43 protein-coding genes (2 of these 43 running past the window's edge) are annotated in these 57,671 nt (G+C 63.7%); 14 read left to right on the forward strand and 29 right to left on the reverse strand.

All coding sequences use genetic code 11. The features are described 5' to 3' along the window. The 3 genes in view from R4P65_RS12015 to R4P65_RS12025 are tightly spaced (at most 53 nt apart) and all read right to left on the reverse strand, a layout consistent with a single transcriptional unit that may run on beyond the window. Positions 1-190, reverse strand: the 5' portion of a protein-coding gene (locus tag R4P65_RS12015) for a thiolase family protein (RefSeq protein ID WP_317826643.1). The gene continues 1,049 nt to the left of window position 1, outside the view; 190 of the gene's 1,239 nt are visible here — the first part of the coding sequence; the start codon lies at positions 188-190; its stop codon lies beyond the left edge, outside the window. Continuing rightward, positions 187-1,119 (reverse strand): fumarylacetoacetate hydrolase family protein, encoded by a 933-nt coding sequence (locus R4P65_RS12020; RefSeq protein WP_317826644.1) that lies wholly within the window; start codon positions 1,117-1,119, stop codon positions 187-189. Before R4P65_RS12020 ends, R4P65_RS12015 begins: the two co-directional genes overlap by 4 nt. Positions 1,120-1,172: 53 nt before the next feature. Then, entirely contained in the window at positions 1,173-1,964 is a 792-nt protein-coding gene (locus tag R4P65_RS12025; protein WP_317826645.1) for a cyclase family protein, read from the reverse strand. A 208-nt stretch (positions 1,965-2,172) separates the two neighbouring features. On the opposite strand from R4P65_RS12025, the gene R4P65_RS12030 reads away from it, so the two are divergent. Continuing rightward, positions 2,173-2,757 (forward strand): TetR/AcrR family transcriptional regulator, encoded by a 585-nt coding sequence (locus R4P65_RS12030; RefSeq protein WP_317826646.1) that lies wholly within the window; start codon positions 2,173-2,175, stop codon positions 2,755-2,757. A gap of 13 nt (positions 2,758-2,770) precedes the next feature. On the opposite strand, the gene R4P65_RS12035 is transcribed toward R4P65_RS12030, so the two are convergent. The 3 genes from R4P65_RS12035 to R4P65_RS12045 are packed head-to-tail and all read right to left on the reverse strand — an operon-like array spanning position 2,771 to position 5,219. After that, the gene (locus R4P65_RS12035) at positions 2,771-3,754 is read right to left on the reverse strand and encodes an alpha/beta hydrolase (RefSeq protein ID WP_317826647.1); all 984 of its coding nucleotides are present in this window, start codon (positions 3,752-3,754) and stop codon (positions 2,771-2,773) included. 19 nt (positions 3,755-3,773) lie between these two features. Continuing rightward, a complete protein-coding gene (locus tag R4P65_RS12040; RefSeq protein WP_317826648.1) occupies positions 3,774-4,691 on the reverse strand; it encodes a PIN domain-containing protein in 918 nt (305 codons plus the stop codon). Positions 4,692-4,745: 54 nt separating this feature from the next. Further along, a complete protein-coding gene (locus tag R4P65_RS12045; RefSeq protein ID WP_302622415.1) occupies positions 4,746-5,219 on the reverse strand; it encodes a GtrA family protein in 474 nt (157 codons plus the stop codon). 63 nt (positions 5,220-5,282) lie between these two features. Between R4P65_RS12045 and R4P65_RS12050 the strand changes: the two genes are divergently transcribed. From R4P65_RS12050 to R4P65_RS12070, 5 genes are all read left to right on the forward strand, one after another. Beyond that, positions 5,283-6,716 carry an FAD-binding oxidoreductase gene (locus R4P65_RS12050; RefSeq protein ID WP_064073587.1) on the forward strand — a complete coding sequence of 478 codons (1,434 nt, stop codon included), beginning with the start codon at positions 5,283-5,285 and terminating at the stop codon, positions 6,714-6,716. Then, positions 6,713-7,474: a decaprenylphospho-beta-D-erythro-pentofuranosid-2-ulose 2-reductase gene (locus tag R4P65_RS12055; protein WP_019746424.1), complete on the forward strand. Its 762-nt coding sequence runs from the start codon at positions 6,713-6,715 to the stop codon at positions 7,472-7,474. Before R4P65_RS12050 ends, R4P65_RS12055 begins: the two co-directional genes overlap by 4 nt. A gap of 90 nt (positions 7,475-7,564) precedes the next feature. Further along, on the forward strand, positions 7,565-9,418 hold the full coding sequence (locus R4P65_RS12060; protein ID WP_317826811.1) for a galactan 5-O-arabinofuranosyltransferase: 1,854 nt from the start codon (positions 7,565-7,567) through the stop codon (positions 9,416-9,418). 73 nt (positions 9,419-9,491) lie between these two features. Further along, positions 9,492-10,100 carry a TetR family transcriptional regulator gene (locus R4P65_RS12065; protein WP_317826649.1) on the forward strand — a complete coding sequence of 203 codons (609 nt, stop codon included), beginning with the start codon at positions 9,492-9,494 and terminating at the stop codon, positions 10,098-10,100. 99 nt (positions 10,101-10,199) lie between these two features. Next, positions 10,200-10,832 (forward strand): hypothetical protein, encoded by a 633-nt coding sequence (locus R4P65_RS12070; protein ID WP_317826650.1) that lies wholly within the window; start codon positions 10,200-10,202, stop codon positions 10,830-10,832. A gap of 21 nt (positions 10,833-10,853) precedes the next feature. Here R4P65_RS12070 and R4P65_RS12075 read toward each other — a convergent pair whose 3' ends face one another. After that, a complete protein-coding gene (locus R4P65_RS12075; RefSeq protein ID WP_317826651.1) occupies positions 10,854-11,525 on the reverse strand; it encodes an MspA family porin in 672 nt (223 codons plus the stop codon). Between the two features lie 333 nt (positions 11,526-11,858). Between R4P65_RS12075 and R4P65_RS12080 the strand changes: the two genes are divergently transcribed. Further along, entirely contained in the window at positions 11,859-13,691 is a 1,833-nt protein-coding gene (locus R4P65_RS12080) for a glycosyl transferase (protein WP_317826652.1), read from the forward strand. Positions 13,692-13,700: 9 nt separating this feature from the next. On the opposite strand, the gene map is transcribed toward R4P65_RS12080, so the two are convergent. After that, positions 13,701-14,465 (reverse strand): type I methionyl aminopeptidase, encoded by a 765-nt coding sequence (map, locus tag R4P65_RS12085; RefSeq protein ID WP_317826653.1) that lies wholly within the window; start codon positions 14,463-14,465, stop codon positions 13,701-13,703. Positions 14,466-14,514: 49 nt separating this feature from the next. On the opposite strand from map, the gene R4P65_RS12090 reads away from it, so the two are divergent. The 3 genes from R4P65_RS12090 (at position 14,515) to R4P65_RS12100 (ending at position 21,497) form a co-directional block, all read left to right on the forward strand. Continuing rightward, complete coding sequence (locus R4P65_RS12090; protein WP_003943854.1) at positions 14,515-14,784, forward strand: helix-turn-helix domain-containing protein; 270 nt, start codon at positions 14,515-14,517, stop codon at positions 14,782-14,784. Positions 14,785-14,866: 82 nt separating this feature from the next. Beyond that, positions 14,867-18,121, forward strand: coding sequence for an arabinosyltransferase domain-containing protein (locus tag R4P65_RS12095; protein ID WP_317826812.1), 3,255 nt, complete (start codon positions 14,867-14,869; stop codon positions 18,119-18,121). Between the two features lie 73 nt (positions 18,122-18,194). Next, positions 18,195-21,497 carry an arabinosyltransferase domain-containing protein gene (locus tag R4P65_RS12100; protein WP_317826654.1) on the forward strand — a complete coding sequence of 1,101 codons (3,303 nt, stop codon included), beginning with the start codon at positions 18,195-18,197 and terminating at the stop codon, positions 21,495-21,497. On the opposite strand, the gene R4P65_RS12105 is transcribed toward R4P65_RS12100, so the two are convergent. Continuing rightward, positions 21,494-22,444 carry a DMT family transporter gene (locus tag R4P65_RS12105; RefSeq protein WP_317826655.1) on the reverse strand — a complete coding sequence of 317 codons (951 nt, stop codon included), beginning with the start codon at positions 22,442-22,444 and terminating at the stop codon, positions 21,494-21,496. The genes R4P65_RS12100 and R4P65_RS12105 overlap by 4 nt on opposite strands. Positions 22,445-22,517: 73 nt before the next feature. Between R4P65_RS12105 and R4P65_RS12110 the strand changes: the two genes are divergently transcribed. Continuing rightward, positions 22,518-23,423, forward strand: coding sequence for a LysR family transcriptional regulator (locus R4P65_RS12110; protein WP_317826656.1), 906 nt, complete (start codon positions 22,518-22,520; stop codon positions 23,421-23,423). Positions 23,424-23,425: 2 nt separating this feature from the next. Here R4P65_RS12110 and R4P65_RS12115 read toward each other — a convergent pair whose 3' ends face one another. From R4P65_RS12115 to R4P65_RS12195, 17 genes are all read right to left on the reverse strand, one after another. Next, positions 23,426-24,967: an acyl-CoA carboxylase subunit beta gene (locus tag R4P65_RS12115; protein ID WP_317826658.1), complete on the reverse strand. Its 1,542-nt coding sequence runs from the start codon at positions 24,965-24,967 to the stop codon at positions 23,426-23,428. Beyond that, on the reverse strand, positions 24,964-29,916 hold the full coding sequence (gene pks13 / locus R4P65_RS12120; protein ID WP_317826659.1) for a polyketide synthase Pks13: 4,953 nt from the start codon (positions 29,914-29,916) through the stop codon (positions 24,964-24,966). Before pks13 ends, R4P65_RS12115 begins: the two co-directional genes overlap by 4 nt. 37 nt (positions 29,917-29,953) lie before the next feature. Further along, positions 29,954-31,843, reverse strand: a complete 1,890-nt coding sequence (gene fadD32 / locus R4P65_RS12125) for a long-chain-fatty-acid--AMP ligase FadD32 (protein WP_317826660.1) — start codon at positions 31,841-31,843, stop codon at positions 29,954-29,956. Between the two features lie 182 nt (positions 31,844-32,025). After that, positions 32,026-33,021: an LLM class F420-dependent oxidoreductase gene (locus R4P65_RS12130; protein WP_317826661.1), complete on the reverse strand. Its 996-nt coding sequence runs from the start codon at positions 33,019-33,021 to the stop codon at positions 32,026-32,028. A 205-nt stretch (positions 33,022-33,226) separates the two neighbouring features. Further along, a complete protein-coding gene (locus tag R4P65_RS12135; RefSeq protein WP_230817648.1) occupies positions 33,227-34,180 on the reverse strand; it encodes a cutinase family protein in 954 nt (317 codons plus the stop codon). Between the two features lie 9 nt (positions 34,181-34,189). Next, positions 34,190-34,741, reverse strand: coding sequence for a DUF732 domain-containing protein (locus R4P65_RS12140; protein ID WP_317826662.1), 552 nt, complete (start codon positions 34,739-34,741; stop codon positions 34,190-34,192). A 106-nt stretch (positions 34,742-34,847) separates the two neighbouring features. Then, positions 34,848-36,731 (reverse strand): alpha/beta hydrolase-fold protein, encoded by a 1,884-nt coding sequence (locus R4P65_RS12145; protein WP_317826663.1) that lies wholly within the window; start codon positions 36,729-36,731, stop codon positions 34,848-34,850. Positions 36,732-36,983: 252 nt separating this feature from the next. After that, on the reverse strand, positions 36,984-37,994 hold the full coding sequence (locus tag R4P65_RS12150) for an alpha/beta hydrolase (RefSeq protein ID WP_230817654.1): 1,011 nt from the start codon (positions 37,992-37,994) through the stop codon (positions 36,984-36,986). A 329-nt stretch (positions 37,995-38,323) separates the two neighbouring features. Next, the gene (gene zomB, locus R4P65_RS12155; protein ID WP_317826664.1) at positions 38,324-40,243 is read right to left on the reverse strand and encodes a flagellar motor control protein ZomB; all 1,920 of its coding nucleotides are present in this window, start codon (positions 40,241-40,243) and stop codon (positions 38,324-38,326) included. Continuing rightward, positions 40,221-41,126 (reverse strand): decaprenyl-phosphate phosphoribosyltransferase, encoded by a 906-nt coding sequence (locus R4P65_RS12160; protein ID WP_230817656.1) that lies wholly within the window; start codon positions 41,124-41,126, stop codon positions 40,221-40,223. The genes zomB and R4P65_RS12160 overlap by 23 nt, the downstream gene beginning before the upstream one ends. Then, on the reverse strand, positions 41,123-41,656 hold the full coding sequence (locus tag R4P65_RS12165) for a phosphatase PAP2 family protein (protein WP_230817658.1): 534 nt from the start codon (positions 41,654-41,656) through the stop codon (positions 41,123-41,125). Before R4P65_RS12165 ends, R4P65_RS12160 begins: the two co-directional genes overlap by 4 nt. Next, entirely contained in the window at positions 41,637-43,550 is a 1,914-nt protein-coding gene (locus R4P65_RS12170; protein WP_317826665.1) for a glycosyltransferase, read from the reverse strand. Before R4P65_RS12170 ends, R4P65_RS12165 begins: the two co-directional genes overlap by 20 nt. Next, positions 43,547-44,761, reverse strand: coding sequence for a UDP-galactopyranose mutase (gene glf, locus R4P65_RS12175; protein WP_317826666.1), 1,215 nt, complete (start codon positions 44,759-44,761; stop codon positions 43,547-43,549). The genes R4P65_RS12170 and glf overlap by 4 nt, the downstream gene beginning before the upstream one ends. 69 nt (positions 44,762-44,830) lie before the next feature. Continuing rightward, the gene (locus tag R4P65_RS12180; protein WP_317826667.1) at positions 44,831-45,754 is read right to left on the reverse strand and encodes an MBL fold metallo-hydrolase; all 924 of its coding nucleotides are present in this window, start codon (positions 45,752-45,754) and stop codon (positions 44,831-44,833) included. Positions 45,755-45,863: 109 nt separating this feature from the next. After that, positions 45,864-47,015 (reverse strand): acyl-CoA dehydrogenase family protein, encoded by a 1,152-nt coding sequence (locus R4P65_RS12185; RefSeq protein WP_317826668.1) that lies wholly within the window; start codon positions 47,013-47,015, stop codon positions 45,864-45,866. Positions 47,016-47,017: 2 nt separating this feature from the next. Beyond that, on the reverse strand, positions 47,018-48,199 hold the full coding sequence (locus tag R4P65_RS12190) for a thiolase family protein (protein WP_317826669.1): 1,182 nt from the start codon (positions 48,197-48,199) through the stop codon (positions 47,018-47,020). Positions 48,200-48,289: 90 nt separating this feature from the next. Then, on the reverse strand, positions 48,290-49,702 hold the full coding sequence (locus tag R4P65_RS12195) for an amino acid permease (protein WP_317826670.1): 1,413 nt from the start codon (positions 49,700-49,702) through the stop codon (positions 48,290-48,292). Between the two features lie 170 nt (positions 49,703-49,872). On the opposite strand from R4P65_RS12195, the gene R4P65_RS12200 reads away from it, so the two are divergent. Next, on the forward strand, positions 49,873-51,366 hold the full coding sequence (locus R4P65_RS12200; RefSeq protein ID WP_317826671.1) for a PucR family transcriptional regulator: 1,494 nt from the start codon (positions 49,873-49,875) through the stop codon (positions 51,364-51,366). A gap of 102 nt (positions 51,367-51,468) precedes the next feature. On the opposite strand, the gene R4P65_RS12205 is transcribed toward R4P65_RS12200, so the two are convergent. Then, entirely contained in the window at positions 51,469-53,031 is a 1,563-nt protein-coding gene (locus tag R4P65_RS12205) for a SpoIID/LytB domain-containing protein (protein WP_317826672.1), read from the reverse strand. A gap of 331 nt (positions 53,032-53,362) precedes the next feature. Here R4P65_RS12205 and R4P65_RS12210 point away from each other — a divergent pair, with 331 nt between their 5' ends. Next, entirely contained in the window at positions 53,363-55,372 is a 2,010-nt protein-coding gene (locus tag R4P65_RS12210; protein WP_317826673.1) for an N-acetylmuramoyl-L-alanine amidase, read from the forward strand. 37 nt (positions 55,373-55,409) lie between these two features. Here R4P65_RS12210 and R4P65_RS12215 read toward each other — a convergent pair whose 3' ends face one another. After that, entirely contained in the window at positions 55,410-56,231 is an 822-nt protein-coding gene (locus R4P65_RS12215) for an HAD family hydrolase (protein WP_230817692.1), read from the reverse strand. 191 nt (positions 56,232-56,422) lie between these two features. Here R4P65_RS12215 and R4P65_RS12220 point away from each other — a divergent pair, with 191 nt between their 5' ends. Continuing rightward, positions 56,423-57,130 carry an Ltp family lipoprotein gene (locus R4P65_RS12220; RefSeq protein WP_317826674.1) on the forward strand — a complete coding sequence of 236 codons (708 nt, stop codon included), beginning with the start codon at positions 56,423-56,425 and terminating at the stop codon, positions 57,128-57,130. Between the two features lie 25 nt (positions 57,131-57,155). Here R4P65_RS12220 and R4P65_RS12225 read toward each other — a convergent pair whose 3' ends face one another. Further along, positions 57,156-57,671, reverse strand: partial view of a lysophospholipid acyltransferase family protein gene (locus R4P65_RS12225; RefSeq protein WP_317826675.1) — the 3' portion only. 219 nt of this gene lie beyond the right edge of the window; 516 of the gene's 735 nt are visible here — the last part of the coding sequence; its start codon lies off the right edge, out of view; it ends in the stop codon at positions 57,156-57,158.

Genomic DNA, 57,671 nt, shown 5'->3' on the forward strand with positions numbered 1-57,671 from the left:
TCATGTGCTGCCGGTCGATCGCCTTCTGGCTGACTGTCGCGTAGAAGACCGCACCGACGTCACCGCGGGTCAGGCCCGCGTCTTCGACGGCATCGATCGCCGCACGCCCCGCCAATTCCGAGGCCGAGGTATCCGCGTGCCGCCCAAAGGGGGTCGCGCCGACACCGAGAACCATGACTTCGCCGCTCACGCCACTACTCGATTCCTCAATACACCGAGGCCTGTGACCTCGAGTTCGACTACGTCTCCCGGCTCGAGGAACCGCCCGTGCTCCAAGCCACATCCACTCGGCACGGTGCCGGAACAGAAGACCTCACCCGGGTACAACCGCGTGGAGGTCGAGGCAAACGAAATCACGTCCTCGAAACGATGGTCCATGTCGGCGCTGGTTCCTCGGCTCACCTCTTCGCCGTTGATTCTCGCGGTCATCTCGAGCTGATAGGGGTCACCGACTTCGTCGGCGGTCACGATCCAGGGCCCGAGGACATTTGCGTTCGAAAAGTCCTTGCTCTTACTGAGACCGAGTCCGGTGGAGATCTCCTCGAGCTGAGTATCGCGGGCGCTGAAATCGTTGAAGATGGTGTAGCCGAAAATGTGCGCGGGTGCGTCCGCGCGTGAGATGTCGGTACCACCGCGCCCCAGTACACAGGCGAATTCGAGTTCGTAGTCGCGCAAGCTCGAGTACTCTGGCCACACGACGTCAGATTCGTGCCCGGTCACGGCCAATCGGTTCGCTATGTAATACAGCGGGCGCTCCAACTGGATCTTCGGCAGCTCGACGTCCTCGAGCTCGACCCCTTGAATTCGGGCGCGAGCGTTGCGGAAGTGATCCATGAAGCAGCCGAAGTCTCGGATCTGGACCGGCTGAGGAAGCGGCGACATCCAGCGCACATCACCCGAGTCGACGATCGCACTTGCCGGCAACTCGTCTGCGAGCCGATCCAGGATCTCCCGTGCCGCCGGACCACCTTCGATGATGGTTTGCATGGTTTCCAGTTCGGGAGCCAGTCTTCCCGTCACACTTTGATGAGCTCGCTCGAGTAACAACAGCTGCTCGCCGGTGCCAGTCACCAGAGCCGTTTGCTGGGTCTTTTCGTATTCGACGGTCGCAAGTTTCACTGTGAATCAATACCTTTCACTGAATTGTTCGGTGCGTGAGGTGGGAATTCGGCTCAGACGAACGCGACCACACGAGCCGGGGCAGCGCTGGCACGCGCAAGCTTGATCGGAAAGAACGCCACGTGAAATCCCGATGGCGGAAGCGCCGCGAGGTTCGCCAGCTGCTGAACGATGAATACTTCACGTTCGCGTCCGGCCCGGTGTCCGTCCCAGAGAACCGAGTTGTCCCCGGTCTCACGAAACTTCTGCGCCATGACTGCAAAGCTCAAGTCCCAGCCGGCAGCGTCGGTGCCCAACACCTTTGCGCCTTGCTCGGCGAGAAACAGCGTGCCTTCGCGACTCATCCCTGGATACTGAAAGAACCCTGGATCGGCCAAGGTGAAGCTCTCTTGTCCGGTCCGAAGCAACACTGCACCGCCTTGGGGGACGGGCGCACCATTGTCCGCCAGGGCAGCCTTCAAAGCGTCCACCGAGATCGGCTGGTTTGCCTTGCATCGGCCGCGCAGATCGAGTACCACTGCCTCGCAGAACAATTCATCCAACGCGATGTCTGTGATCGTGCGAGCCGGCTTGCCCTCGGAGGTCGATCCGTAGTGCAACGGTGCGTCGACGTGGGTTCCCAGATGACTGTTGAACTCACTCAACATCTCCGATCCCCACCCTTCACCGTCCGGAAGATCATGAACTCCGCACTGCATTGCTGCCGCGAACTCGTCGCGCCCGGCACCTGTGGGGTGTGAGTAGGCCACGGAGGGGGCAACGACGGAGGCCAACGCCTGCAGGCCCTCGGGGAGTAGTTCCCGATCGGCTGGATCGAGAGTTCTAGTCAAATCGATGAGTTCCATGTCCGCCCATTCGCTAAGTTATTGGACGCTCAGCATAGAACCGGACGATCAACATAGGCAAGAGGTTCTTGCGAAGGGAAACGACCGTGCGATGGACGGCCTCGTAGCATGAGTGCCGGTACGCAGGTCTCGGCCCCGACGGGCACGTCGACGTCACCGCGTACCGGAATTGGCTGCACTCGAGAACGAAAGAAGGCAGGAACACCGAATGGCGTCGACACGCAAGCAGGAGATCTCCGAGGAAACCCGACGGCGACTGGTGAAGGCTGCGGCCGAACTGGCTGCGGAAGGCGGGTCGGCCGCCATGTCCGTACAAGCCGTGGCGGAAAGATCCGGCATCAGCCGAGGGTCCGTGGCCTGGCACTTCGGATCGAAAGACGGGCTTCTACGAGCCGTCGTCGAGGACGCATTCCGGTGGGGCATGGAGAAGTTGCGCGCAGAGTTGGCATCATCCTCGGCGACCGGAATCGAAGCATTGATCGAAGCCAATTTCGTGTTGATGTCGTACCCCGAGGCACGAATTTTCTCGACCATCCTGATCGAAGCCGTGATCCCCGGGTCCACCATCCGCGAGACCTACGCAGAGCAGTACGTCGCAATGCGCACGCTGTACGCGGACTACCTGCGTTCGATCGACACCCCGGTCGCCAATCCGGAGTTGGTTGCCATCACCCTTCTGGCCGGCACTCTCGGGATCAACCTCCAACATCGCCTCGATCCCGACAACGTCGATCGACGTTCAGCGATAACCGAACTCGAATCGATCTATGCCCGAGCGCACGAGAGTCCATAGCCGGAACGGAAGTTCAACTTCCCGAACAACTTTCGCCCGCAGCCTGGGGCGGGACCGCATCTAGCCTGGTGCGAATGAACCCGGCAACGTCACGTAGCGCCGCCCGGCTCTCCGGCAAGCCAGGCCAGACGGCAGGAAACGCGTGAACCTGGCCGTTCCATATCTGCAGCGAGCATGCCACCCCCGCGGCGGCGAGCCGCTGCGCCATCACCTCCGAATCAACTCTGAGCACCTCGGATTCGGCGGCGATCAGCAACGACGGCGGCATCCCGGCCAGATCGCCGTCGACGGGTGAGTTCGTCTGTCCACCAAGCTTTCCGATCGCCATCAAGGCCGACACCGGGGCGATCACGTCACGTCGAGCGTTGGCGTGAACCGTTTTGGTGGTGCAGTCGAGATCGAGGAGCGGTGAGAGTCCGACAAGGCCGGCCGGAACGTCGAGTCCGGCGGACACAGCAGCAAGCGCCGTCGCGAAAACCAGGAAACCTCCGGCCGAATCACCAACGAAGACAATCTTTTCCGGCAAGGCTCCCTGTTCCAGGAGCCACCGGTACGCACCCAGGCAGTCGTCGACGGACCCGCTGATACTCGTGCTCGGCAACTGCCGATACGCGACGTGCAGGACCGGAAGGCCGGTTCGCTTGGCGATGCTGGCAACCACCGGCCGATGCGTGTTGAGCCCGCAGCACATGAACCCGCCGCCGTGCAGGTAGAGAACGACACCGTCGCGGAGATCAGCCGTCGAGCCTGCCGTGCGCACGAGTTCACCGTTGAATCCCGGAAAACGAATCGCCTCCCGATCGATCCCGGACGGAATGCGTACACCTGCGGCCGAGTCCAGAACTGCGGCGCGGCGCATGGCGCCAGGCGTCAGCGGGGCGATCCCGACTACGGGCCGAAGCATCCATCGGCACGCGTTGTAGAGGACCTGTGATTCGATACTCGGCCTGCCGTATCGAGTTCCGGTCCTACGACTGACAGTCGGCAACAGAGACATCTGTCCAGATTAGAAGCGATCAGGCACCGAAGAGGTCGACTTCGTCGAGATCGTCGACGATCGTGACCTTTCGTTTCCGCCCGCCGATGACCTTGCCCAGACCGCGCAGTCCACCGGACTGAGCTTTCGGGGCGGGTTCGATGCGCTGAGGCGCAACTCTCGTCCGCGCTGCGCGCTGAACGGGCTTGGGTGCGGGAGCTACTGCCGGTGCCGCGGGTTCGGGAACCTCTGCGGGAGCCACGGGTTCGGGAACCTCTGCTGGAACCACCGCTTCCGGCTCCACAAAACCCTGAACAACCTGGGCCTCGGAGGTCGGCTCAGCGACTTCCTCCACATGCACCGGTCCGTCGATCACCGGGATGTCCGACGCCCAGCGGACCCGATACTCAAGGCCGCGCGACGCCAGTTCACGTGCGAGATCCGCATGCCAGACCCCGTCTTCGCCGTCGCCGTATGCCCGTGCGTCGGAACTGACCCAGATGACGTCGACCTCCGGGTTGCGGTCGGCGAGATCGAGCACGGTCAGCCAGTTCAGCGTCGCCGGGTAGCCGTCACGTTTCTTCTTGTCGGTATAGGGCCGACGCAGCGAGATAGCCCTCTCGGCCACCTCGAGATGCGAAACGTCAACTGGATCGACCACTTCGACACCGATCGCCACGAGGTCTTCGATCACGTCGTCGACGTAGCCGTCGGCCTTGTCGTGAGCCGCGTCGACGAACCTCGTGAGGTCGCGCCGCAGCCCCAGTCGGTCGTACATGCGCGCCTGGACGCTCAGGGCCGCGATCATCTCCGCCGATTCCTCGCGGTAGCGACTCGCAACCTCGAGTACGACCAATCGCGGCACGACGACGCGGTGTCCGAGTGCGCGAGCGTCGGCGATGGCAGTGTCGAACCGTGCACCCCTGGTCAGGGCCGAAGAATCGAGAACGATGATCATGCGCTCGATTCTCTCTCGAGAAACCGGACGAATGCGCTAATCCACCCCGAACCGTTACTTGATCTTGAAGATCACTGCCCGCTGAACGATGAAGTTGATGACCGTCGCGGTGCCCTGCGCGATGACGAAGGCCAGCGGTGTCCGCCACCAATGTTCATCGAAGACATGGACCATCACTTCGTTGAGTCCGACCTGAACCGCAAAAGTGATCGCATACAGCGCAACAACCGCGATGAAGCGGGCGCGCGAAGGCTCGGCCTTGAACGTCCACCGACGATTGATGAGATACGCCGTCGTGGTGCCCGCGACGAAGCTCAGCGATTTTGCGGCGACGCGCGGCAATCCCAACGCAAAGAGCAGCACGTACAGCCCGTAGTCCACGACCGCCGACAGCCCACCCGTCGCGACGAACCGGACGATCTGCGTTTTCAGGTCCATCGCGTCGTCGGCGATGTCCGTCGTGACAGGAATCTCGACGGGCAGCGGGACGTGGGGTTCGTGCTGGTGACTTGCAGGTGTTTCGGGCACGACGACGAGAGTAACCACTCGAGTCGGAGCCGTCGGCACTACTCCCAGGTAACCTCTACCCTGATGTCCACGACAGCAGAAGAGACGCCGCAGCCGGCTCTCCACACCCAAGCCCGCACCCTCACCGGTTGGGGACGCACCGCCGCCACCACCGCACAGGTGCTGTCCACCCCCGACGTGGAAGTGATCGCGAACGCGGTCGCCCAGGTTGCGGAACAGAACGATTCCAAGCCATCGCATCTGCGACGCGGCGTCATCGCGCGCGGCCTCGGCCGCTCGTACGGGGACCCGGCGCAGAACGCCGGCGGGCTGGTCATCGACATGAATGCACTCGACCGCATTCATCGCATCGATCGCGACACCGCTCTGGTGGACGTCGACGCCGGCGTGAATCTGGATCAGCTGATGAAGGCTGCTCTGCCGTTCGGCCTGTGGGTTCCGGTCCTGCCGGGTACTCGCCAGGTCACCATCGGCGGCGCCATCGGCTCGGACATCCACGGCAAGAACCACCACAGCGCAGGCAGCTTCGGCAACCACGTTGTGTCATTGGATCTGCTGACGGCCGACGGCAAGGTTCGCACGCTAACCCCCAAGGGCGGGCGCAACGACCCGAAGGCCGCGCTGTTCTGGGCCACGATCGGCGGCATGGGCCTGACGGGCATCATCCTGCGCGCCACCATCAAGATGACACCGACCGAGACGGCGTACTTCATCGCCGACGGCGACGTCACCAACAGCCTCGACGAGACCATCGCGCTGCACAGCGACGGCAGCGAGGCCAACTACGAGTACTCGAGCGCCTGGTTCGACGCGATTTCCGCGCCCCCGAAGCTCGGTCGTGCGGCAGTCTCGCGCGGATCGTTGGCGAAGCTCGATCAGCTTCCGGCCAAGCTGCAGAAGAACCCGCTCGCGTTCGATGCACCGCAGCTCCTGACGTTCCCCGACGTCTTCCCGAACGGGCTGGCCAACAAGTTCAACTTCACCGCGATCGGTGAGGTCTGGTTCCGCAAGTCCGGCAAGTACCGCGGCAAGGTCCAGAATCTGACGCAGTTCTACCACCCCCTCGACATGTTCGGTGAGTGGAACCGCGCGTACGGATCCAACGGATTCCTGCAGTACCAGTTCGTGGTTCCGCCGGAGGCCGTCGACGAGTTCAAGAAGATCATCGTCGACATCCAGCGCAGCGGGCATTACTCGTTCCTCAACGTGTTCAAGCTCTTCGGCGAGGGCAACCAGGCGCCGCTGAGCTTCCCGATCCCGGGCTGGAACATCTGCGTCGACTTCCGTATCAAGCCTGGCCTGAACGAGTTCGTCACCGAACTCGACAAGCGTGTCCTCGAATTCGGTGGACGCCTCTACACGGCCAAGGATTCGCGAACGTCCGCGGAAACCTTCCACGCCATGTACCCGCGCATCGACGAGTGGATCGCGACGCGCCGCAAGTACGACCCCACAGGCGTTTTCGCCTCCGATATGTCCAGAAGGCTGGAACTGTGATCAACGCTGTAGGTAACCCGCAAACCGTTTTGCTTCTCGGTGGAACCTCCGAGATCGGCCTCGCCATCTGTGAGGAATACCTGAAGAAGGCGCCGCTCCGCGTCATTTTGGCGGCTCTTCCCGGCGACCCGGGACGCGAAGCTGCGGTCAAGCAGCTCGAAGCGAAGGGCGCCACCTCGGTGGAGCTCATCGACTTCGACGCCGTTGATTTCGAATCGCACCCGAAGGTGATCGACCAGGCGTTCTCGAACGGTGACGTCGACGTCGCCATCGTCGCTTTTGCGTTGGACGGTGACTCCGAAGAGCTGTGGCAGAACCAGCGCAAGGCTGTTCTGGTGGCAAACGTCAACTACACCGCTTCCGTCTCGGTCGGCGTTCTCCTCGGCGAGAAGATGAAGGCTCAGGGCTTCGGCAAGATCATCGCGATGTCGTCCGTAGCCGGCGAACGCGTCAAGCGTGCCAACTTCGTCTACGGCTCCACCAAGGCGGGCCTCGACGGCTTCTACCTCGGGCTCGGCGAGGCTCTCGCGGAATTCGGACCGCAGGTGACCGTCGTTCGCCCCGGCATGGTGCGCACCCAGTTCAGTGCCCACGTCAAGGAAGCCCCGCTGACGGTCAACAAGGACATCGTCGCGAAGCTCGCCGTTGCCGCCTCGGACAAGGGCAAGGAAATCGTCTGGACTCCCGGCCCCTGGCGCTTCGTCATGATGGGTCTGCGCCACGTGCCGCGCCCGATCTTCCGGAAGTTGCCGGTTTAAGCTCCTCCCGTGCCAGAAACAACAACTGCTCCGAGTACAGACCTTTCGACCCCGTCGCCGTGGCGTAATGCCGCGGCGACGGCGGTGGAAATGGCGCTCGGAGCGCTGGTCGCCGCTGTTGTAGCCGCTGTCGGGCTCTTTGCTTTCGGCCGAGTCCAGTGGCCGGCGTTCACCTCTTCCAACGTCACGCAGGCAGTCACGACGGTGCTGCAGGTGCTCTGCATCGCAGTGGTCGGTGTTGCGGTTCTGATGTTCCGTGCCCACAAGGCCGAGCGGGTCGCAAAACTCCTCTCGTGGGCCGGGCTCTCCGGCTTCGTCACCACGACGCTCGGACTTCCCCTGGCCGCGACGAGCCTGTATCTGCACGGCGTCTCGGTCGATCAGCAGTTCCGTACCGAGTACCTGACCCGGTTGACGGATTCGGCTGCGCTGCAGGACATGACGTACGTGGATCTGCCGCCGTTCTACCCGGCCGGTTGGTTCTGGGTCGGTGGACGCGTCGCGAACCTACTGGGCATGGACGGTTGGGAAGCCTTCAAGCCCTACGCGATCGGCTCCCTGGCGGTTGTCGCCGTCGTTGCACTCGTGTTGTGGACCAAGCTGATTCGACGCGATTGGGCCGTCGTCGCAGCATTGGCCGTCACTGCCGTCGTGTTGGCGTACAACTCCCCCGAGGCATACGGCGCCGTCATCAACCTCCTGATTCCGCCGGTGATGATCCTGGCGTGGGGTGCGCTCGATCGTCCGGGTGCTTCTCGATTTGCCGGAGCCGGCGCGATTCTCGGGACGGGCCTGTTCCTCGGTTTCGCCGCAACCGTCTACACGTTGTATCTCGGATTCGCCGCGTTCGCAGTGACTCTGATGGCAGTCGTTGCCGCAGTACTTGCCGCCCGCGCTCAGAACACGTGGAAAGCCGCACTGGGACCCCTCATTCGACTTGCAGCAATTGCAATCATCTCGGGTCTGGTCGCTCTGACCGTCTGGACCCCGTACCTGCTGAAGGCACTCTCCGGTGCCACCGCAGAGTCCGGCACCGCAATGCACTATCTCCCCGACTCCGGCGCGGTGCTGCCCTTCCCGATGCTGAGTTTCTCGCTCGTCGGCGGCTTGTGCCTGCTCGGCACGGTCTGGCTGATTTCGCGGTTCCTGTTCTCCCGCCGCGCCCGAGCACTCGGTATCGGCGTCATCGCCGTGTACCTGTGGGCACTGCTGTCCATGACGTTCACCGTTGCCGGCAGTACGCTCCTCGGTTTCCGACTGGAGCCGGTTCTGATCGGACTCCTTGCCGCCGCCGGTGTGTTCGGTTTCTTCGAGTTCGCGGGCTGGATCGTGCTGGCCACCAGCGAGAATCCCCGAGTCAAAGCGGTACTAGTTGCACTCGGCGTCATCGGAGCCATCGCTTTTGCGCAGAACATCCCGCAGGTGCTGGCGCCGGATATCGCTGTGGCATACAGCGATACCGACGGCAACGGTGAGCGCGGTGACAAGCGACCCCCGGGTGCCGAAGCCAATTACGCCGACATCGACCGGATCATCCGCGAGCAGTTGGGACGCGAACCCCATGACACGGTGGTGCTCACCGCCGACATCGGCTTCCTGAGTTTCTACCCGTACTTCGGTTTCCAAGGGCTGACGTCGCACTACGCAAACCCCCTCGCCGATTTCCGTGCGCGCGCCGCGCTGATCGAGCAGTGGTCGGAACTGAAGACCGCTGACGAACTGATAGCTGCGCTGGACTCGGCGCCGTGGCGCAGCCCCGACGCCTTCGTCTTCCGCCAGGGCGCCGACGGGTACACACTGCGGTTGGCCGAGGACGTCTATCCCAACGACCCGAACGTCCGCCGCTACACGGTCACGTTCCCCAAGGAACTGTTCGACGATCCTCGTTTCACCGTCACAGAGCAGGGTCCGTTTGTGGTCGCTACCCGCTCTGACGCGAACTAACCAGGAGATACGTCACAAAAGGCTTACCGTCGGGGTCGTTGACGCGACCCCGACGCACCCCTAACTTCATACCGTGACCCGAACCGATGCCCGAGCGGCAATGATCGATGCGGCCGAGCGTCTGGTTGCCGAACGTGGCCTGGCCGCTCTGACGCTTCGTGACGTTCAGACCGAAGCCGGGCAGGCCAACAAGTCGGCCGCGCAGTATCACTTCGGTTCACGTGAGGGTTTGCTGGCGGCAGTTGTCGAGTCCAGAATGCGCCCTGCCGCTGAGCGTCGGCGTGAGTTTCTCGACATGATCGATCTCGATCCGAATCCGCCGACGATGCGTGTCCTCGTCGAGGCTCTTGTCCTGCCGTTGGCAGAACAGACCATCTACCGCGAGGGCACGTTGTACGCACGGTTCCTGGTGCAGTCGATCTTCGACCCGGCCATGTCGTCGACCATCCGCGATCACATGCAGGCCGAGAGCTTCCGCGAAGTTCAGCGGCGGATCATCGCCGCTTCGCCATTGCCGAAAGACATCGCCGAACTTCGAGCGGGAACTCTGACCGTGCTCACCGTCGTCACGTTTGCCACGTGGGAGGGTCGCGTCGACAGCCGAGATCGGGCTCACGTGATCGCCGCCGACCTGATCGAAAGTTGCCTCGGAGCACTCTCGGCCCCGGCTGCGCAAATCTGACACGCCACTCGGCGAGTTTGTTTCCGAAACTGCCGGGGTACTCAGCCCCTCCAAGCGCAGTCGAGCAAACGGCCGCATCAACCACCGGCGGGGTAGGTGATGACAGTGAGCGAACTTGTTGCGCAAAGCCGCGAGCTAGTACCGCATCGTGCAGTTCTCGATTCCGCAGAGCATGTTCTGGTCATTGCACGCGGCAAACCGTTCGGGCGCGAGCGGGCCTTTCACGAAGTGCTGAGCGTCGCGATTCGCAACCGCATCGAAGTCCTCACTCTGGCAAGGGCTCTCATCGACGTTTCCGAGTCTCGCGACTACCGCACGATCCCGACCGACACCGCGCACACCGTTGCGGTACTCGAATGGGGTGAGCTACTCGAGATCCCGACCGAACACCACGAGAAGTCCAAGGCCGAATCATCCGAGGACGTCGATGAATCGAGCGAACCCGACGATCCGATCGAGCCTGAGTACCTGGTCGAGACCGATATGGGCGGACGCGTCGTCTTTGTCGCCCTCGCGTTCACGGTCGGCGGGATAGTCGGATTCTTCGCGCACGACTGGGCACTTCTGCTTCTGATCACCGCCGTGTACCTCGTGTGGATCGCGGCGCGACTGGTCGCGAAACTCGTCAGTGTTTCCCGCAGTGCCCATTGGGCAGACGCATCGCCTATTCGCAGCACCGAAGCGACCACACACAACGCGGAAAACCCCCACCGTCACGCTGTTGCAGCGTGACGGTGGGGGCACCCGCTTCCGCTAAAGCCTCTGAGGTACACCGTAAGTGACGACAGTATCGCCATTCGAAGTAACGGCCTTCGCGTACGGCCTGATAGTCACCGGACCGATTGCTCCCTGTACGTATCCGTGAACTCCGGAAAGTCGAACGGCCGCTTCGGGACCGTCGAATTCCTGATCCTCGAGCAGCGCGACGTCGGTGATACCACCCGGCGCCAGATCGACATCGAGTTCCTGGGACGGAATGATGTCACCGCCGATGGCGAACCCGTTCGAAATATCCAGTCCCAGTTCGAAGTCCGGAACCAAGCCGATACCGAGGTTGGTTCCACTCTCGACAGCCCAGTCGAGACCGGGACTGTTGAGAACGACCGTGGCGCCGGTCAACGCGATCGGGTAACCGATCTGATAGCCGATCGTCAGCTTCGTTCCGGTGAAACTTGCTGCATCCGGCCCGTCTATCTTCACGCCGGCAACCCCGTCGTGAAAGAACTCGACACTCAGCGGTGAGCTGTCGAGCGGGGGAAAGACATGGATAGCGGTGTCCGCTTGAAAGACTTCTATCCGATTTCCTTTGACGTCGGTTATCGAACTGGTGTTGTCGACGCCCGCCGACGCCGTCCCACCCCCCAAGACAACGGCTAACAAGGCCACTGCCCCCACTGCGCTACTACGAACTGCTGTCTTCGACATGCACAAGCACCATCCCATCCGGTATAGGCCCCGGACGTAGGTTCCAACTCTTCGTCGAGGATGGGATTCGTCGGGGCTGCCTGAACAAACGCGAGCAAGATCCTTGTTGCGATACCCCGGTCACGAACCTGTCAAACGGTGCAAGAAACATTACTTTCCGGACAAGTCGGGTGGACCGGTTTGTCCCGATGACTGCGCCCGCTCGCGGACGCGAACCGTTTTGTTCGTTACTCTGACAGTGGAAGTTATCGAATCGAGACCTAAAGAGGCCACCCCGAACTTCTGAGATCGCCACTTCAGGGATGGGCGCCAGAACCGAAAGGCACCGACTGCATGACCGAGACCTTGCCCGACGTCCAACTGCTCGAAGAAGCACGTCCGGGGCGAGTCCGTTCAGCAGTCAGGCGCTCGGTCGTCCAGCGCGGGCGTCTGGTCGATCTCGCGATCATGGCGACGTTCACCGTCGCGGCGATCTACGTGATGTCGAACCTGTGGAGCGATCTGCAGTCCGGCTATCTGTTCAATGCGGGCCGCGACCAGGCGATGTGGGAATGGTTCTTCGCCGATACCGCCCATGCCCTCGCCCAGTTCCGCAGCCCGCTGTTCAGTGACCTGCAGAATTACCCGCTCGGCGTGAACCTGATGGCCAATACCGCGATGTTCGGCATCAGCATTCCGCTGGCCCCGATCACGCTTATCTTCGGACCGACGGCCACGTATGCAATCGGGCTGACCGCCGGGCTCGGCGGCACCGCCATCGCTTGGTACTGGGCCTTGTCGAGGCACGTACTGACCGGCGTTTCGGTCCGCTCCAAGGTTGCCGCCGCCGTCGGCGCGGGGTTCTGCGGATTTGCCCCGGCCATGATCTCGCACGCCAACGGCCATCCGAACTTCGTCGCGTTCTTCGTCCTTCCGTTCATCTTCTTGCAGGTAGTGCGCATCTCGAACGGCAAGCGCCCAGTTCGCGATGGAATCGTCCTCGGCCTCCTCGTCGCGTGGCAGATCTTCCTCGGCGAAGAGCCGCTCCTCATCTTCACGATGTCGGCCATGGTGTTCGGCGCCGCATACGCCCTGCCCGACCTGGCCAAGTCACGCCAGGCGATCAAGCGCGCGATGCCCGGTCTCGTGATCGGCGGCGCAGTCACACTCCTGATCACCGCCGTGCCGCTGTGGTCGCAGTTCTTCGGCCCAGCGAGCTACGACGGCGTCTCACACGGTCAGGCCGGCAACGACACCGCTGCCCTCACCACGTTCCCGACCGAATCGGTTGCGGGCGACCCCGAGGGCGCCGAGTTCCGGATGAACCCGACCGAGGAGAACGCGTACTTCGGCTGGCCGCTGGTGATCCTGCTCCTCGGTGCCACGGTGTGGTTGTGGCGCATCCGCCTGACCCGCGCTGCCGCTGCCGTGATCGTGGTCATGGGTGTGCTCTCGCTCGGTTCCGAACTGATCATCGACGGCGACAGGACCGGCATCACGCTGCCGTGGAAACTTCTCGCCGACCTACCGTTGTTCGAATCGGTGCTCGAATCCCGATTCGCCATGGGCGCGATTCCCGCGATCGGACTGCTGCTCACCCTCGGCACCTACCGCGCTTTTGTCGAACTTCGTGGACCGCGCCGCACTGCTGCCGGTGTCTGGCTGGTGACACTCGCCGTCGCGATGATTCCTCTCATCCCGACGCCCATCGACGCCGATCAACGATCTGCGACGCCCGAATTCATCACCAGCGGCTCGTGGGAGAACTACGTCAGCGACGGCACCCTGGTGACGGTCCCCGTCGCGAGCGCGGAAGACGCCCGCGCACTGAGCTGGCAGGTCGACGCAGACTTCGGGTTCCCGATTGCCGGCGGATATTTCGTCGGTCCGGATTCGAAGACCCGCGCCGGAATCTACGGCGCCGAGTCCCGGCCCACCTCGACCCTGCTGGTCAATGCCAAACAAACCGGCAAGGTCCCGTTGATCGACGTGGGCACCAGAGCCAACGCACTGACCGACCTGCGGTACTGGCACGCCGACGTACTGGTGCTTCCCCGATTCTCCGGCGACGACGCCCTGCGCCACACGGTCGACGAACTGGTCGGCTTCGATGCCAAGCGCGTCGACGACGTGTGGGTATGGGACGTACGAGACCTCGTGAGCGGCAAAACCTCGAACCAGGGTTGAACGGGTTGATCAGCGGGTCATGATCACCGGACCGTCTTCGGTGATCGCGACCGTGTGCTCACTGTGCGCAGCCCTGGCGCCCGAAACGGTACGAAGGGTCCACCCGTCGGCGTCGTGCTGGTAGTCGTCGGTTCCGTCGGCGATGAGCATCGGTTCGATGGCGATGACCAGGCCGGGACGCAGCCGGAAGCCTTTGCCTGCTCGACCTTCGTTGGGCACGTCCGGCCCTTCGTGCATCTCACGGCCGATGCCGTGACCACCGTGATCGGCGAGCATGCCGTATCCGAGGCCGCGCGCGTACTGTCCGATCGCGGCACCGATGTCGCCCAATCGGTTTCCGGGCTGGGCGGCGGCGATGCCGCGGGCAAGTGCCTGATCGGTCGCGTCGATCAGTGCCTGATCCCCACTGCTCCCCTGCCCGACAGTGAAGCTGATGGCAGAGTCACCGCACCAGCCGTCGAGTCTCGCACCGCAGTCGATGCTGACCAGGTCACCGTCACGGAGTCGGTAACCATTCGGGATGCCGTGCACCACAGCATCGTTCACGCTGATGCAGGCGACACCGGGAAAGGGTATCGGCGCCGTCGCCGGCCGGTAATTCAAGAACAGCGCCGAGGCGCCGGCAGCCGAAATGACCTCCGCGGCAACGGCGTCCAATTCGAGCAACGTAACTCCGGCGCTCGCCGCCTCACGCGCCGCAGTCAGAGCCTGCGCCGTGATTCTCCCCGCCGCCGCCATCGCCTCGATTTCGCCTGCGGTCTTGATTTCGACCATCTCGAACACCTTCCTTGTCGAATAACTATACCGGTATTACTATAAGCACATGGTGCGCGTGCCGCTGACGGCGGAAGAACTCGAACGAGGACTACGACTGGGTGAACTCCTGCGGTCTGCGCGGGGGGACCGAAGCATGGTTCAAGTAGCGCTCGACGCCGGGATCTCCGTCGAAACTCTGCGCAAGATCGAAACCGGCCGCATCGCGACACCCGCCTTCTTCACCATCAGCGCGGTCGCGGAAGTGTTGGGTATTTCACTCGACACCATCGCCCGAACACTTGAAACACCACAATCCGAACAGGAAGTTGCATCCTGAGTAGTTCTCTCAGGATGTGCGGGCCCGCACTCGCCTAACATCGTTCCTTGTGCCGTCTGAAGTAGTAGTGCCCCCGAAACCCGTGCCCACTGGCCCCGACGCTCCCCGAGAATCGGATTCCCAGAGAGTCCGGACGGCACGACTCATCGCGATAGTCACCGGCCTTCTGGGCTTGCTACTTGCACTCGCGACGCCCTTCCTGCCCGTCAAGCAGGAAGCCGCGAGCATCGACTGGCCGCAGGGTGGGACCGTCAACAGCGTCTCGTCGCCGCTGATCTCCTACTCGCCCACATCGCTGGACATCAGCATCCCCTGTTCGACCCTGGACCAATTGGGCGAGCGCGGCGGCACACTGCTCTCGACCATGCCGAACGGTGCGCCGGACCGAAACGCCCGCGGCCTCACCGTCCGCACCACTGCCGACCGAATCGAAGCACTCACCCGCGATTCGGTGCTGATCTCGGCTCCGCTCGATCAACTGAGCGGGTGCACGGCGATCACCATCACGACCAACTCCGAGCAGACCGTCGCGGCGGTCACCGGAGTCGACGGCGTCGGCACCACACTGACCGGTGACTACCGCCCACAGGTTGTCGGCATCTTCACCGACCTGCAGGGCGCAGCGCCCGCCGGACTGTCCGCCCACATGGACGTCGACTCGCGGTTCTCGTCCAGCCCCACACCTCTCAAACTGTTCGCGATGATCGTCGCGGCACTCTCGACCATCGTCTCGCTGTACGCACTGCACCGGATCGACGGCGTCGACGGCCGTCGTGCCCGGCGGTTCCTTCCGGCACGGTGGTGGAAGTTCACCGGCATCGACGCCCTGGTGATCGGCACGCTGGCGCTCTGGCATGTGTTCGGCGCCAACACTTCCGACGACGGTTATCTGCTCGGCATGGCCCGAGTCTCGGAGCACTCCGGGTACATGGCCAATTACTTCCGCTGGTTCGGAGTCCCCGAAGCACCGTTCGGTTGGTACTACGACGTGCTGGCGCTGTTCGCGAAGGTCAGCACCGCGAGCATGTGGATGCGCCTGCCCGCGTTGATCGCCGGAATCCTGTGCTGGATGGTCATCAGCCGTGAGGTGATACCGCGACTCGGTGTTGCGGTGCGCCGCAACAAGGTTGCCATCTGGACGGGCGGGCTCGTGTTCCTTGCCTTCTGGTTGCCGTACAACAACGGCTTGCGTCCCGAGCCCATCATCGCCCTCGGCGCTCTGCTCACCTGGTGCTCCATCGAACGAGCCATCGCCACCGGACGTCTGTTGCCCGCCGCGATGGCCGTGCTGATCGCCGCATTCTCGTTGGCCGCCGGGCCTTCGGGTCTGATCGCGATCGGCGCGTTGATCGCCGGCGCCCGGCCGATCCTGCAGATCCTGATCGCCCGTGGCAAACGCGTCGGCTTCCTGTCTCAGGTCATGCCGATCCTCGCGGCCGGAACCGTGGTACTTGTAGCGGTCTTCGCAGATCAAACCCTCGCGACAGTTCTCGAATCGACCAGGGTGCGAACGGCCGTCGGGCCGAACGTTCCGTGGTTCGAGGAACGGTTACGTTGGGATGCACTGATGACCATCTCCCCCGACGGCTCACTCGCACGCCGCTTCGGCATGTTCGTCATGATCGTCGGACTCGTCTTCTGCGTCATGATGATCCTGCGCAAGGGCCGGATCCCCGGTACCGCGATCGGGCCCTCGCGCCGAATCCTTGGCATCGTGTTCGCGTCGCTGCTCCTGATGCAGTTCACCCCCACCAAGTGGACTCACCACTTCGGTGTGTACGCCGGTCTGGCCGCTACGGTGGCCGTGCTCGCCGCCGTCGGCGTGAGTGCGTCGAGCATGCGTTCCAAACGAAACCGCGCGCTGTTCGCCGCGGGCATCCTGTTCATCCTCGCCGTGGCGTTCACGAGCTCCAACGGCTGGTGGTATGTCTCGAGTTACGGCGTCCCGTGGTGGGACAAGCCGCCGTCAATCGCCGGCAAGGGATTCTCGACGGGTTTCCTCGGCCTCACGATCCTCGCGCTGCTGCTGGCAGCCTGGTACCACGTCATGGAGCCGCGCGAGCGAAACGGCACAGAAGACAGCGTCAAGAAGACCAGGCGCCTTCGCCTTCTCGCCCCGTCACCGTTGACCATCGCAGCGGGAGCCGTCGTGCTCTTCGAGGTGCTGTCCCTACTCAAGGGAGCGGTCGCGCAGTACCCCGCGTATTCGATCGGCAAGTCCAACATCGAATCGGTCTTCGGCGGAAGCTGCGGTCTCGCCGGCGAGGTACTCGTCGAGTCCGATCCGAACGCCGGCGTTCTGCAATTGACGGATCGGCCCACCGATCTCGCCGGCGCGGGTGCGTTCGGTGCGAGCGAATCAACCGGGTTCTCGCCGGACGGAGTCGCGGGCGACCTCACCGCAGACGCAGAAGATTCGACGGCGGGCAGTGCAAACAGCCTCGACACCACGACCTCTCAGTCCGGCACCACCACGCCGGGAACCGGATCCGGAACGGCTGGCGGCTCGCAGTCGACCTCAGGCGTCAACGGCAGCAATGTCGCGCTCCCGTTCGGGCTCGACCCCGCAAAAACGCCGGTGCTCGGCAGTTACGGAGCACCCCAGAACGCGTCGCTGACCACCGGTTGGTACTCACTTCCCGAGCGCAACGACGCCGCACCGCTCCTCACGGTCGCCGCGGCCGGACGAATCCGCTACGTCAACTCCGACGGCATCGTCACCCCCGGCGCGGTCTTGCAGGTCGAATACGGCAAGAAGCAGGCCGACGGAAGCGTCGACGCACTGGGACGTGTCGATCCGATCGACATCGGCCCGTCGCCGTCGTGGCGCAACCTGCGCGTTCCGATGGATCAACTGCCCGCCGACGCCGACACCGTGCGTCTGGTGGCCAGTGACACCGACATCAGTACAGATCAGTGGCTGGCGGTGACACCGCCGCGAGTGCCGACCATGCGCACGCTGCAGGACGTCGTCGGATCCACCGATCCGGTGCTGATGGACTGGGCCGTCGGTCTCGCCTTCCCGTGCCAACGCCCGGTCGATCATCTGTACGGCGTCGCCGAGATCCCCGAGTGGCGCATTCTGCCTGACCGCATCGGCGCGGAGTCCACCAACGCCTGGCAGGACCACTACGGCGGCGGACCGCTCGGTTGGACCAGCGAACTGCTCTCGGCCAGGGCATTGCCCACCTACCTGGACAACGACTGGGATCGAGACTGGGGTTCGCTCGAGCAGTACACACCGCTCGATCCGGACGCGATTCCCGCGCAAATGAACGTCACCACCGAGACCCGTTCGGGCACCTGGACACCGGGCCCGATTCGTTACCAGTCGTAACTGTTACGCGTGGACCTACCAACCACCCAGGCACGGTAGGTCCACGCTCAGCCCTGACATACCATCGGTAGCCGTGCCCGACGCCGTGACAGCTTCACCTCAGACTTCGAGTTCGCCGCCTCCTGCTGGTCAGGATGCCCGCGAGCGTTTCCATCGCACTCGATGGGTTGCGATCATCGCCGGCTTGCTCGGCTTCGTGCTCGCACTGGCAACTCCGCTGCTTCCCGTCGTGCAGACGACGGCGACGGTCAACTGGCCGCAGAACGGCGTGATCGGCGACGTCGAGGCACCTCTGATGGCGCAGGTTCCCATCGACGTCAACGCGTCGATCCCTTGCACCGCGGTCAGCTCACTGCCCGAGGGCGGCGGCATCTTGCTGTCGACGGCGCCTGCACAGGGCGACGGCGCGGCACTGTCATCGATGTTCGTCCGGGTGTCCACGACCAGCGTCGACGTGCTCGATCGCAACGTCGTCGTCGCTTCGGCGGCGCGCGAGGACGTCGAGTCGAGTCGCTGCGGCGCCATCGCTTTCAGCTCTGACGTCAACCGGACCACGGCAGAGTTCGTCGGACTGACCTATCCCGACGGCAACCCGATTCGTGGTCAACTCGACGGTGACTTCCGCCCTCAGGTGGTCGGTGTCTTCAGCGACCTGCCCGACGGCGCTGCCCCCGAGGGCCTCGGCTTCTCGATGACGATCGACTCACGTTTCTCGTCGAGCCCCAGCGTATTGAAGCTGGTCGCGATGATCGTGGCCGTCCTCTCGACCATCGTCGCTCTGGTCGCCTTGGCCCGCCTCGACGGCACCGACGGCCGCAAGCACCGACGCTTCCTTCCCGAACGCTGGTGGAAGTTCTCCGGTATCGACGGGGTTGTGGTCGGAACGCTGGTCGTCTGGCACTTCATCGGCGCGAACACCGCCGACGACGGGTATCTCCTCACCATGGCCCGAGTCTCGCCGGACGCGGGATACATGGCCAACTACTTCCGTTGGTTCGGCGTTCCCGAGGCCCCGTTCGGTTGGTACTACGAAGTGCTGGCAGTGATGGCGAAGATCTCGACCGCGAGTCCGTTCATGCGTCTGCCCGCTCTGCTCGCCGGAATCCTGTGCTGGATGGTCATCAGCCGCGAGGTCGTCCCGCGTCTCGGCCGGGCGGTTCGCCGGAGCAACGTCGCCCTCTGGACCGGCGGGCTGGTGTTCCTGTCCTTCTGGCTGGCGTACAACAACGGTCTTCGCCCCGAGCCCATCGTGGCTCTCGGCGCACTGCTCACCTGGTGCTCCATCGAGCGCGCCATCGCCACCGGACGCCTTTTCCCTGCGGCGACCGCGATCTTGATCGGCGCCTTCACTCTTGCCGCCGCGCCCACCGGATTGATGTGTATCGCTGCCCTTCTCGCCGGTGTCCGCCCGCTGGTGCGCATTGTCGTCAAGCGTCACCGGCTGGTCGGCACACTGCCGCTTCTCGCTCCGATCGCCGCCGCCGGAACCATCGTGCTGGTGGTCATCTTCGCCGATCAGACCTTCGCCGGCGTCATGGAAGCCACCCGCGTCCGAACGATCATCGGCCCCAATCTCGATTGGTACCAGGACTTCCTGCGCTACTACTACCTCTTCGTCCAGACGGTCGACGGCTCGGTTGCCCGACGCTTCGCGTTCTTGACGATGATCCTGTGCCTCTTCACGACGCTCTTCGTGTTGCTGCGCCGCGGCCGCGTCCCCGGCGCCGCAACCGGTCCGTCGTGGCGCCTTGTCGGCGTCGTCTTCGGCACGATGTTCCTGATGATGTTCAACCCAACCAAGTGGACTCACCACTTCGGTGCGTACGCGGGCATCGCCGGTTCTCTCGCCGCGCTGACCGCCGTCGCTGTGTCCGCGTCGGCCCTGCGCTCGCGGCGTAACCGATCGGTGTTCGTGGCCGGACTGCTCCTGATGCTGGCGTTGACGTTCGCCGGCATCAACGGCTACTGGTACGTCTCGAGTTACGGCGTGCCGTGGTTCGACAAGACCATCTCCTACAACGGCCGTGAATCCAACACCCTGTTCCTCGCACTCTTTGCTCTCGCCTTGGCTTTTGCCGCGTGGCAGTACCTGCGTGAGGGATTTGCAGCCCCGCCCGAGAAGCCGAACACGGCCAAGGGCAGACGAATTCGCAAGTTCGCAGCTGCTCCACTCACCGTGATTGCCGGTCTGATGGTCCTCTTCGAGGTGCTCTCCCTACTCAAGGGCGCAGTGTCGCAGTACCCGGCGTACTCGCTGGGTCGAAGCAACATCGAGGCACTCGCGGGCAAGACCTGCGGCATGGCCGAGGACGTACTGGTGGAGACCGACGTCAATTCCGGGAATCTGCCGCCACTGACCGCACCCGGGTTCAACGCCGAGGATCCGCTGTCCGGAGTTGATTCGAAGGGCTTCTCCCCCAATGGGGTTCCCAGTGATCTGACTGCGGATTACATCGAGGTCAAGCAGGGCATGGGTAACACCGACAACCAGAGTGTCGGCCCCAGTTTCGCCACCGGCTCCGGCGCCGGAACCAGCGGTGGCACCGGCAACGTCGGCGTCAACGGCAGCACGGCCAAGCTCCCCTTCGGTCTCGATCCTTCGAAGACACCGGTCATGGGCAGCTACCAGCCCGGCGTGCAGGAACCCGCTTCCCTCATCTCGAGTTGGTACGGATTGCCCACTCGCAGTGAGGAATCACCGTTGATGGTCATGTCTGTCGCCGGGCGCGTGTGGTCCGTCGACAACACGGGTGCCATCACGTACGGCCAGTCGCTGCTGGTCGAGTACGGCAAGACTCAGCCCGACGGAACCGTACAGGTTCAGGGTTCGTACATGCCGCGAGACATCGGACCCGCACCGTCGTGGCGCAACGTCCGCATCCCCATCGACGAACTCGCGCCAGACGCCGACGCCGTTCGGGTGGTCGCGTTCGATCCCAACCTCACGGGCGATCAGTGGATGGCATTCACGCCGCCGCGCGTGCCCAAGCTCGAGACCTTGAACTCGTACATCGGCAACGAACAGCCGGTTCTCCTGGACTGGGCTGTCGGCCTTCAGTTCCCGTGCCAACGTCCGTTCACACATCAGAACGGTGTGGCCGAGATGCCGAACTTCCGTATCCTCCCGGACCGTCCCCTGGCCGTCAGCTCCACCGACACCTGGCAGTCCGCGGACAACGGTGGCCCGCTCGGATTCACCGAGGTCATCGCCGGTGCGACGACGGTTCCGACGTACCTGAAGAACGACTGGGCACGAGACTGGGGCTCACTCGAGCGCTACGACCGGTACTTCCCGAATGCTGTTCCGGCAGAAGTGGAGACGGGGACCGCAACCCGCTCGGGCATGTGGATGCCCGGCGAGATGCGGGTGCACTAGCCTGCACTGCCAACCCGGGGAACTACTCGGGTGCGACGTACGGAGACGGCCGAGACCGCTCCGACAACGACGACGCACCCGAGTAGCTGCCCGATACCGGGCCGTTCGCCGAGCAGCACAACCGCAAGCAGTACGGCGAGTACCGGTTGCATGAGCAGGAGCGTCGCGCCCACCTCCGCGGGAAGCCGAGGGAGCGAGTGCCCCATCAGCATCCAGCCGAACACCTGGCCGATCAGCGCCAGTGCCGCGAGCCAGCCGAACGCTTCCCAACCCGGGACGAAATCGATCCGGCCCCAGAGTGATCCGATGACGGACCCGGCGATGCCCGCGGACGTCGTCGAGATCAACACCTGGCTCGCTGCCCGATCCGCCTCGCCCGTACGGCCGACCACGAAGATGTAGCCGCCGTAAGCGATTCCGGAGACGAGCGAGAGCGCCGTTCCCCACAGCAGCTCGTCGCCGGTTCCCCCACCCCCGAACACGCCGCCCGCCAAGGCAATTCCCGTGAACATGAACGGTAGGGCGAACACGAAGCGCATCGGAACCCGATTGCCGAACACCAACCAGGACAGCGCGGGCACCACAACCACCTGCACGTTCACGACGACGCTCGCCATACCCGCGCCGATCATGAGAATCGACTGCGACCACAACGCAAAATCCAGCCCGAGCAGCAGACCGCCGAGCACCTGCAGAACTACCGCCCGCCGGCTCGGCTTGCCCACCCGGCGACACTCCCGCCACGCCAACCACGCGAGGGGCGGCAAGGCCAGGAAGCAACGGAAGAAGACGGCCGTCGAGGGTCCCACATCTGCCAATTTGATCAGGATCGAACTGATCGAGATCGCGGCCGCGCCTCCGACGACCAGCAATCGAGGGTCGATGCGCCCCTGAGAAGTTCGGGTACGGGTCGGTGTGTGCGTGGTCGCGGAGGTCAGAGTGGTCACCTGACAATGTTCCTGCCGCTAACTATTCAGCACAAGCAAATGTTCAGACCGTGTACTCAGTAGTGTTACTACTGTGTTGAACCTCGAGAGACTCCGCGCCCTGCACGCTGTCGCCGAGAACGGATCAGTGGCGGCAGCCGCCCGCACCTTGCATGTCACACCCTCCGGAATTTCGCAGCAGTTGAACAAACTCGAGCGCGAGGTCGGTGTTCCACTCCTCGAACCGCAGGGACGCGGTGTACGACTCACCGAAGCCGGCCGGATCCTCGCGCGCCGAACCGCTGAGGTTCTCTCGACGCTCGCTCAGGCCGAGGCGGAAATCGCGTCGCTGCAGAGCGAGGTGACGGGCCGCGTGCGTATCGGCGCCCTGGTCTCCCCCAGCAGGACGGTGCTGCCGCGAGCCATCGCCGAGATCAAGCACGCGCACCCCCAGCTCGAAATCACCTTCAACGAAGGCGAATCCGAAGAACTGCTCCCCGCACTGATCCGCCGCGACCTCGACGTCGTGGTGGTCGACAGCTGGAGCACCCTGCCCGTCGAGCTTCCCGACGGACTCTCCTTCACTCCCGTGTACGACGACGTGGCGCTGCTCGCTCTCCCCGCGTCACATCCGCTGGCGGAGAACAAGGTCGTCGCGCTCAGCGAACTGTCCGACCATGCCTGGGCGACGTGGACACGAGGAACGGATTTTCACACCTTCACCGTCAGGACCCTACGCGCGCAGGGGTTCGACCCACGAATCGAATACGAGGTCGCCGAGTTTCCCACCCAGGTCGAATTCGTCGCCCAGGGCCTCGCCGTCGCATTGATCCCACGCCTGGCGAGAGTTGTACCACCGGAAGGTGTTCGGATGCTCGACACGGTCCCGCCGCTGGGCCGAGACATTTACCTCGCCTGGCGGACCGACAGCGAAAGGCCCGCCGTCCTGGCGGCGATAGAAGCGCTACGCCGCCAGTTCGACGCCCTCGGTGACAAATAGAATTAGAGCGGCAGCAAGTTGTGCTTGCGCGGGTTCTTGTAGATCGTCTTGTCCTTGAGCAACTTCAGAGCCTTGCGGATTTCGAGACGCGTCTGCGAAGGCTCGATCACCGCGTCGATGTATCCGCGCTCAGCCGCGATGTACGGCGTTGCGACGAACTCGTTGTAGAAGTTGATCAGCTGGGCACGCACCGCGGGTGCGTTCTCGCCGGCCTCGGCGAGCTGACGCCGACCCATGATGTTGACGGCGCCCTCGGCACCCATCACGGCAATACGTGCCGTCGGCCACGCAAGGTTGATGTCGGCACCGAGCTGCTTGCAGCCCATGACGGCATAACCGCCGCCGTACGCCTTACGAACCACCACAGTCACCTTCGGCACAGTGGCCTCGATGTACGAGAACAGGAAACGCCCGCCGCGCTTGATGACGCCGACCTTTTCCTGATCGACGCCGGGAAGGAAACCGGGTGTGTCGACGACGAAGACGAGCGGGATGTTGAAAGCGTCGCACAGGCGCACGAAGTGGGCGGCCTTGTCGGAGCTGTCCGCGTCGAGGGCGCCACTGAGGTACGTGGGCTGGTTGGCCACTACACCGACGGGCAGGCCGTCGACGCGGGAGAATCCGGTGATCACATTGTGCGCGACCTGGGCTCCGATTTCGTGGAAAGTGCCGTCGTCGAAGATCCGCAGAATGATGTCGTGCATGTCGTAGCCGGCATTGTCGGCATCCGGCATGAAGGCGTTGAGTTCGAGATCCGACTCGGTGATCTCGGGTTCGAGACCCGGGTTGATCAGCGGAGCCTTCTCCTGGCACGAGGACGGCATGAAGCTCAGGTACTCACGCACCCAGTCGAAAGCCGCCTTCTCGTCGGGAGCGACGTGATGGATGTTTCCGTACTCCGCCTGCTTGCGTGCCCCGCCCAGATCCTCGAGGCTGACCTCTTCGCCGGTGACCGACTTGATGACGTCGGGCCCGGTGACGAACATGTACGACTCTTCGGTCGCGACCACGACGTCGGTGTTGATCGGTGCGTACACGGCACCGCCGGCGCACTTACCGAGGATGACCGAGATCTGCGGGCACAGGCCCGACAAGGGCTCCTGACGTGAACCCATGTTGGCGTACCAGGCCAGCGAGGAAACAGCGTCCTGGATGCGAGCTCCACCGGAATCGTTGATACCGACGACCGGGCAACCAACCTTCAGCGCGAAATCGTTGACAGCTGCGACCTTACGGCCGAACATCTCTCCGGCGGCACCGCCGAACACAGTCTGATCGTGCGCGAACACGGCAACCGGACGCCCGTCGACGGTTCCGTGACCGGTCATGACGCCGTCGCTGTACGGGTTGTCCTCGCCCGCCATCTTCACCAGGGCGCCGATCTCGATGAAGCTACCGGGATCGAGCAACATGTCGATGCGCTGGCGCGGCGTACTGTGCCCTGCTGCATCGCGCTTGGCAATGGCCCGAGCCGAGCCGGGTTCCTTTGCCTTCTCCAACTTTTCGCGGAGTTCAGCGAGCTTCTCCGCGGTGGTTGTCGTCACTTCTGAACTCCGGTTTCCGATACTTTGGTCTGGGCTGTCTCGATCTGGGCCAGCTTTGTGGTGAGGTCTGCCGCGACCTTCGCGATGTACGGCTCGTCGACGATCTGCAGGTGATCCCCGCCGATGTAGACGACCTCGAGGTTCTTCACGTAGTCACCCCAACCACCATCTGCCTTGCGGGTCTTGAATGCAGGCTCGAGCGTCATCAGCTCGTCGTGGTACTTGTCAGCCATGTAGAGCACGACGTCTCCGTCGTAACTGCTGAACGCGGCAGTCTGGATGGCGCGGTTGTCCAACCAGGACGTCCGCTGATGCTCGATGATGCCGCCGGGAATCTTGGCGCCGCTCATCTTGATCATGTCCATCAAGATTTGGATCTGATCCTCGTCGGCCTCGGTGGAAGCCAGAACGTCAAGCGGCAGCGGAACATCCAAGTTGTAGGTGCGCTTGGCAAACTTGCCGTAGCGCTCCCAACGCTTGCGACGTTCCTCCTCGGTGTCCGGCACGACCTCGCCGGCCATCACGGTGTCGAGAAGTCCGACCACGCGCACGTCGGCGCCCTGCTCACGCAGCAACTTCGCGACCGCATATGACATCACGCCGCCGAACGACCAGCCACACAGCACGTACGGCCCGTCACCCTGGATCTCACGAAGCAGCGGAACGTAAGCAGCAGCGCGGGTTTCGATCGATCCCTCGACCCGCTCGAACCCGTACATCGGCGTGCCGGCAGGCAGGCGCTTGAGCAAAGGCTCGTACGTCACCGTCGAACCACCGGCAGCGTGGAAGACGAATACCGGTACGGCCGTGGAGCCTTCGGGACGGGCACGCAGAGTACGTACGAGCCCGTCGATCTTGCCGTCATCCTCGAGGTACTGGCGAACGACGTCCGCAAGCTCTTCGATGGTGGTGGAATCGAGAACGTCGTCGAGAGTGATCTCGCCGCCCGCACGCTCGGAAAGCCGAGCAGCAAGCTTCTCGGCGACCTCGTCACCGACGATCGGCAGATCGTTGAAGATGCCCTTGGCCGACTTACCGGTGACGACGGCCCACGTCGCGAACGTCAAGCGCTCGGCCGCATCTCGCGGCGGAACGTCGGAGCCGGCGTCGTCCGCAGTTCCGACACGCGAAGGATTGGCGGGCGCGGCAGCCGGTACAACGGGAGCAGTGGCAGGTAGTTCCACCGCCACCTCGGCGGGAGCAACGTCCTCGTCGTCAGCAGCATCGGCCGCCAACTTCTCCGCGGCCTGCTTGTCGGCCATCGCCTGAACCTCTTCGCGATTGTCGATCGCGTAACGCAGGTACTTGTTGACCTCGTTGAGACTCGCGTCCTTGACTGCCTGGAGCTGGAGCTGCGGAATGTCGAACTCGTACTCGACGCGGTTCTTGATGCGCACCGCCATGAGCGAGTCGAGACCCAGTTCGATGAGCGGAACCTCGGCCGGAAGATCTTCCGGCGAGTACCCCATCGACTCGGCCACAACGATCTTGAGGCGGTCGTCGAGGCTCTGCGAACCGTTCGGATCCCACTTGTCTCCGGCGTCTTCGACGACCTCGGCCAGGGTTTCCATCGGCGCACTGGTCTTGACCGGCGCGCTGACGACCAGCTCGGGCAGCGGCTCACCGGACGTGACGACGGAGTCGAAGAGCAGACGGAACGTAGCGCCTTCACGAGCGTGCACCTGCACCGACGCTCCACCTGGATGCGGGTTGAGAGTTGTCGTCAACGTCGCAGCACCGGCCAGCTCACCGTGCGGAACCGCAGCGGTGAGAGCGACATCCGAGAGCACCTGTCCGGCAGCAGCGCTCACGAGCACTGCCAGGTCGGTGACCGCGGATGCGTCGACCTCCCACACGTGGCGGCCGTCGGGCAGGGCAACGTGCGAACCGGGAACGCGAGCCGAACCACCGGCACTGACACGAATGTCGAGCCAGTACGGCTTACGCAGGAACGCAGTACGCGGAACCGAAGCGAAATCGCCTGCGGGAAGTAAGGACTCGAGGTTCACGGCATGACCGTGCACGTACAGCTGCGCGAGAGCAGCAATCACACCCGCGGACTCGTCTTCCTTACGCTTTAGCGTCTGGATGAGTTCCATGTCGTGCAGACCCGAATCGAAAGCGGTGGCCGCCACCGACATCAGCGTCACCGGGTTGGGTGCAAGCTCGACAAAAGTGGTGTGGCCGTGGGCAACTGCACCGCGCACCGCATTGGTGAAGTACACACTGTGGCGAAGACCCTTGACCCAGTACGCCTCTTGGTGGATCGGCTCGTGACCGGGACGGTAGAAGGTGTCCTTGTCGACGGACGAGTAGACGCCGAGCTTCAACGTGGTCGGCTCGATACCGGCCAACTCCGCGGCAAGCTCGCCGAGCAACGGATCTACCTGCGAAGTATGGCTGGCGCCCTTGGTCTGCAGGACACGCGCCATCTTGCCGTCGGCCTCGGCGGCAGCGACGATCGCCTCGATGTCCGGCTGCGGTCCACCGATCACCGTATGCGTCGGAGCTGCGTAAACGCAGACCTCGAGCTTGGGGTAGGTGGGCAGCAGCGCCTCGATCTCGGATGCGCTGTACTCGAGCAGTGCCATCAGACGGATGTCGTCACCGACAAGTGCGCCCTCGGCCTCACCCATCAGCCGTGAACGTGAACAGATCACGCGGACAGCGTCTTCCAGGTTCAGACCGCCGGAAACGTACGCGGCAGCGGCTTCACCCATCGAGTGCGGAACCACGGCTTCGGCCTCGGCCCCGTGGTGGCGCAGCAACGCAGCCAAACCGACCTGGATGGCGAAAATTCCCACCTGTGCGGTCTCGACGTTGTACTCGATCGAATCGTCGAGGAACATCTCGACCATCGAGTAGCCTGACTCGTCCTGGATCAGCGCGTCGACCTCGTCGACGGCTGCCTTGAAGGCCGAGTTCTCCGTGTAAAGCTGCTTGGCCATCTTGCGGTGCTGCGAGCCGAAGCCCGAGAACACCCACACCGCGCCCTTGGGCGACGGTGAGTCGGCCGAGAAGACGCCCTGGGCCGGCTTGCCCGCGGCGACAGCGCGCAACGAGCTGATGGCCTCGGACCGCGTCTTCGCCACAACAGCGGCGCGCGAGCGTCCGTGGTTGCGACGCGCGAGTGTGCGGGCGACGTCAGCGAGGGGCGTCTTGCTTCCCTCTTCGGTCTCGAGCCAGTCGGCCAGATCGGCGGCTGCGCGGCGACGACGCGAAGGCAGCGCGCCGGAGACGGCCAGCACAACCGTGATCTCGTCCTCTGCTGCCGGTTCATCCACGACCGGGGCATCCACAACTGGTTCCTCGACTACAGCGTCGGCAGGCACGTATTCCTTGACCACGACGTGCGCGTTGGTTCCGCCGAAACCGAAACCGGAAACACCGGCGACGGCCTTGCCGGTGTAACGCGGCCAGTCGGTGGCCTCGGGCGTCACCTGCAGGTGCGCCTTCTCGAAGTCGATGTGCGGGTTGGGGCCCAGGTAGTTGATCGTCGCGGGAATCTTGTTTTCCTGCATCGCCAGAACGACCTTGATCAGGCCGGCGGCGCCAGCAGCTGCTTCCAGGTGCCCGAAGTTGGTCTTCGCGCTGCCGAGCAGTGCCGGCTTGTCGTCGTCACGGCCACGACCGACGACCCGGCTGAGCGCGTCGGCCTCGATGGGATCACCGAGATCGGTACCCGTCCCGTGTGCCTCGATGTAGTCCACGGTGGTCGGCACGATGCCGGCGTCGCGGTACGCGAAACGCAACACGTCGGCCTGGGCATCGGGGTTGGGTGCGAGTAGACCGTTGGAACGGCCGTCCTGATTGATCGCGGATCCGGCGATCACCGCGAGGATGGAATCGCCGTCACGCTCGGCGTCTTCGAGACGCTTGAGCACAACGAGTCCACCACCCTCACTGCGAACGATGCCCTGAGCCTGTGCGGAGAAGGCACGCAGTTTGCCGTCGGGAGCGAGCATCCCGATCTGATCGAAACCGAGGGTTCCGGGAGGGGCCAGCAGCATGTTGACGCCACCGGCCAGTGCGATGTTGGAATCACCGCTGCGCAGCGAGCGCACAGCCTCGTGAACGGCAACCAGCGAAGACGAGCACGCGGTGTCCAGAGCGATGGACGGTCCACGGAAGTCGAAGAAGTACGAGACCCGGTTCGCGACGATGGCCGTCGACGTTCCGGTCAGTGCGTACGGATGCGCCGTCGTCGGATCATTGACAGCGAGCAACTGGTAATCGTTGGCGGAACTGCCGATGAAAACACCGACCTGCTTGCCCTTGAGCCCACTTGCCGGAATGCGCGCGTGTTCGAGGGCTTCCCACGCGAGTTCGAGTGCGAGGCGCTGCTGCGGATCGACGTTGACGACCTCGAGCGGAGACATCGCGAAGAACTCGGCGTCGAAGCCCTTGACGTCGTCGAGGTACCCGCCCTTGGTGTTGGCGTTCTCTACCGCGGCCTTGATGGCGGGGTCGGACATGAACTCGGCCCAGCGGTCCTCGGGGAGGTCGCTGATGCCGTCGCGTCCGGCCGCCAGCATTTCCCACATGTCCGAAGGCGTGTGCCCGGCACCGGGGAATCGTGTGGACAGACCGACGATGGCGATGTCGTGAGCGTCCGTCGCGGCGCCTGAGACGTAGTACGACGCGTCGATGGTCTCCTCCGGCGCCTCGGGCTCACCTTCGATGATCCGAGTCGCCAGCGAAGCGATGGTGGGGTGTTGATAGGCAACCGTGGCGGTCAGCGTGACGCCGAGCAGATCCTCGATGTCGCCGCTCAGCGCAACTGCGTCGCGCGAGGCGAGTCCGAACTCGTCCATCGGGCGGTCGTCCGTGATCGTCGACACCGGCTGACCGGTCGCGTCGGCGATCCAGTTGCGAAGCCACTCACGCAACTGCGCGACGCTCATCTCGCTCACAACGTCTTTGCTCTGCGCACCATCTTGTTCAACCATCAACTCACCAAGCCACCGATCATGAAGGGACTGCTCCTCAAACGCTATCGGGGAATGCGGTCTGCTGATAGCCGCCTCGCAACGTTCCCTCGATATAGCTCGCTTTACACGCGCGGCGAGCGATCTTGCCGCTGGACGTACGCGGAATCGAACCGGCAGGAACGAGCAGGATGTCTCGGGCCGTAACGCCGTGACGGGAAGAAATCGCCGCGCGCACGGTGTCCGCGATCGGCTGCGGATCCGCCTTGCCTGCACCGGGAGCGCGCTCGGCCACGATGACCAACTGCTCCGAGGAATCGTCGTCGTCGAACTTCAGACCCGAATGCGTGTTGGAGAACACGACAGAAGGCAACTGATTGGCCGGCACGGCAAACGCAGCGATGAATCCGGGACGCAAGGCGGGGCTGGCTTCCTGAGCCGAAGACTCGAGGTCCTGCGGGTAATGATTGCGGCCGTCGACGATCACGAGGTCCTTGACGCGCCCGGTGATGTAAAGCTCACCGTCGACGTAAACACCGAAGTCGCCGGTGCGCATCCAGTTGGCGTCCGCCGGTGTGCCCTCGGTGTGGCTGTCTTCGCTCAACCGATTGTCAAGCTTGTTGTGGAAGGTCTCGGCCGTCTCGTCGGGGCGTCCCCAGTAGCCGATGCCGATGTTCTCGCCGTGCAACCAGATCTCGCCGACGTGATTGTCGGGGACCTCGGTCAGCGTCTCGGGATCGACGATCGCCGCCCACTGACTGCGCGAGACGTACCCACAGGAGACCTGTGCGATGGCGTTCTCGGAGTACTGATCGACGATGACCATGCGGCCCTTGTTGAGTTCCGTGCGGTCGACGTAGATGACCTTGGCCTCGTCGGAATGCTTGGTCGAGGAGACGAAGAGCGTCGCTTCGGCCATGCCGTACGACGGCTTGATCGCAGTCTTTGGCAGACCGTACTGAGCAAATGCCTCGTTGAACTTGCGCATCGACGACGTCGTGACCGGCTCACTGCCGTTGATCAGTCCGATGACGTTGCTCAGGTCGAGGGTCTCGCCGTCCTTCGGCAAACCGCGCGCGGCAGCATGCTCGAACGCGAAGTTGGGAGCAGCAGCAAAGGTGCCGGCGCCGTCGGAAACCGCAGCCAGTTCCTTGATCCACCGGTACGGACGCTGTACGAACGCACGCGGGCTCATGATGGTGATGTACTTGCCGCCGAGGGCAGGCAGGATGACCGTCAGCAGGCCCATGTCGTGGAACAGCGGCAGCCACGTGACGCCGCGTGAGTCCTCGTTGAGCTCGATGGAGTCGACCATCTGGAGCGCGTTCGTTCCCACAGCGCGGTGGGTGATCTCCACACCGGCGGGAACTCGGGTCGAACCGGAGGTGTACTGCAGGTAAGCGATGTCGTCGAGCTCGATGTCGGGGCGAACCCACGTTTCACCGACAGTGTCGGGAATCGCGTCGACGGCAATGATGCGCGGACGCTCGGCAGCGGGAAGCGAGCGGAACAACTGACGAACGCCGGCTGCCGACGATGCGGCAGTCAGAATCGCGGTCGGCTTGCAGTCACCGAGAACAGCGTGGAGACGATCGGTGTGACCGGGCTCGTCCGGATCGAAGAGCGGCACCGCGATGGAACCGGCCTGAATGGCCGCGAAGAACGAGATGACGTAGTCGAGCCCCTGCGGAGCAAGAATCGCAACGCGGTCGCCACGCTTGGTGACCTGCTGCAGACGGGCTGCAACAGCCCGCAGACGCACGCCGAACTGCTCCCAGGTCAGCTCCAGGGCTTCACCGTCACGCTCGCGTGAGTAATCGATGTACCGATACGCGAGCTCGTCCGCGTTGACACGCGAGTGTTGCTCGACGTAGTCGACCAGCGTGAAGCCTGGTTGCAGGCGGATCTGGCCCTTCTCGTCGAGAAAGCCATCGAACAGCGCGTTCATTCCATCTCCTCCGAAGCGATCACACAAGCACTGTCTTTCATGCTTGCGCCCCAGACTTCCTTCGCTCTCTCGGGTCCATCTTCGATCAATCGAATCGCACTTTGTGCGCAACTCACCTGAATCACTTCATCGATCCCAAACCATCGATATGTTACAGATTCGCATCGTCCGTATTCTCCGGCCTACTCGCCCGCCAGTAACGGGATGATCGGGGCGAACGCTTCCATCTGCGTCGGGAAGACCCCGACGTACGACATCGACGTCTTCTCACGGACCAGTCGAATCTGGTCTGCGATTTCCTCGAAAGTGCCCACAGCCAGGTAGGGAGAGTTCAACAGCTCCTCCACGCTCAGCTTACGATCCACTTCGATGTTCGGCGGAAAACCTTGGTCCAGAGCGGCGATTGCCATCTCGGCAGCCTGCTCTCGATCGTCGGTGATCATGATCATGGTGATGGTCCAGTTGAGTTCGATCTCATCGAAACGCTCGCCGGCAGCTTCGCGGATCCGCTCGACACGTTCGATGGTCTTTTCCATCGTGATTCCGGAGAGCAGAAGTCGCCCGTCACGGTTGGTCGGTGTAGCGACCGAGATGATGTCCGCGTACTTCGCCGCGAGAGCGAGCATCTTCGGTCCGCCGCCGCCCACGATGATCGGCGGCCGCGGGCCCTGCCGTGGTCGTGGGCTGCCCTTGAGCCCGCGCACCTGATAGTGCTTGCCTTCGAAAGTGCATTCCTGTCCGCGCAGCAGAACGTCGAGAATCTGCAGGGACTCCTCGAGCTTCTCGATGCGAACGCCCGGGCTTTCGTAGGCGATGCCGCCCTTGTCGAACTCTTCCTTCATCCAGCCTGCGCCGATTCCGAGTTCGAGTCGACCGCCGGACAGTACGTCGATGGTCGCCGCGTCCTTCGCCAGCACAGCAGGATGTCGGAAGCCGTTGGCCAACACGGCGGTGCCGAACCGAATCTTGTCCGTGGCCACCGCGAGCGCTCCGAGAGCGGCGATCGGGCCGACCTGATTACCCAGGTGGTCCGGAATCATGAACGAGTCGTAACCGAGTTCCTCGGCCTTTTGCGCAAGCTTGACGAAGCGTCGCGCACCACCCTCTTCGGCGTTGCCCTCGCCACCGGCCGCAAACCGAAATTTGCGTCGGGCATCGCTGCCGTGGGTGGAACTCATATATCGATCTCCTGTGATGGACACGTACGTCGTACTCGGACTACAAACTCGGACAAACCGAACCTACTCGCCAGTCACTTACGTGACAGCACTGTAGAGGAAGCCCCCGGACCGTGCAGCACTCTACCGGGACCAAACGAGCAGATTACCCGCGAGCGAACTCCCGAGACGCCCGATTGTGACGAATCAACAGTGCGGCGGCGTCTCAACTGTGGGGCGGCGTCGGCGCGGCGTCGATCTTCTCCGCAGCCCACTGTGCCATCCACTGGGTGGCCGTCGTGCCGTTCGGATCGACCTGGAAGGAGTTGTACATCGCGTGCACAGGGTTGTTGTAGTACTCGAGCAGTCGCGGCGCCGAACTCAGCCAGTTGGTCGGGTTGAGAGCGGCGGCCGGAGCGTCACAGATACCGTCGCTGGGCGCGCAGATCTGATAGGTCCGGTCGTTGAGGTCACCGAAACCGCCAGGCCTCGGGCCGGTCATCGTGAGACCGGGAAGCTTCAGCCCGTTCAGCGACAGCTCGGCGCCGACACCGGCAACGCTTGGGCCAACGGTGTTCCCGAACGCCGGATCGCGCCGACCGTCGGCGATCAGGCCGACGCCCAGAACCAGATCGGCTGGCACCGCGCCGCTGCCGTCGCCGATACTCGCTGCGACGTCACCCGCGATCACCGCCCCCTGGGAGAATCCGGTCAGGACGTAGCTCGTGAGCGGGCACTCGGCGTGCCGCTTCATCAGAAAGTCGTTAGTGGCAGCAGTTCCCGCGGCCCGACTGTTGTTGTAGGACTGCTGTCCGTCCGGCGGGATCGCAACCGGATTCGAAAACTGTGCGACGTACGGAACGGTGTAGACGTCGGCCCGTGAAGTATCGAACTTCTCCTGCAGAGGGCGGGTCACGTTCAGCATCAACGACGCCGGATTGGCCGTCGGGTTGTACGGGTCGTCGGTAGCGCTCGACTCCCACGTACCCGGTATGGCTACTACCTGGACATCGGGGCAACTGGCCGGCTGAGTCACCGGCGGCTCCGGGCTCGGCGGGATCGGAGTCGGCGAGGGCACCCGCCCGGCCAGGATGTACCAACCGCCGATCACGACCGCTGCGACCACAAGAATGATCAGCAGCGGGATCAGGCACCCACGACGCTTTCCAGACCTCGCCATTTCCCGCTCCTACTTGCAGTAGGTGGCGTTGGCGACGTCGATGTAGATCTGAGCGTTCGCACCTGCCTGATCGGGAGTGATCTGCTTGCCTTCCGCCGACGCTTCCTGGCCGACGAAGGCGGTCACGAAGGTCAGGACCTCGTCGTCGGTCTGAGGACCGGCAGCGCAGATGTAATTGGCCGTGTTGACGGCGATGCTCCCGTCACCGGCCGGGGTGATGCCCTTCGCCTTCAGCCCGTCCAGGAACTTCTGCGCCTCGGGGCTGACCTCGACGACTGTGGGCCCCGGGAAGCCTTCGATGCTCTGCGGCTGCTCCGGCGGCGCGGTGGCCGCGGCTCCTGGACTGGTGGGCGCAGCCGAAGCCGTCGTGGTCGCCGAGGCGGACGCGGACGCCGGTCCGCTCGAGGACGAAGCCGCAGCGGACGTCGTGGTGACCGGATTGGAGGTTGCAGTGGAGTCGTCACTACCGCACGCGACAAGTGCGCCACCGGTGGCGAGCGCCAGGGCGCCGACCGCGATCGCGCGTGCACAAGTGTTTCGGTTACCCGAGAAAAGCGACATCAATGTCCGTCCTTGCCTTCAGTCGAAAGTCCATCAACAGGTTACGCAACGCACGCGGGCGGGCACCGATCCGTGATCGGGCCCGCCCGTCGTGCACCACTGTGAGTTAGTGAACTTCTGTCTTGTCACCGATCACCGTGATGTAGCCGAACTGGAAGTTCTGCTGGACACCACCGGGAATGTCGAATTTGTCACTGATCGGGAATCCGAGTCGTCCACCTTCGTAACCGACACTCTTCCAACCGTCGAAGAGCGGGCCGTTCTCGACGGACCAAGCACCGCTGCCGGGGCTCCAGTAGATGTTGCCGCCCTCGAACTCGGTGAAGCGTCCGTTGTCCTTGATCGGAACCTCGTTCGACTTCGGGAATCCGAGCCAGCCGTTTTCCCAGCCGAGTTCGCCGTACTTGCCCATGATCATTCCGAGAACCGCGTGAGTTCCGTTGGCGCTGCTGTACATCGCGCCGATCTCGAATCCCTGGACCTTGCCTGGCTTGCCGGGGGTCGCGATCTCGTCTGCGGTCGGGTAGCCGAGCGGGCCACCTTCCCATCCCTGTGCGGACCACTCGGCGAGGATGTCGCCGCTGACGGGGTGAGCGCCGGTCTGCGGGGTCCAGTAGACGGAGCCGTTCTGGAAGTGGTTGAAGCGTCCGCGTCCGTCGGGCGTACCGAGTTCGGGAGTACGCGGGAAGCCGAGCGGGCCCGCCGCTGCTCCGGTGTTCATGTACGCGCCGGCGATACGGCCGGCGACAGGCTGAGCACCCGTTCCACTGGTGAAGTAGATGCGACCGTTGCGGAAGTCCTGAGCCAGGCCACCCGCGACGCTGTACTCGGGCGTGATGCAGTCGCCGATCCAACCGTTGGCTGCAGCCGTCGCACCGATCTCACCCGACGTGCCGCAAGCCGGCTTCTCGACCTCGACGCCGATAGCGTTGGCCAACTGCGGCCACAGCTGATGGAGCTCGAACTGCCAGTACGGCCACGAGTGGGTACCGGACGGGCGGTAGTTGACCTGCGCGGGGATTCCCAGCTGGTTCAGCTTGGTCGCGAAGGTCTGCGAGGTCAGGCGAGCGAGGATCTCGAGGCCCATGCCTGCGTAGTTTGTGCTCACGCCGGGAATTCCCGACGGCTGGTCGTACGGGCCTGTCGTACCGCTACCACTCGAGACGTACAGGCTGACGCCCTTGAGCTTCTCGGCGAGCGCATACGGATCGTGTGCAGCCCACTGCGCGTTGGTCGGCGGTCCCCACATCGCGGCGGAGTTGTATCCACCGGCGTCGGTCATCGCGAACTGGATTGCCTGAGGCATGCCGAGCGAAGTGGTGGTGAGGATGCCGGACAGCGAAGCCGCGAACTTGAAGAAGCCTGGGTTACGCGCCGTGAGGAACATCGCGGACGTTCCGCCCATCGACAGTCCGACGACTCCGCGCGTCTGCGTGGTGCGCCAGTCCTTTTCGAGGATGGAGGGCAGTTCCTTGGTCAGGAACGTCTCCCACTGGTAGTTCTTGCCGTTGTCGGGCTGGAGCCAGTCGGAGTAGAAGCTGGATTGACCGCCGACGGGAAGAATGACGTTGACGTTCTTGTCGGCGTAGAAGGACTCTGCGTCGGTTTCGTAGGTCCAGGCGTTCTCGTTGTCGGTCGCGCGAAGACCGTCGAGCATCCAGACCGAGGGGAAGCTGGCCGAAGGATTGACGTTCCAATCGCGGGCCAAGAGGATCTGCACCTGAATCGGGGTGCCCATCGCGGGAGAGTTCACCCACAGTGCGACGCGACGCTCACTGAGCCAGTCGACCTTCGTGACCGCTGCTCCGGTGGGGTTCTGGGTCACGGCCGGTGCGGCCTGAGCAGGTGCCGGCGCGGCTGCCGCGGTTCCGGCAGTCGTCAAGCCCGCGGCGATCGGCAAAACCAGCATCGCTGCCAGTGCGCCGACGACCTTTGTCCGGAAGGTTGCCCGGGACCGGCGACGGTCCTCCCTGGCAAGGCCTACTCGCATGAGCTCACTCTCTTTCCTTACGTTCGGTCCGCGCGTCGATCGTGGAGCCGCCTGAGCAGCCAGACCCCCGTTGAAACTATTTCTACACGCAAACGATCCCTGCTTGGGGTAGCCGCGCTGTTACTGGTGGTGCAATTGTTACTGACATCTGGCGCTCGTGCAGCACCTGAATACACCAGTGCCGTCCCGGTTCTCCTTCGAGGAGTCCGGAACGGCACTGGTGAAGTGACTAGGTCACGGGATCGCGCACGATCACCAAGCGTTCATGGTGTCGAGGATCTGGCCGCGAGCCTTCCACAGCTCTGCCGACCAGTACGGCCACGAGTGCGTGCCGTTGGACGGGAAGCTGTAGGTGGCCGGGATACCCAGCGAGTTCATGCGGATCTGGAATGCACGGGTGTTGACCAGGGCGAGAGCTTCGAGGCCCATGCCATTAGCCGTGTTGTAGTAGTCGATCGGTGCGCGCGGGTGGTCGTATTCACCGGGCAGGCCGCTTGCCGACGAGATGTACATCGACAGGCCCTGCAGACGCGGGGCGAAGACGAACGGGTCGTTTCGCAGCCAGGACGGGCTCCACGGCGGTCCCCACATGGAGTCGACGTTGAAGCGACCGGCATCGAGCATTGCGACGCGGATTGCCTCGCGCATACCGGGAGCCGAGATGTTCAGGTAGCCCGACAGCGAGCCGGCGAACTTGAACTGGTCACGGTGGTAAGCAGCCAGCGTCAGAGCAGCGCTGCCACCCATCGAGAGGCCGAGGACCGCGTTGTTGGTGGGCGAAACGCCGTAGTTCGCGAGGAAGTTGGGGAGTTCCTGCGTGAGGAACGTTTCCCACTTGTACGTGATCTGCTGGCCGTTGAAGTTCGACGGTGCATACCAGTCGCTGTAGAAGCTGGACTCGCCACCGACGGGCATCACGAGGGTGATGTTGTCGTTGCGGTACTGGTCCATCGCATTGGTCTCGAAGCTCCACGCGTTGGCGTCGTTACGCGCACGCAGACCGTCGAGGAGGTAGAGGGCAGCGTTTCCGCCGCGAGCGGCCCACTGGACCTGGACCTTGATGTTGCCCATCGAGGAGGGCACCCACAGCTCGTCGTATCCGCCCGACTGGACGGTGCGGCTGGGAGCAGTGTGCGCGGGCGCAGCAGAGGCGACAGCACTACCGGCAACACCTGCAGCAAGGGGAAGCACAAGTGCTGCGGCACCGATGGCCAACGCTCGGTGCTTGAGGCGCTGGGTCAGCCTCTTTCTGGCAAAACGCATGGATACTGCTCTCTCTCTTCGTCTGCGGCACCCACTCGGTGAGTGGTTCCGGCGGATTCCGTCGGGGAACAGGCTTTTCTGCCAGCCCGAACAAGTTCAGGTCGGCAGCGGACCTCTTCCAAGTCACACTGCGCTCGCTGGACTTTATGTCACAGGTTCAGCTGTGACAAATAGACAGATCGTTACGTCCCAGTCCGCGAGCGACACCGTCGTCACCCCTGGGGGCGATTCAGGTTAGGTGAATCGTCTTCGAGTACATCGTGGCCAATCGATTCGGTGTTACTGAATCGAAATATTCAAACCCTCAACCGTCGGTGATGCTGATCACATCACCTGGGTGGCTCTGGCGACACGAGCCCGCAGCGTTCCAATTCGTAGGCCGGAACCCGGTCGAATCGGTACTTCGCGAAGTCGAATGCCTGCTGGAAGTTCTGTTTGAATCTGGCCCAGGTCAGCTCGGAGCGGTACGACGTCAGCAGCTCCTGCGTTTCCGGGCAGGTGATGGCCAGCTTCGCGTCCGCAACCCAGTCCTCGTCGAGGAAGAACGGCAGCCACGGGCGAACGTCGATCATTCCCGTGTCCGCGACCACCCAGTCCGGATAGAGATTCTTGTCGTGCCCGATCCGGCCGTCCTCGAGTCGCTCGGTGTGAGCTGCCAGCGGGTACGCCAGGCCCATCTGATCGAGCACCCGGACGTCGAGGCCGACGTTCATGCTCGTCATTCCGAGGTTGAGGAAGAAGACGACGTGCTCGGCCGGCTCTGCGAGCGGTCCGGGCGGCGGGACGACGAACCAGGAGTCGTAGCTCGCCGACGGCAGCAGCAGCCCACCCTCCGGGGTCCGCGCAATGGTCTCGACCATGGCACGCATCCGCGGATAGTCGAGGTAGTCCTCAGCGAGGATCGGGTGCTTGTGACCGGTGTTGAGTGCGTAGAACGCGCGCTCGTCGACGATTCCCGAGCGTCCCACCACGGAGCCTTCCGGCATCCCCGTCGTGTTGGCGGCGAAGAAAGCCCAGATGATCGTGCCGATCCACAGCACCGCTGAGACACCGAAGATTGCGGTGTCTCGGTTGCTGCCGAACGCTGACCTGGCAGGTACCCGCAACGGAATGACCGCGACCGGGATGAGCAGGCAGAATAGCACCGGCAACAGGACGCGGCCGTGCATGAAGTCGCCGCCGACGCGCAGCGAGTAGATCCCGAGGATCAGCCCACTGCCGAGAATGAAGGTGACAACCGCCCGCGGGGTGCGCAGGAACTGCTGAAAGCGCTGCCACAGCGGGCGTGCCGGTTGATCGGTGGCGGTGACTGGTGCGTCCGCTCGGCTTCGCCACACGAGCAGCAGCGCACCGATGAGCAGGAACAGCAACGGCAACCAGAGCAGGTAGGGCCCGACGAGGTTCCACAGGTACGCAAAACCCTGCGCCCACTTCGCGCCACCTGCGTCCTTCGACACCGCGGTGTTCGGGTACGGCAAGGCGTAATAGCCCATTCGCCAGATCTGATAGCCCACCGGGACAAGTCCCGCGACGACCACGATCAGTGTGCGAATCTTCCAGGTCAGGCCGGCGGAGAGAACGATCATCATCAACGCGGCAGCACCGGGAATCGCCATCTCGGGTCGAACCAGTGGTCCGAGGCCGGCCACGAACGAGAGAGTCAGGATTGACGCTGTGGACGGCGTCGACGCCTGCGCCCACCGAACGAGCAATAGCCACAGGAGCGCGATCCAGAAGATCACCAGGCACGTTTCGAGCCCGGACGTGGCGAAATCTCTCGCAGGCGGAACAGCGATGTAGACGAGAACACCTGCCGGAACCAGCAGGATCGTTCCGCCCGCCGACCGCCGCACGCCGCGGTACAAACGACCGGTGCCGAGCATCGCCAACACGACAGCAGCAGTCGAGAGTACGAGCGCGATCGTCAGGACGACGTATTCGAGGCGGATCTGCGTGAGCCAGCTGAATGCGTAGACGATGTACGTCCACGCGGTACTCGTGTTCGCCTCGACACGTTCACCCGCATTGAAGACCGGGCCGTTCCCCGCCAGCAGATTGCGGACGGTTCGCAAGACGATGAGTCCGTCGTCGGCGATCCAGCGACGCTCCCACGCGCCCCAGAACATGAGGGCAGCAGCAAGCACCACCCCGCCGAGAAAAACTCCTCGACTGAGGGTGGTGCGGTTCGCCGCAGTGTCGACGTGCGGGTCGGCCTCGGTGCGTGGCTCAGACGAGGTAGACAGCGACACCCACTACTCCGATCCACGCAATCGCGAGGAGTTGCAACACCCGGTCACCGAGCGCGATCTCCTCAGGCTCTCCGGCTTCGCCGCCGTCGACGTCCACCGCGTATCGCAGCACCGCGATGGTGAACGGCACCATCGAGATGGCGTACCAGTTGGTGCCCTTGATGGCGTCCTGTTGGAACGCCCACAGTCCGTAGCAGAGGACCAGCGTCGTCGCTGCCATCGTCCACACGAAACGCAGGTACGTCATCGTGTAGCTCTCGAGGGACTTACGGATCTTCGCGCCGGTCTTCTCGGCCAACTGCAGTTCGGCGTAACGCTTGCCTGCGGCCATGAAGAGCGAACCGAAAGCCATCATCAGCAGGAACCACTGCGAGAGATCGATCTCGGCGGCAACGCCACCGGCGATCGCCCGAAGCAGGAAGCCGGACGAGACGATGCAAATGTCGATGACGGCCTGATGCTTGAGGCCGAAGCAGTACGCGAGCTGGATGACGATGTACACGCCCATGACCACGGCGAGTTGCCAGTTGGCCAGGAAGGACAGGCCGATCGCAGCGGACAGCAGTACGACTGCCATGCCGTAGGCGATGTTGACGGGCAGAACTCCGGCCGCGATGGGACGGAATCGCTTCGTGGGGTGAGCACGGTCGGCTTCGACGTCCATCGCGTCATTGACGAGGTAGATGCCCGATGCCGCCATGCAGAACACGACGAACGCCAGCGCGACGGGCAGGAGCACGTCGCCTTCGGTGGCGGTTCCGGCCGCGATGGGCGCTGCCAGCACAAGGACGTTCTTGACCCACTGACGTGGGCGAAGCGCCTTGACGATGCCGGCGGGCAGGGACTTCGGGGGTCCGCTGACCGTAGCCGGTTCCTCGCTCATTTATCTCCACATTTCTGTTCGGCTCTGGCTTCTTCGACCCGGCGAACTACCGCCGCGGATGCGGCTCCCAGTGCCGCTCCGGCGAGTACGTCGGTCGGGTAGTGAACTCCCAGGACCAGACGCGAGAGCATCATCGGGGGCACCAGCAACGCCGGTAAGGGTAGCCCGGTGAGTCGACCGATCAGCACAGCCGCCGCCGTCGTCGACGTCGCGTGTGACGACGGGAAGCTGAGCTTGCTCGGCGTCGAGACGTTGACCTGCACCGACGGATCCGAAGGTCGCTTGCGCCTGACAACTCGTTTGATCACCACGGAGGCGGCGTGTGCACCGAACGCTCCGACGGCCGCTCCGGCCCATTCGCGTCGACGCGGCTTGTCCACGGCGGCTCCGACGGCTGCGATCGCGATCCACCCGAGGGAGTGCTCACCGAAGTGCGACATGCCGCGGGCGACCTTCACGGCTCCCGGCAACTGCCCGACGGTCGATTGAATTCCGGCCAGAATCCGTACTTCAGGAGATGCCGAAGACACGTTCCCACCTTTCCGTGCTGGTCAGTGAAGGAACGGCGTCCTGGTACTGCTTCTTGAGCTCAGGGAAACGCGCGGCGAGTTCGCGGCGCAACCGTGTGGCTTCCTTGAGGAGTTCGAGTGCAAGCTTCGGGTTTCGCTTGCGGTAGACGACGCCGCGACCGTCAGCCGTGGTGACGGTGACACCGTCGACCTGTGAGAGCAGGAACCAACGCGCGTCGATGGTCGGCACGTTGAGCTGAGGCCGCTCGAGGTGTTCGGGCTTGGCCGGCTTCACGTTGTGCACTCCGGCCCTGAGGACCCGGGTGATCTTCGCGACGGTCGACAACGGCAGGCTCACGTCCCCGACATCCGCACCCGAGGGCAGCGGAAGCGCAGTCGACGACGGCAGTACGACGGCGTCGGAGAATTCCTTGCGCTGGGCGTGGACCTCACCGAGTGCTGTCGGCAGCATGTTCGCGACGTGCTCGGGTCCGGCGAGGAAGTCCGCGATGGCCTTGTTCTGGATCGCGACGGTGGAGTACTCGAGGCACAGCAGGTGCTTGAGCGTTGCCTTCACCGTGTTGACCACGAGGCCACGGCCGTTGCCCGGCATGTGGAGCGCTGCCACCACCAAGCGGTTACGGAGGTGGAAGTACGCCTGCCAGTCGATGGCGTCGTCCTTGTCGCTCCACGCCATGTGCCAGATCGCGGCACCGGGCAGCGTGACGGTCGGGTATCCGGCTTCCTTTGCGCGCAAACCGTATTCGACGTCGTCCCACTTGATGAAGAGCGGCAGAGGCTGCTTGAGTTCTTCGGCGACGTGGCGCGGGATCATGCACATCCACCAGCCATTGAAGTCGACGTCGATGCGGCGGTGCAGGAGCTTCGACTCGCGCAGCGGTTTCTTCGAGAAGTCGTGGTCGTATTCGACGTTCGGCGCCGCGGACCACATGAAGGTGCCGCGGTTGACCACTTCACCCATCACGTGGAGGTGGCTGCGTTCCTGCAGGTTGAGCATCTGCCCACCCACCAGCATCGGCGACTTCGCGAAACGTGAGAACGAAAGCGCACGCAGAATCGAGTCGGGTTCGATCTCGATGTCGTCGTCCATGAACAGAATGTGCTGACACTGCGTGGTCTTGAGTGCCTCGTACATGATTCGGCTGTATCCGCCCGAACCGCCGAGGTTGCCCTGATCGTGAATGGCGAGCCGATCACCGAGCGCTGCAGCAGCTTCGGCGAATCCGGGTTCGTCACGCACCTTGCGGGTACCCTGATCCGGCATGATGACGGCCTTGATCACGTCCGACACCAGCGGATCCGAAGCCAGTGCAGCAAGCGCCTTGACCGCGTCCGTAGGACGGTTGAACGTCGGAATGCCAACGGCGACAGTCGCTTCGCCGGGTGCTTCGAGGGGCGCGTACCAGCCACCGCTCTCGACGACCACGGCCGTATCGGTGGTGATGTCGAACCAGATCCAGCCACCGTCCTCGAACGGCGCCAGTTCCACCTCGAACTCGAGCGCGGCATCGCCGTCGGCAAATTCCTTGCCTTCCACGTGAATTCGCGAGGAATCCGCCTTGGAACGGTAGATGTCGACGCGGCCGTGTCCGGACAGTTCCAGACGCAGGACCACAGATTTCAGAATGGACCAGCGCCGCCAGTAGCTGGCGGGGAACGCGTTGAAGTAGGTGGCGAACGAGACCTCGGTCTCGGCGCCTAGCGCTACCGACGTGCGCGAGGTGGAGTGCGCCCGCCGACTGTTGGACCAGGACTCTTCCAAGTACAACGTGCGGACGTCGAGCGGCTCACCGGCGCGGGGCAGGATGATCCGCTGGAGCAGGGACTTACCGAGGTAAGTCACTTCGTCGCCGCTGACGGCATCTTCGCCTTCGAGTAGATGACGTGCGTTCATTCGCTCTCCCCTGCCAATTCCGCACCCGATTCGAGATGCGGGCGCAGGGTGTTCTCGAACATGGTCAGCGCGCTGGCGATTGCCATGTGCATGTCCAGGTACTGGTAGGTGCCGAGGCGCCCACCGAAGAGGACCTTGTTCTCCGCGGTCTCCTTCTTGGCGCGTGAGCGGTACGCGGAGAGCTTCTCGCGATCCTCGGGAGTGTTGATCGGGTAGTACGGCTCGTCCGTCGACTCGGCGGCACGTGAGAACTCACGCATGATGACGGTCTTGTCGGTCGGGTACTCGCGCTCCGGATGGAAGTGACGGAACTCGTGGATGCGGGTGAACGGGACGTCCGCGTCGTTGTAGTTCATGACGGGGGTGCCCTGGAAGTCTCCGGTGGGCAGAACCTCGGTCTCGAAGTCGAGGGTGCGCCATCCGAGCGAACCTTCGGAGTAGTCGAAGTAGCGGTCGAGGGGGCCCGTGTAGATGACAGGTGCGTCAGGGCTGGCGGTGCGCAGTTCGTCGCGGACGTCGAAGTAATCGGTGTCGAGGCGGACCTCGATCTTCGGATCCTTAGCCATGTTCTCGAGCCACGCCGTGTAGCCGTCGACGGGTAGGCCCTCGTAGGTGTCGTTGAAGTAGCGGTTGTCGAAGTTGTAGCGGACGGGCAGGCGGCTGATGTTCGCCGCGGGCAGCTCGGTGGGGTCGGTCTGCCACTGCTTTGCGGTGTAGTCACGCACAAATGCTTCGTAGAGTGGGCGCCCGATCAGGGAGATCGCCTTCTCTTCGAGGTTGGAGGCATCCTTAGAGTCGATCTCGCTGGACTGCTCGGCGATGAGGGCGCGAGCTTCTTCGGGCGTGAAGTACCGACCGAAGAACTGCGACACGAGGCCGAGTCCCATCGGGAACTGGTACGCCTGCCCCTTGTGCAGCGCGAACACGCGGTGCTGGTAGCTCGTGAACTCCGTGAACTGGGTGACGTAGTCCCAGACCTTCTTGTTGGAGGTGTGGAACAGGTGGGCACCGTACTTGTGGACCTCGATGCCGGTCTCCGGCTCTGCCTCCGAGTATGCGTTTCCCCCCAGGTGGTGACGGCGATCCAGCACCAGCACGCGCTTACCCAGTTGGGTAGCGGCACGCTCGGCGATGGTCAGCCCGAAGAATCCCGAACCGACGACGATCAGGTCGTACTGGGCACGGGCGGTCTCTGAATTTGCAGCGGTCACGATGAACCAGGGTATCGGACCTGTTCGGAAGCCGAGGGTTGGATGCGTCACCAGGGCCGATGCAGCAAGTCAGGACGCTGCGGGACCAATCAGACCCGCCGCACTCGGCACACCCGCCGTATCGAAACCGATGGTGATCGGTTCGTCGACCGGAAAGTGCGCGGGAAGTAGAAGGAGTCCCTCCGACGCGCAGCGTTCGAGAAGTTCGCGGCGAGTGACCCTGGCGATGTCGGGGTCAGCGTCACCGCCCTGGCTGAGGTCCGGGTACAGAAACTGAATCGGATGGTGGATCACGTCGCCGGAGATGACGGCGCCACCGTCCGCAGTGCGAATCTCGATCACGATGTGGCCCGGTGTGTGACCGGGCGCGCTGCGCACGACGACGCTTGTGCCTGCCGATGCGGCCAGGACGTGACCGTCGCCGACCGCCGCCCACTTCGCCCCGTCCAGAACGGGACGGATGCTGTCCTCGAAGGTCTGCGCGAGATCCGAGACCACTCCTTCGTGTGGGCCGTCGGCGGCGAGTTGTTCGAGCGCAGTCAGTTCGGTGCGGTCGAAAATGTAGGTCGCGAGGGGAAAGGTGGGCCGCCAGGTTTCGGCGTCGAGGTTGGTGTTCCAACCACAGTGATCGGGGTGCAGATGTGTGCTGACCACCATATCGACGTCGTCCACGGCGACGCCGGTGGCCGTGAAGCGTGAGAGGTAGTCGGTACCGAACATGTGGTGCGGCAAGAGGTTCGGTCGGTGCTTGCTGTTGCCGTTGCCGGTGTCGACGACGATGGCCTTACCGCCGATCTCCACCAGGTAGGTGTGGATGGCAAGTACGAGGTCGCCGCTTTCCGCCTCGAAGAACTCCGGTGTCAGCCGTGCCGACGCTTCCTCGATCTCCGTCTCACCCGCGTGCGGAAAAAGCTCTCGCGGTGGAAACGGCCAATGGGCCAGTTCGGTCAGTTGTGTGACGCGCGCCGATCCGACGTCGATGGTGAAGCTCATCAGTGTTTGCCTTCCGAACAGCTCGATACCACTTGTAGGCACACCAAGGGCACCCACCGAAATGCTCGGTGGGTGCCCGGTCGGTGTCAATGGTTTTCGACACCGGTGATCAAAGACTCTTCGCGATGATGCCCTTCATCACTTCGTTGGCACCGGCGTAGATCTTCTGCACGCGGGAGTCCTCGTACATGCGCGCAATCGGGTATTCACGCATGTAGCCGTACCCGCCGTAAAGCTGCACGCACCGGTCGACGACGGCGCATTGCTGCTCGGTGAGCCAGTACTTGACCATGGCGGCGTCGGCGCCGTCCAGCTCGCCGTTGAGGTGATCCTCGATGCAATTGTCGAGGAACACGCGACAGGTGCGTGCGATCGTCTGGCACTCGGCGAGCTCGAAGGCGGTGTTCTGGAACTCGAAGAGGCTGTGCCCGAACGCTTGACGCGCCTTGGTGTACGCGACGGTCTCCTCGACTGCACGCTCGATGGTGCCGATGGCCTGCGCGCCGATGATGAGGCGTTCCTGCACCAACTGCGCCATCAGCTGACCGAAGCCGAGCCCCTCGGACTCGCCGAGGAGGTTCGAGACGGGAACGCGAACGTCGGTGAAGGACAGCTCCGACGTATCGGCGCCGTGCTGACCGACCTTGTCGAGCACGCGGCCGACAGCAAAGCCTTCGCAGTCACGAAGATCCACGATCAAGAGCGAGACTCCCTTGGCTCCGGCCTTGGGATCGGTCTTGACGGCGAGCACGATCATGTCGGCGCTGCCACCGTTGGTGATGAAGGTCTTCGACCCGTTCACGACGTAGTGGTCACCGTCGCGGATCGCGGAGGTGGTGATGGCCTTGAGGTCGGAACCTGTTCCCGGCTCGGTCATTCCGATGGCGCCGAGGATTTCACCCGTCGCCATGCCGGGCAGCCAGGCCTTCTTCTGCTCTTCGTTGCCGTACTCGAGGACGTAGTGGGCGACGATGCCACTGTGCACCGAGTTGCCGAGTGCATAGTCACCGCAGTAGCCCTGCGCCTCGAAGACAGCGAGATCGTGCGCGAAAGTTCCACCGCCCCCGCCGTATTCCTCGGGAATCGAGCAGCACAGCAGGCCGAGCTTGCCGGCTTCGAGCCACACGGATCGGTCGACGCGATGCTGAGCGTCCCACTGCTCACGCTTGGCGATCAGTTCACGATCGAAGAAACCACGGGCCAGTTCGGCTACTGCGGTGATCTCTTCGTCGTGCCACGACGGCTTGCGCTTGGTCGCCATGATCAGACTCGCTTCAGCAGGGCAGCGAGTGCCTGACCGCCGCCGATGCACATGGTGACGATGCCGAATTCGAGGTCGCGACGGACCATGTCGCGTGCCGCGCGCAGCGTGAGGATGGCTCCGGTGGCGCCGACCGGGTGTCCGAGGGCGATTGCTCCGCCGTACGGGTTGGTCTTTTCCGGATCCAGGCCACTGTCACGGATGACGGCGATGGCCTGCGAAGCAAAGGCCTCGTTGACCTCGGCGGTGCCGATGTCGGACGGCTTCAATCCTGTTTGCGCAAAAAGCTTTTCGAGAGCGAGCACGGGAGCGTAGCCCATCAGGCCGGGCTCCATGGCTGCCGTCGTGACGGTTTCGAGCGTGACGAGTCCGGTGAGGCCGCGCTTGGCTGCCTCGGTGCCTGTCGCGAGGACGAGTGCGCCGGCGCCGTCGTTGATGCCCGACGCGTTACCGGCGGTGACGGATCCGCCTTCTTCGAATGCGGGGCGCAGCTTGGCGAGGGTTTCGACAGTGGTTCCGGGCTTGGGATGCTCGTCCTCGGTGATGGTGACCGAGCGTCGACCACCGGTCTCGACGGGAGTGATTTCCTCGGCGAATGCCGCCTTCGCTGTGTCGGTTGCCGCGCGGCGCTGCGATTCGACGGCGAACTCGTCCTGCTGCTCGCGGCTGACGCCGTACTTGCGGGCGACGGCTTCGGCGGTGCGGCCCATGTGAGCCTTGCTGAACGGGTCGGTGAGCATGGCGACGGTGCCGTCGACGAGGCTGCGATCGCCGAGCTTGTAGCCCGAGCGGGCTGCGAAGTCGTAGAACGGCATGCGGGACATGCTCTCGTCGCCGCCGGCGAGGGTGATGGCAGCTGCGCCCCAACGCATCTGCATCGCCGCCGACCACACGGCCTGCAGGCCGCTGCCACAGAGGCGGTTGACGGTGTAGGCGGGGACGTTCTCGGGCAGTCCGGCGGCAATGCCGACGCGGCGTGCGTTGTAGGCGTCAGGGCCGACCTGGCCGATGCAGCCCATGACGACCTCGTCGATGTCTTCGGGTGCAACGCCGGCGCGGCTCAGCGCGGCCTTGGCTGCTGCGGCACCCAGCTCGTGTGCGGGTACGTCCTTGAAGACGCCGCCGAAGCTACCGACTGGGGTCCTGGCCCCGTCGACGATGACGATCGGTTCGGGTGTGGTCATGATTGTCCCCATCTGCTGTGCTCACGTCGATTTCTCTGTCCGTGGCCGATACTAGGACATCGAAGTATCTCGCAGATGGGGACGTTGGTGTCAGGGTGTGGGAGCGCTCTCGGCTACCGGCACGACCTCGGCGTCGGCGGCTTCGGTGTCTTTGTAATTCCGGTAGCGGTAGAGCCCGATGCCCACGAGGATCGCTGCGAGTCCCAGGGACACGAACATCTGACTGCGAGTCGAGTCCAGGGTGAGCATGCCGATGCAGAGCGCGATGATGGCAGCGATCGTCGCGTAGGTGAGGTACGGGAAGAACCACATCTTGAGTTCCAGCTCCTGGCCCGAAGCTTCGAGCTTGCGGCGGGTACGCAGCTGGGACACCGAGATGACGAGCCAGACGAACAGTGCGATCGCTCCGGAGGAGTTGACCAGGAACAGGAAAACCTTGTCCGGGGAGAGGTAGTTCATGCCGACGGTCAGGAAGCCGACGATCGTCGAGACGAGGACGGCACGCATCGGGACGCCGGTCTTCTCGATACGTGAGAGCGACTTGGGGGCGTCGCCGCGACCGGCGAGGGAGAAGATCATGCGGCTCGCGGTGTAGAGACCGGAGTTGAGGCAAGACAGCACCGACGTGAGAACGACGACGTCCATGATGTTGCCTGCGGCCGGAATGCCGTAGGAGTCCATGACGGCGACGTACGGGCTGAGCGCGACCGATGCGCTGTCCCAGGGAAGCAGCGTGACGACCACCGCGATCGAGCCGATGTAGAAGATGAGGATTCGCCAGACGACGGACTTGACGGCTGCACGAACAGCTTCGAGCGGGTTGGCCGATTCACCGGCGGCGATGGTGGCGATTTCGGCGCCGAAGAACGAGAACACGACCACAAGGACTGCGGCGAGCATGGCTCCTGTTCCGTTCGGCAGGAAACCGCCGTGACCGGTCAGGTTGGTCATTCCGGGTGCTTCGACGCCCGGCATCCATCCGCAGATCGCCACGACACCCATGCCGAGGAACGCGATGATGGCGACGACCTTGATGGACGCGAACCAGAACTCGAACTCACCGAAGGATTTGACCGAGATGATGTTGGTCAGCGTCAGCACGATCATCAGAATCAATGCCCAGGTCCACTGGGGAACGCCGGGAACCCAGCGATTCATGATGAGGGCACCGGCAGTGGCCTCGATGCCGAGCACGATGATCCAGAACCACGCGTACAGCCAGCCGATCGAGAAGCCCGCCCAGCGGCCGATGGCCTTGTCGGCGTACGACGAGAACGAGCCGGTTTCCGGCGACGCTGCCGACATCTCACCGAGCATGCGCATCACGAGGATGACGACGACACCGGCAAGTGCGTAGGAGACCAGGACGCCTGGGCCCGTCTCCTGAATTGCCACACCGGAGCCGACGAACAGTCCGGCGCCGATGACGCCCGCGATCGCAATCATCGACAGATGCCGCTTCTTCAGCGTGTGCTGAAGTGCCGGCTGGTCTGTACTGGACATCAGTACTCCTTGTGGGCTGTTCGGGACGTGGATCTCGGTGACGCTCTGCTGGAGCGCATTTTCGATAGCGCCAGTGTCGGACCTTCGGCAAGCTCGCGTCAGGCTCCACTTTGTACAAACGTGACCGCAGGCACTACAAAGTGGCGAGTCCAGGGTGTCAGACTGGACCCATGCCCATCACGCTCCGCCAACTCTGTGCGACCGACCAGTTCGGCCTTCGCGTCCTGGCGGGGCACGATCAGCTCGATCGCACCCTGACCTGGGCACATGTCTCCGAACTTCCTGATCCGACGCCCTTCCTCGACGGCGGCGAACTACTGCTCATCACCGGGGTGTCACTACCGACGACGGCCGCGGAAACGACCCGATTCGTACGGACCCTGGTGGCGGCCGGAATTGCCGGAATCGGTTTCGGAACCGGCCTCGGATACGAGCAGGCACCGCAGACTCTGGTGGATGCGGCCACCCGTTTCAGTGTGCCCCTTCTCGACGTCCCGTTGCGAACTCCCTTCATCGCGCTGACCAAAGCCGTGTCGAAGGCGCAATCCGACGACGACATGAAAGCGCTGCGCAGCAACTACCAGAGCCTGCGCCGACTGCTCCAAGCTGCGGTGACGGTCAACGGCACCCGGGCGGTCGTACGACGGGTCGCGGAATTGATCGGCGGATGGGCAGCGCTGCTGGACTCGGCCGGACACACCGTCGAGATCTCGCACACCGCTGCGGCCGCAGGAATCGAGCGAACGGCCCCCGAGCGCGACGCTCGCCCGATGGAGGTCAGCTTCGTCACGAGCGAGAACGAGGACGTCATCTCGCACCCTCTGACTACGTCGAGGGGAAAGCTGATGGGATACCTCGTCGCCGGTTGCCCTGGCGCTGTCGGTTCACTGAATCAGGGCATCGTCATCGCGGCCGCCTCCCTGCTCACGTTGATGACGGCTCGAACCCGAGATGCACAGCTGACGATGAACCACTTGCGTACCGTGGCGATGCATCAGCTGTTCGAAGGACAGAATGCGCTCGCCCGCAACATCTCCGGGGAACTGTGGGGAGGATTTCCGGTCGAGCCTTTCCAGGTCTTCCATGTAGCGGGCCCGAGCGGACTACTCGAAAGCGTGTCCGTCTCACTGCTCGACGGTCTCAGCCGCGATCTGGCGTTCGGCATCACCGACGGAGCGTTGATCGCCGTCGTCTCGGCTACGGACAGTGGTCGAATCCTCGCCCGCGTCAACGAAATCGACGTAACCGTCGGCGTGTCGGACATGCTGTGGTGGGACGATCTCTCACGCGCCAGACGCCAAGCCGCGCAGGCAGCAGCCGAGGCCGGCGCCCGCAACCTGCCTTCGATGCGGTTCGCCGAACTCTCGGAGAGCGGATTGTCCGCATTTCTCGACCAGGATCGCTCGACGGCATTCGCGGCGGCACACTTGCGCCCACTCCTGGAAGCGAAGGGCGGTAGCGATCTCTACCGAACCTTGGCCATGTGGTTGGCACACAACGGTGTGGGCGACGCCGCAGCCACAGCGCTGAATATTCATCGGCATACGTTGCGCAGCAGACTCGCTCGGATCGAGAGCCTTCTCCAGCTGGACCTCGGCTCCCCCACGGAACGTGCGGAGTTGTGGCTCGAGTACCGCTTGCTCGGCGACGCTCCGACCATCTGACCGACAACCAATGAGCCCTGAACGACCTGAAGGGCCTCCGCCGGGTTACGGCAGAGACCCTTCAGAGTCGATACGTGCGAGTCGCTACCGACCGACCTTCCCCTAGCTTCCGCCCGTCGGTATCCACTCGCGGAGCACGTCGGCATCAACTACCTGCGCACCCAAAACCTTTGTCCAGATGATGGTTCCGTTTTCGTAGACACGGAAAGTGCCTGCTTCGGAGGGCAACTGCATCTCCGGGCCGGCAGGAGCACCGAGAGAGCCGCTTTCACCGCCGAGCTCCCGATACTTCTTCTCGATCTGCGTCTCCGTAACCGTACCCGATAGATCGTCGGATGGCGAATTGGATTCCGGCACTGTCGATTCCGAATCCGGTGCCACTACCACACCAGCGCCGTCGCCGATGGTGAACCAGTCCGATTTCAGGCCGAGTTTCTGGCGGAACTGAATTCCGGTGGCGCCAACAGTTGCATCTGTTCCGACTACCTCGACTGCCGTCACTCGCCCGCCGTCGGTACCGAATCCGTTGCGCGAGAGAATCTTGAGCGATTGCAGCTCGCCCACATCGAAGGCGTCCGCAATCTCACCCGCGGTCAGATTCACTGTCCAGTCATGATTGGGCGAAAGGGCGTCACCGAGATCCTCGACAGCCGGGAATTCACCGCCGGAACTGTAACCCCCTGTGGACGAAGAGAATTCGGTGGCAACGATCTTGCCGTCACGCGACAGAACGGCGCCGGCGGTGGAGCGAACCGCCTCGGTGGTGCGGGGATCTTCCTTGCCCGCCCCGCCGTACACCTGGCAGTCCTGCGTGTCGCAGGTGTCGGCGTACGAGGACCGATGTTCGGTTGCAGCGTACGAGCGCGCTGCGACGGCTTGAGCCCGGAGCGCTTCGGCCCCACCGGAATCGGCCCATTCTGCCTTTGCCTCCACCGGCACTACGCCGAGCAGGTAATCCTCCATGTCGAGGAGATTGACCGTCCGAGCCGAGCCGTTGTCGAGCACTACGCCGAGGGCACCGCGGTAGGGCGCGTCGTTGTCGCACAGCTTCAGGAACTGGTCGGCAGGTCGATCAGGACCGAGATCCACCGGATCCACCCACGGATGCTCGGTGACCGCTTCCCAGACGACCCCGCCACCGCACCCGCTGGTGACAATCACCTGTGCACCGCCACCGGGCAGTGCAGTGAGATGGGCTGCTTCACCGGGCGCGGTGCGCTGACCGTTGACCACGAGGCCGGCGTCGGAGTAGACGTCGAGTGTCGAGTTGTCCTGAGCGGTGAGCCGCACACTCATCTGCGCGGGCGGCATGGAGTCCAGGATAGTTCCACCGTAGTAGTGACTGAGGATTCGCTCGCCGGACCAGCCGTCGTTCTTGGCGTAGCCGTAAGCGCCCCACTGGCCCATTCCGCGGCCATGTCCGTTGCCGTGACCGGAGAGCGTGAATTGTGTGTCGGCGGCGACGGCGTGCAGGATCGACGGCTCGTCAGCGCGGATTTGCGTGAAACCTCCGATCGCGACGCCGAGTGCAAGAGCTGGAACGAGTCCGAGGACCGAGACCCGCGTCAGTGAGGTTCGCCTCCCGGGTCCGCCCACCAGAAAGCGACCTGCGCGACCGGACGCAGGCTTCTTACCTGCAGTTCCGCTTCTTCCGCTTCTCGCCATCAATGCTCTCCTCATCGCTACCGGCCTCACGAGTCCGCGAAGTCGGTACTCCGCGCGCAGGCCAGTCCACAACGATTTAACTAAAGTCTCACCCTAAGGTTGAGCGTTATGGACTTTTGTGACTAGTGTGGCAAGAGTGTTTGGAGTTAGCAACACCAGTCACACGAGTCACACCAGCATCACGAGTTGCAGACGTACGCGTCCGAAAACTGGAGTTCAACCCCAGAACATGGCATCCGACCTGCTCGGATCCGGTTTTGAAGGATTCCGTTCACGGCCGTCATCGGCCCTGAAGTTCGCTCGCAAGTAACTACAACCGAGGAGTAATCCCTTGCCACACCGTCGACCGAAGCCCTCGCTCGTACTCGGGGCTGTAGCCGCAGTGGCTGTCGCAAGTCCTTTTGCGGTCTACGGCTTCACGAGCACTACGTCCGATGTACGTTCCGCGAACGAAACGACGTCAGTAGCAGTGCCGACCCAGATCGCAGAGGTGCTCCTCGCGTCGGTGCCCGACATCATCATTCCGGTCAAGGAGCTGACCGGTCTCGATCTCCCCGACATCAACCTCGGTGATCTGAGAAACCTCAAGCTCCCGACCGAAATCCCGCTACCTCCCGGAATCACGCTGCCGACCGAGCTGTTCCCGGCACCCGCTGCTCCCGGCGGCCCGACCGAGACCGCTCCGGTTCCTTCCGAGGAAGAGCCAGGCGCTGTGGTCAAGGAAGTCGCCCGCGACACTCCGTTCAGCATGGTCGCGTTGACCTCGGACACGATCGCCTCGGCGCAGTCCAAGGTCCGCGCCCTCGCCGAAGACGGCACCTGGGGCCCGTGGTTCACCCCTGACGCCATCGACTCCGCCAGCTCGGATCAGGCCACCAACTCCGGTACCGCCACCGAACCGGTCTTCGTCGGCGCCACCAAGTCCATCCAGATCCTCACCCCGCAGGGTGCCGCTGCCCCCGCAGCCGAGACTGTGCCGGCTCCGGCTCCGGAAGCCGCACCCCTGCCGGAAGCTGTCCCCGCGCCCGCTCCGGAAGCCGCACCCGCTGAAGCGCCTGCGCCTGCTGAAGCACCCGCAGCCACCGGCGAACTCGGGTACACCCCCGCTTCGGTGTCCAAGCCGCTTCGCCAGGTGACGACCGCAGCAGACGCCGTCACCGCCGTGCTGATCGACCCGGGTGTCAGCGAGGCAGACAGCAATCTGCAGGCCGTCGCAGCGCCGCTCGGCGGCAGCGGACCGTCCGTCATCACCCGCGCACAGTGGGGAGCAGACGAGTCACTTCGATGCGACTCCCCCACGTACGACGACTTCACCGGTGGAGCAACTGTCCATCACACCGCGGGCAGCAACAACTACACCAAGGAAGAATCGGCCGGCATCGTCCGCTCGATCTACGCCTACCACGCACGGACTCTCGGTTGGTGCGACGTCGGATACAACGTCCTCGTCGACAAGTACGGTCAGACCTTCGAAGGCCGCGCAGGCGGACTCGACAAGGCAGTTCAGGGCGCGCACGCCGGCGGCTTCAACGAGAACACCACCGGTATCGCGATGATGGGTGACTACTCCACTGTCGAGCCTTCGCAGGCGACGCTCAACGCCGTCGGCAAGTTCCTCGGTTGGAAGCTCGGCCTGGCCGGCCTCGACCCGAAGGGCCGAACGACGATGTACTCCGAGGGCACAGAGTTCACTCCGTACCCGCAGGGCGCAGCAGTGGATCTGCCGATCATCTTCGCCCACCGCGACGTCGGAAACACGGCTTGCCCTGGTGATGCCGCGTACGCACACATGAACGACATCCGGAACATCGCCGCCGCGAACATCGGGGGATCCTTGAACCCGTCGAACCCCTCCAATCCGTCGACGCCTGCGCCCAAGCCGACCACTCCGGTCGACACGGTCACCGGTGGCACCGGATCGTCGATCCCGGATCTGGTCACTCAGATTCTGAAGATCACCGACAATTCACCGCTCGCGCAGAAGTGGATCGCCGAGGGTGGTGACCTCGGACGCCTCGGCCAGGCACTGTCCGGAATCCTGCAGGCGAAACTCGGCAACCAGGGTGCGTTGTTCCAGAACGGCGCTGTTTACACCTCCCCCAACGGCGGAGTGTTCACCGTGCTCGGCGAGATCTTCAAGTCGTGGCAGAGCTTCGGTTCCGACGCGGGTGAACTCGGATTGCCGATCTCGGACGAGTACTCGATCCCGGACGGCCTGCGCAGCGACTTCGAGAACGGTTCTCTGATCTTCAACCAGATCACCGGCATGGTCACAAAGGTCCTCAAGACCTACAACGAAACCTTTGCCCAGGAAATGGCCAACAGCGCGCCTGTCGGCTGACAGTCGAGCAGTACACGTCCTCGGGCGCTGGTGGGTTCTACGACCACCAGCGCTCGAGGACTTTTGCGACCCCGTTCTCCGAATTGGTGTCAGTGACCTCGTCGGCTGCGGCTTTGGCTTCGGGGTGAGCGTTCCCCATGGCCACGCCGAGGCGTGCCATCCCCAGCATCGGGATGTCGTTGGGCATGTCCCCGAAGGCAACCAGACCCGACAGGTCGAAACCGAACCGCTCCGCGGCGGCAACCAGCCCCGACGCCTTCGTGATTCCCGGCGCCGAAAGTTCGATCAGTCCGTTCTCGGTGGAGTACGTCATGTCGGCGAGCGCACCGACGTGCGGCGCGAGCGTGTCGTACATCGCCGTGCTGGTCATGCCCGGACGACGAATCAGGAGTTTGACGGCAGGCGCCGCAAGCACTTCGTCCTCGGACATCTCGGTGTTGTCCGGATTGAGCCAGGCGTGTTCGTAATCCGGCGAGCTGACGAACTGCGGGGTGGCGGCGTCGTGTGCGCTCTCCCCCACCCGTTCCGCGGCCAATCCCGACCCGGGGAGTGCAACCAGAGCCAGTTCGGAGAGTTCGGTGAGTGCGTCCACCGACAAGGTCGCGGCGCTGAGTACGCGGTCGGCGAAGCTGTCGTAGACAACGGCTCCGTTGGCGCAGACCGCGAGTGGCGCGTACCCCAAGCCTTCGACGACGGGCGAAATCCAACGCGGAGGGCGCCCGGTTGCCAGTAGGAACGGCGTGCCGGATTCGACGACGGCATGCACGACGGCGCGGGTGCGGGCGCTGACCAACTCGTCGTGATCGATGAGGGTGCCGTCGACATCGGAGGCGACCAAGGTCGGGCGGTCAGGGCTGATACGACGGTCTGGGCTCACACCGCCATTGTGCCTGTCCGGTGCGACGGTCTCGCTCAGCGCGCCCGCTTCGCGCGTCCGCCACCGCACCGGACATCGCGAAACCTCGAGAGATTCGCACAAATCGCATTTCAGTCCGACCGGTCTGGTATCTATTGCGGGAGAACAAGACTTTCACAAAGGGAGAAACACCCATGTCCGTGCCGCCCGATCTGCCCCCGCCGCCCTATGGGAACTCCCAGCCTTACGGGAACTCCCAGCCTCAATTCCAGGTGCCTCCGCCGCAACCGCAATCTGAGAAGAAGTCGAAGAAGTGGCCGTGGATTGCCGGTGGAGTCGTCGTATTGCTTGTCGTCGCAGGCATCCTCGGTGGACGAGACAAGGACGACTCGAAGTCCACCGCTGCACCGACCACCACCGCTGTACCGACCACCACCGCTGCACCGACTACCACTGCCGCTACGACGCCTGCAGCTGTCGCACCGATCGTCAGTGCGCCACCGGCTGCTCCCGCCCCGTCGTCCAGCAAGGTGGCGGCGCCGACGACGACCACTTACCAGGCGCCTGCACCTGTGGTCACTCCGACAGTTGCGCCTGCCCCGGCCAGGCCGCAGGTCAGTTCCGGTCAGCGGAACGCCGTCCGATCTGCCCAGCAGTACATCGACATGACTGCCTTCTCCCGCAGCGGACTGATCGAACAGCTCGAGTACGAAGGGTTCTCCACCGAAGATGCGACGTACGCGGTGGACAATTTGAATGCCGACTGGAACAAGCAGGCTGCTCTGAGCGCCGAGCAGTACCTCGAGATGACGTCGTTCTCCAGGTCCGGACTGATCGAGCAGCTCGAATACGAAGGCTTTACGAGTGCGCAGGCCGAGTACGGAGCTAACGCCGTGTACTGACGCATCAGCGCGCAGCGCCCTTCTCTCAACGCGCTCGCTTCGCGCGTTCCTGTGCGTCCATTGCCGTGGCTTCCTCCGGGGTCGGTGCGCCACCGCCGAGTCGGCGCGGCACCCAGTACGCCCCGGGCTCGTGCACGAACCCGTCCTGCACGTGGCGCAGGATCGCATCCATCTCGATGCGCAGGATCTCGCTCAATGCTTCGGCGGGCTCGACCGGATCGATCGGTGCGCCCACTTCCACCGAGATCGGGAAGCGATTGCGGCCCAGATTCTTCGGTCCGCCCTTGGTGACGATCCGCTGTGCGCCCCAGACGATCAGCGGAATGATCGGAACGCCGGCGTCGATGGCCATCCGAGCTGCTCCGGATTTCATTTCCTTGATCTCGAAGCTCCGGCTGATCGTCGCCTCCGGGTAGACGCCCACCAACTCGCCCCGCTTCAGGGCGTCGACTCCGGCTCGATACGCCTGCGCTCCGGCAGAGCGATCGACTTCGATGACGCCGCATCCACGCATGAGGAAGCCGAGTACCTTGTTGTCCGC

Source organism: Rhodococcus sp. IEGM 1318 (genome assembly GCF_033142465.1).
Taxonomy (GTDB): domain Bacteria; phylum Actinomycetota; class Actinomycetes; order Mycobacteriales; family Mycobacteriaceae; genus Rhodococcus_F; species Rhodococcus_F qingshengii_B.

What these genes read in the sequence shown, in the direction of transcription:
- R4P65_RS12200 (WP_317826671.1), top strand. Translation starts at nt 49,873, where the DNA reads ATGCCCATCACGCTCCGCCAACTCTGTGCGACCGACCAGTTCGGCCTT.
- R4P65_RS12140 (WP_317826662.1), bottom strand. Translation starts at nt 34,741, where the DNA reads ATGTCGCTTTTCTCGGGTAACCGAAACACTTGTGCACGCGCGATCGCG.
- R4P65_RS12075 (WP_317826651.1), bottom strand. Translation starts at nt 11,525, where the DNA reads ATGTCGAAGACAGCAGTTCGTAGTAGCGCAGTGGGGGCAGTGGCCTTG.
- R4P65_RS12080 (WP_317826652.1), top strand. Translation starts at nt 11,859, where the DNA reads ATGACCGAGACCTTGCCCGACGTCCAACTGCTCGAAGAAGCACGTCCG.
- fadD32 (WP_317826660.1), bottom strand. Translation starts at nt 31,843, where the DNA reads ATGAACGCGCTGTTCGATGGCTTTCTCGACGAGAAGGGCCAGATCCGC.
- R4P65_RS12035 (WP_317826647.1), bottom strand. Translation starts at nt 3,754, where the DNA reads ATGTCTCTGTTGCCGACTGTCAGTCGTAGGACCGGAACTCGATACGGC.
- R4P65_RS12145 (WP_317826663.1), bottom strand. Translation starts at nt 36,731, where the DNA reads ATGCGAGTAGGCCTTGCCAGGGAGGACCGTCGCCGGTCCCGGGCAACC.
- R4P65_RS12160 (WP_230817656.1), bottom strand. Translation starts at nt 41,126, where the DNA reads ATGAGCGAGGAACCGGCTACGGTCAGCGGACCCCCGAAGTCCCTGCCC.
- R4P65_RS12180 (WP_317826667.1), bottom strand. Translation starts at nt 45,754, where the DNA reads ATGAGCTTCACCATCGACGTCGGATCGGCGCGCGTCACACAACTGACC.
- R4P65_RS12135 (WP_230817648.1), bottom strand. Translation starts at nt 34,180, where the DNA reads ATGGCGAGGTCTGGAAAGCGTCGTGGGTGCCTGATCCCGCTGCTGATC.
- R4P65_RS12070 (WP_317826650.1), top strand. Translation starts at nt 10,200, where the DNA reads ATGACAGTGAGCGAACTTGTTGCGCAAAGCCGCGAGCTAGTACCGCAT.
- R4P65_RS12025 (WP_317826645.1), bottom strand. Translation starts at nt 1,964, where the DNA reads ATGGAACTCATCGATTTGACTAGAACTCTCGATCCAGCCGATCGGGAA.
- R4P65_RS12220 (WP_317826674.1), top strand. Translation starts at nt 56,423, where the DNA reads ATGTCCGTGCCGCCCGATCTGCCCCCGCCGCCCTATGGGAACTCCCAG.
- R4P65_RS12050 (WP_064073587.1), top strand. Translation starts at nt 5,283, where the DNA reads ATGTCCACGACAGCAGAAGAGACGCCGCAGCCGGCTCTCCACACCCAA.
- R4P65_RS12150 (WP_230817654.1), bottom strand. Translation starts at nt 37,994, where the DNA reads ATGCGTTTTGCCAGAAAGAGGCTGACCCAGCGCCTCAAGCACCGAGCG.
- R4P65_RS12185 (WP_317826668.1), bottom strand. Translation starts at nt 47,015, where the DNA reads ATGGCGACCAAGCGCAAGCCGTCGTGGCACGACGAAGAGATCACCGCA.
- R4P65_RS12130 (WP_317826661.1), bottom strand. Translation starts at nt 33,021, where the DNA reads ATGAGTTCCACCCACGGCAGCGATGCCCGACGCAAATTTCGGTTTGCG.
- R4P65_RS12090 (WP_003943854.1), top strand. Translation starts at nt 14,515, where the DNA reads ATGGTGCGCGTGCCGCTGACGGCGGAAGAACTCGAACGAGGACTACGA.
- R4P65_RS12205 (WP_317826672.1), bottom strand. Translation starts at nt 53,031, where the DNA reads ATGGCGAGAAGCGGAAGAAGCGGAACTGCAGGTAAGAAGCCTGCGTCC.
- R4P65_RS12195 (WP_317826670.1), bottom strand. Translation starts at nt 49,702, where the DNA reads ATGTCCAGTACAGACCAGCCGGCACTTCAGCACACGCTGAAGAAGCGG.
- R4P65_RS12040 (WP_317826648.1), bottom strand. Translation starts at nt 4,691, where the DNA reads ATGATCATCGTTCTCGATTCTTCGGCCCTGACCAGGGGTGCACGGTTC.
- pks13 (WP_317826659.1), bottom strand. Translation starts at nt 29,916, where the DNA reads ATGGTTGAACAAGATGGTGCGCAGAGCAAAGACGTTGTGAGCGAGATG.
- R4P65_RS12170 (WP_317826665.1), bottom strand. Translation starts at nt 43,550, where the DNA reads ATGAACGCACGTCATCTACTCGAAGGCGAAGATGCCGTCAGCGGCGAC.
- map (WP_317826653.1), bottom strand. Translation starts at nt 14,465, where the DNA reads ATGGTCGAAATCAAGACCGCAGGCGAAATCGAGGCGATGGCGGCGGCG.
- R4P65_RS12190 (WP_317826669.1), bottom strand. Translation starts at nt 48,199, where the DNA reads ATGACCACACCCGAACCGATCGTCATCGTCGACGGGGCCAGGACCCCA.
- R4P65_RS12060 (WP_317826811.1), top strand. Translation starts at nt 7,565, where the DNA reads ATGGCGCTCGGAGCGCTGGTCGCCGCTGTTGTAGCCGCTGTCGGGCTC.
- R4P65_RS12030 (WP_317826646.1), top strand. Translation starts at nt 2,173, where the DNA reads ATGGCGTCGACACGCAAGCAGGAGATCTCCGAGGAAACCCGACGGCGA.